The following is a 56,690-nucleotide window of genomic DNA, read 5'->3' on the forward strand; positions in this document are numbered from 1 at the left end:
CTACGTCGGCACCGAGGAACCGGTCGGTTCCAAGGCCCTCACGGAGCGGCACAACCTCGGCGTCTCCCCGGCCACCGTGCGCAATGACATGGCGGCCCTGGAGGACGAGGGGTTCATCGCCCAGCCGCACACCAGCGCCGGGCGCATCCCGACCGACAAGGGCTACCGGCTCTTCGTCGACAAGCTGGCCGGCGTCAAGCCGATGACCCCGCCCGAGCGGCGCGCCATCCAGAGCTTCCTGGAGGGCGCCGTCGACCTCGACGACGTGGTGGCCCGCACGGTGCGGCTGCTCGCGCAGCTGACCCGGCAGGTCGCCGTCGTGCAGTATCCGTCGCTGACCCGCTCGACCGTGCGGCACGTGGAGTTGCTCTCCCTGGCGCCCGCGCGGCTGATGCTCGTGCTGATCACGGACACCGGCCGGGTCGAGCAGCGGATGGTCGACTGCCCGGCGCCGTTCGGCGAGGCGTCCCTCGCGGACCTGCGCGCGCGGCTCAACAGCCGGGTCGCCGGGCGCCGTTTCTCGGACGTGCCGAGCCTGGTGGAGGATCTGGCGGAGGCCTTCGGGTCCGAGGATCGCGGTACGGTCTCCACCGTGCTCTCCACTCTCCTGGAGACGCTGGTCGAGGAGAACGAGGAGCGGTTGATGATCGGCGGCACCGCCAATCTGACCCGCTTCGGGCACGACTTCCCCTTGGTGATCCGACCCGTCCTCGAGGCGCTGGAGGAGCAGGTCGTGCTCCTCAAGCTGCTCGGCGAGGCGAAGGATCCGGGCGTGACCGTCCGTATCGGTCATGAGAACGCCCACGAAGGACTCAACTCCACGTCCGTCGTGTCGGTGGGCTACGGTTCGGGCGGCGAGGCGGTTGCCAAGCTCGGCGTGGTCGGACCGACCCGCATGGACTACCCGGGAACGATGGGAGCGGTACGCGCAGTGGCACGGTACGTCGGACAGATCCTGGCGGAGTCGTAGGTGGCCACGGACTACTACGCCGTACTCGGCGTGCGCCGCGACGCTTCCCAGGACGAGATCAAGAAGGCGTTCCGGAGGCTCGCCCGCGAGCTGCACCCGGACGTCAACCCCGATCCGAAGACCCAGGAGCGGTTCAAGGAGATCAACGCCGCCTACGAGGTGCTGTCGGACCCGCAGAAGAAGCAGGTCTACGACCTCGGCGGCGACCCCCTCTCGCAGGCCGCCGGCGGTGGCGCGGGCGGCTTCGGCGCGGGTGGCTTCGGGAACTTCTCGGACATCATGGACGCGTTCTTCGGTACGGCGTCGCAGCGCGGGCCGCGCTCGCGCACCCGCCGGGGCCAGGACGCGATGATCCGCATCGAGGTCGAGCTGGACGAGGCGGCCTTCGGTACGACCAAGGACATCCAGGTCGACACCGCGGTCGTCTGCAACACCTGCAACGGCGAGGGCGCGGCCCCCGGCACGTCGGCCCAGACGTGTGACATGTGCCGCGGCCGCGGCGAGGTCTCGCAGGTCACCCGGTCCTTCCTGGGCCAGGTCATGACCTCGCGCCCCTGCCCGCAGTGCCAGGGCTTCGGCACCGTGGTCCCGACCCCGTGCCCCGAGTGCGCGGGCGACGGCCGGGTCCGCTCCCGGCGCACCCTGACCGTGAAGATCCCGGCCGGTGTCGACAACGGCACCCGGATCCAGCTCGCGGGCGAGGGCGAGGTCGGCCCCGGCGGCGGTCCCGCCGGTGACCTGTACGTCGAGATCCACGAGCTGCCCCACTCGACCTTCCAGCGGCGCGGCGACGACCTGCACTGCACGGTCACCCTCCCGATGACGGCGGCGGCCCTCGGCACGAAGGTGCCGCTGGAGACGCTCGACGGCATGGAGGAGGTCGACATCCGCCCGGGCACCCAGTCCGGCCAGTCGATCCCGCTGCACGGCCGCGGCGTCACCCACCTGCGCGGCGGCGGCCGGGGCGACCTCATCGTCCACGTCGAGGTCCTGACCCCGAGCAAGCTCGACCCCGAGCAGGAGCGCCTGCTGCGCGAGCTGGCCGCGCTGCGTGGCGAGGAGCGCCCGACGGGGCAGTTCCAGCCCGGGCAGCAAGGGCTCTTCTCGCGGCTGAAGGACGCCTTCAACGGGCGCTGACGTGGTGGTCCCGAGGGTCGTGCCTGCTTGTCGGCGTGGTGCTCGGGGGTCTGCCGGGGGTCCGGGGGTCGTTCCCCCGGGTGGGCGCTGTCAGCCCGGGCAGCAGGGGCTGTTCTCGCGGCTGAAGGACGCCTTCAACGGGCGCTGACGGGCACCGGTCACGGCGTACCGCCAGGGGCTTTCCGATGCGGATGCTCCTGGCGTATGCCAACGGAAGCCCGGATTCGGACTTGTTCGGAGGACGTGACAACATGCCGTCATGTCCTCCGCACTGACCGATCTTTTCCCCTACCCGATCGTGCAGGCGCCCATGGCGGGCGGTGTCTCCGTGCCGCAGCTCGCCGCCGCGGTCTGCGAGGCGGGCGGGCTGGGATTCCTCGCCGCGGGGTACAAGACCGCGGACGGGATGTACCAGGAAATCAAGCAGCTGCGGGGACTGACGAGCCGGCCCTTCGGCGTCAACCTCTTCATGCCGCAGCCCGAGACGGCCGACCCCGCAGCCGTCGGCGTCTACGCCCACCAGCTCGCCGGCGAGGCCGCCTGGTACGAGACTGAGCTGGGCGACCCCGAGTGCGGCCGGGACGACGGCTACGACACCAAGATCGCGGTGCTGCTGGACAACCCGGTGCCGGTGGTGTCGTTCCACTTCGGCGTCCCCAGCCGTGAGGTCGTCGACTCGCTGCACCGCGTGGGCACCTTCGCCCTGGTCGCCGCGACCACGGCGGATGAGGCCCGGGCCGTGGAGCTGTCCGGCGCCGACGCGGTGATCGCGCAGGGCGCCGAGGCCGGCGGACACCAGGGCACCCACCGGGACCACCCCGAGACGGGCGGCGCCGGCACCGGACTGCTGTCGCTGGTCGCCCAGGTCCGGGAGGCGGTGAGCCTGCCGATCGTCGCCGCCGGCGGCATCATGCGCGGCGGCCAGATCGCCGCGGTCCTCGCGGCCGGCGCGAGCGCCGCCCAGCTCGGCACCGCCTTCCTCGCCACCCCCGAGTCCGGCGCGCACGCCCTGCACAAGCAGGCGCTGAGCAACCCCCTCTTCGTCCGCACCGAACTCACCCGCGCCTTCTCCGGCCGCCCCGCCCGCGGCCTGGTCAACCGCTTCCTGCGCGAGCACGGCCCCTACGCCCCCGCCGCCTACCCGGAGGTGCACCACCTCACCGCGCCGCTGCGCAAGGCGGCGGCGAAGGCGGGCGACGCGCAGGGCATGGCGCTCTGGGCGGGGCAGGGTCACCGGATGGCCCGGGAGCTGCCCGCCGGGCAGCTGGTGGAGGTGCTGGTGGCCGAACTCGCGGCCGCCGGGACAGCGTTGTCGGGGTTCGTGACGGGAGGTACGGGCCGATGACGGCACCGGTGTTCGTGGTCGACTCCCTCCAGCCGGGCGACCTGTCCGGAGGGGAGTACGTCCTGGAGGGCCCCGAGGGACGGCACGCCGTCTCCGTGAGGCGGCTGCGGGCCGGCGAGGACGTCGTCCTCACCGACGGGCGCGGACGCTGGGCCGAGGGTGTGGTGAAGTCCGCCGAGGGCAGGGACCGCCTGGTCGTCACGGGACTCGAGACGGTCCACGAGGAACCGCCGGAGCGGCCCCGGATCACCGTCGTCCAGGCCCTGCCCAAGGGTGACCGCGGCGAGCTGGCCGTCGAGACGATGACCGAGGTCGGCGTCGACGCGATCGTGCCCTGGGCGGCGTCCCGCTGCGTCACGCAGTGGAAGGGCGACCGCGGCCTCAAAGCGCTCGGCAAGTGGCGGGCGACGGCCCGGGAGGCCGGCAAGCAGTCCCGCCGGGTCCGCTTCCCCGACGTCGCGGACGCGGCGACGAGCAAGCAGGTCGCGTCACTTCTGGCCGACGCCGAGTTCGCGGCCGTACTCCACGAGAGCGGCGACGAGCCGCTGGCCGCCACCGAACTCCCCACCGCCGGGGACATCGTGCTGGTCGTCGGTCCCGAAGGCGGGGTCTCCCCGGAGGAGTTGGCCCTCTTCGCCGAGGCCGGCGCGAAACCCTACCGCCTGGGAAGCAGTGTCCTGCGCACCTCCACGGCCGGTACCGCGGCGACGGCGGTACTCCTGGCCCGCACCGGCCGCTGGTCCTGACGCGTCAGGACGCCGGCCGGCCGAGCGCCGACGCCACCGCCGTGACGCTGTGCCGGTGACGCACCGACCATATGCGGGTGGCCGTTTCGTCCACGAAGAGCCTCCTGCGCCGACGTCCGCAGTGCATCCCCGCACGGTAGTGAGGAGTGGCCGTATGCGCCCTACCGTCCGCCCCGCGCCGGTGGCAGGCTGCCCCTCATGTGGGCATGGAGGCGGATTCGGCGCGCGGCTCCGGTGGTCGTCGGCGCGGTCGTCGCCGTCGGCGGTGTCGGCGCGTGCGACCCGGGCGGGCTCAGCTCGGCGTCCGTGGCGTACACGACCGACCGGACCGTGACGCGCGAACTGGAGCGGCAGAAGGCGGAGGTGCGGTGGCTCACCTGCACCGCCTCCTTCGGGGACGACGGCGCCACCGCCTCGGCGGGCGAGGACACCGTCGCCTCCGTCGACTGCGAGGGGAAGACCGACGGCGGACAGGACATCACCGTCGACGGCGAGGTGACCCGGGTCGTCAACGGCGCCTGTGTACGCGGCGATCTGACCGCGAAGGTGGACGGCAAGGAGTGGTTCCGGGTCAAGGGGCTGGGGAACTGCGACGCCACGAGCGCCCCGCCCGCGAATCGGCCCACCCAGCACCAGCCGGGGCCCACGGTGACCGTCACCCGGACCATCTGGTGCCCGGACGACCCGCACTGCCGCCCGGTGGAGGGCAAATAGCCCGGCGGGGCCGGTGGCCGGTAAGTGATCCAAACCTCTGTCGGCGGGCCCCGCCCCTGCATAGGGTGAGGGGGTGACACAGCCCGCAGCGCCTGCCTACCTCCGCTTTCCGCACCCGCACGGCGAGTTGGTCGCCTTCACCGCCGAGGACGACGTGTGGCTCGCCCCGCTCGACGGCGGCCGGGCCTGGCGGGTCAGCTCCGACAACGTGCCCGTCAACCACCCCCGCGTCTCGCCCGACGGCACCACGGTCACCTGGACCTCCACCCGCGACGGCGCACCCGAGGTGCACATCGCCTCCGCCGACGGCGGCCCCGCCAAGCGCCTCACGCACTGGGGCAGCCTGAAGACCCAGGTGCGCGGCTGGACCCCGGAAGGGCAGGTCCTCGCCCTCAGCACCTACGGGCAGGCCAGCCTGCGCCGCAGTTGGGCCCGCGCCGTCCCGCTCGACGGCGGACCGGCCACCACCCTGCCGTACGGGCCCGTCGGTGATGTCGCGTACGGCCCGCGCACCGTGCTGCTGTCCGCGCCCATGGGCCGCGAGGCCGCCTGGTGGAAGCGCTACCGGGGCGGCACGGCGGGCAAGCTGTGGATCGACGCCGACACCGACGGAGCTGCCGGGGAGGCCGGGGCGGCCGGCGAGTTCACCCGGCTGCACAGTGACCTCGACGGCAACATCGAGTACCCCTTCTGGGTCGGCGACCGGATCGCGTTCCTCTCCGACCACGAAGGCACCGGCGCGCTCTACTCCTCCCTCGCCGACGGCTCCGACCTGCGCCGCCACACCCCACTCGACGGCTTCTACGCCCGGCACGCCGCCACCGACGGCACCCGCGTCGTCTACTCCTGCGCCGGTGAACTCCGGGTGCTGGACGACCTGGACGCGGCCGAACCGCGCCGGCTCGACATCCGGCTCGGCGGTTCGCGCGTCGACCTCCAGGCGTACCCGGTGAACGCCGCCCGCTGGTTCGGCTCCGCGTCCCCCGACCACACCGCGCGCGGCAGCGCCGTCGCCGTACGCGGCGGCGTCCACTGGGTCACCCACCGCGCCGGACCGGCCCGCGCACTGGCCGCGCAGCCCGGCGTACGCACCCGGCTGCCGCGCACCTTCCGCGCCGACGGCGAGGAGTGGGTGGTGTGGGTGACGGACGCCGAGGGTGACGACGCCCTGGAGTTCGCGCCCGCCACCGGACTCGCCCCCGGCGCCGCCGCGCGGCGCCTCGCCGCCGGGCAGCTGGGCCGGGTGCTCGTCCTCGCCATGGCACCGGACGGCAGCCGTGCCGCCGTCGCCTCGCACGACGGGCGGGTCCTGCTCGTCGAGCGCGAGACCGGCGAGGTCCGCGAGGTCGACCGCAGCGACAACGGCGACGCGTCCGGGCTGGTCTTCTCGCCCGACTCCGCCTGGCTCGCCTGGTCCCACCCCGGCCCCGAACCGCTGCGCCAGCTCAAGCTCGCCAACACCACCGACCTGTCGGTGAGCGAGGCGACCCCGCTGCGCTTCAAGGACTACTCGCCGACCTTCACCCTGGACGGCAAGCACCTCGCCTTCCTCTCCACCCGCTCCTTCGACCCGGTCTACGACGAGCACGTCTTCGACCTGGCCTTCGTCGAGGGCGCCCGCCCGTACCTGATCACGCTGGCCGCGGCCACCCCGTCGCCCTTCGGCCCGCAGCGCCACGGCCGCCCCTTCGAGACCCCGGACCGGGACGAGACCCCCGACAGCGAGGGCACCCCGACCACCCGGATCGACATCGAGGGCCTCGCCGACCGCATCGTGCCGTTCCCCGTCGAGGCCGCCCGCTACTCCCGGCTGCGCGCCGCCAAGGACGGCGTCCTGTGGCTGCGCCACCCGGTCACCGGCGTGCTCGGCGCCTCCCGCGCCACCCCGGACGCCCCCGACCCGCACACCGAACTGGAACGCTACGACCTGGCCCAGCAGCGCGTCGAGCACCTCGCCGCGGACGCCGACCACTTCGAGGTCAGCGGCGACGGCAAGCGGGTGCTGCTGTGGACCGACGGACGCCTCAAGGTCGTCCCCAGCGACCGGCGGGCCTCCGGCGACGAGGACAGCGACACCAACATCACCGTCGACCTGAGCCGCGTACGGCAGACCGTCGACCCGGCCGCCGAGTGGCGGCAGATGTACGACGAGACCGGCCGCATCATGCGGGACCACTTCTGGCGGCCCGACATGAACGGCGTCGACTGGGACGGCGTCCTCGACCGCTACCGGCCCGTCCTCGACCGTCTCGCCACCCACGACGACCTGGTCGACCTCCTGTGGGAGGTGCACGGCGAACTGGGCACCTCGCACGCCTACGTCACCCCGCGCGGCGGCCACGGCGGCGGCGCCCGGCAGGGCCTGCTCGGCGCCGACCTGTCCCGGCACGAGGACGGCGCCTGGCGCATCGACCGGGTCCTGCCCTCGGAGACCTCCGACCCCGACGCCCGTTCCCCGCTCGCCGCGCCCGGCGTCGCCGTCCGCGCCGGGGACGCGGTCGTCGCGGTCGCCGGGCAGCCCGTGGACCCGGTCGCCGGGCCCGGCCCGCTGCTGGTCGGCACGGCGGGCAAGCCCGTCGAGCTGACCATCTCGCCGTCCGGCGGCGGCGAGCTGCGGCACGCCGTGGTCGTCCCCCTCGCCGACGAGGAGCCCCTGCGCTACCACGCCTGGGTCACCGACCGCCGCGCCTACGTCCACGAGAAGTCCGGCGGCCGGCTCGGCTACCTCCACGTCCCCGACATGCAGGCCCCCGGCTGGGCCCAGATCCACCGCGACCTGCGCGTCGAGGTGGCCCGGGAGGGTCTGGTCGTCGACGTCCGCGAGAACCGCGGCGGCCACACCTCCCAACTGGTCGTCGAGAAGCTCGCCCGGCGCGTCGTCGGCTGGGACCTGCCGCGCGGCATGCGGCCGGCCAGCTATCCGCTGGACGCGCCCCGCGGCCCGGTCGTCGCCGTCGCCAACGAGTTCTCCGGCTCCGACGGCGACATCGTCAACGCGGCGATCAAGGCACTCGGTATCGGCCCGGTCGTCGGTGTCCGCACCTGGGGCGGCGTCATCGGCATCGACAGCCGCTACCGCCTGGTCGACGGCACGCTGATCACCCAGCCCAAGTACGCGTTCTGGCTGGAGGGTTACGGCTGGGGCGTGGAGAACCACGGCGTCGATCCGGACGTGGAGGTCCCGCAGCGCCCGCAGGATCACGCGGCGGGCCGCGACCCCCAGCTGGACGAGGCGATCCGGCTGGCGCTGGAGGCGCTGGAGGAGACCCCGGCGAAGACCCCGCCGAGCCTGCCGTAGCCTGCCGCCCCCCCAGCTGCGGGCAGTCGTGCCTCCCTCAGTGCCCGAACGGCCTGGGAGGTACCCCCAGGGCGGCACGGGTCGGCGGTGGGGGCACACCTCCCGCTCGTGGGGGTCCCCCGCGCGAGCGAAGCCGGGCGTGGGGGAGGAGCCGAGCGTGGGGTAGGCACCCCGTCGGTGCGGGCAAGCCCACCCACCCGGCGCTCAACCCCCCGGCGCTCACCCCACCCACCCGGCGCTCAACCCCCCGGCGCTCACCCCACCCGGCGCTCCCCCCCGGCGCTCACCCCCCGGCACGGCGCCACGCGCACCGGCGCTCGCTACGATGCCCCCAGAAGATCACCACCGTTAGGAGCCGCCCCCATGACAGGCGAGCCACAGGACGACTGTCTGTTCTGCAAGATCGTCGCAGGTCAGATCCCCGCGACGATCGTCCGTGAGACGGACACGACCGTCGCCTTCCGGGACATCAACCCCCAGGCGCCCACCCATGTCCTGGTGATCCCCAAGGCCCACTACCGGGACGCCGCGGCCCTCGCCGCCGGTGCCCCGGAACTCGCCGCGGACATCCTGCGCGAGACCCAGGCGATCGCGGACCAGGAGAAGCTCGACAGCTACCGCACGATCTTCAACACCGGCACCGGCGCGGGCCAGACCGTCTGGCACACGCACGCCCACGTCCTCGGCGGCCGCGGCCTCGAATGGCCCCCCGGTTAACCAGGACGACCCACGATGTCCGTACGCGAACTCGTCGTCCTCGGCACCGCCAGCCAGGTCCCGACCCGGCACCGGAACCACAACGGCTACCTGCTCCGCTGGGACGGCGAGGGCATCCTGTTCGACCCCGGCGAGGGCACACAGCGCCAGATGCTGCGCGCCGGGGCCGCCGCCCACGACCTGAACCGGATCTGCGTCACGCACTTCCACGGCGACCACAGCCTCGGCCTCGCCGGCGTCATCCAGCGCGTCAACCTCGACCAGGTCCCGCACGAGGTCACCGCCCACTACCCGCGCTCCGGGCAGCGCTTCTTCGACCGCCTGCGGTACGCCACCGCCTACCGCGAGACGGTCGCCCTCACCGAGGCCCCGGTCGCCACCGACGGCGTCCTCGCGGTGACCCCCGCCTACACCCTCGACGCCCGCAAGCTCTCCCACCCGGTCGAGTCCTACGGCTACCGCCTCACCGAGCCCGACGGCCGCCGCATGCTGCCCGAACGCCTCGCCGCGCACGGCATCAAGGGCCCCGACGTGGGCCGCATCCAGCGCGACGGCTCGCTGAACGGCGTCCCGCTCGACGACGTCAGCGAGGTCCGGCGCGGCCAGCGGTTCGCGTTCGTCATGGACACCCGGCTGTGCGAGGGCGTGCACGCCCTCGCCGAGGGCTGCGACCTGCTGGTCATCGAGTCCACGTTCCTCGACGAGGACGAGCGTCTCGCCACCGACCACGGCCACCTCACCGCCGGCCAGGCGGCGCGGGTCGCCCGGGACGCGGGCGTACGGCACCTGGTCCTCACCCATTTCAGCCAGCGCTACTCGGACCCCGTGGAGTTCGAACGGCAGGCACGGGCGGCCGGCTACGAGGGGGAGGTGACCGTGGCCCACGACCTCCTCAGAGTCCCGGTTCCGAAACGTCGGTAAACCGGTCGTACGATGCTCTGATGCCCTTGCCCAAAGCTGAACTGCACCTCCACATCGAAGGCACCCTGGAACCCGAGCTCGCCTTCGAGCTGGCCGCCCGCAACGGCGTGCCCCTGCCGTACCCGGACGAGGACGCGCTGAGAGAGGCGTACCGGTTCGAGGACCTCCAGTCCTTCCTGAACCTGTACTACGAGCTCATGGCCGTCCTGCGCACCGAGCGGGACTTCGAGGACCTCGCGAACGCCTACCTCGCCCGCGCCGCCGCGCAGGGCGTGCGGCACGCGGAGATCTTCTTCGACCCGCAGGCGCACCTCGCCCGGGGCGTGGAGATGGGCACGGTCGTGGAGGGCCTGTGGCGGGCGCTGAGCACCAGCCGCGACGACCACGGCGTCTCCACCCGCCTCATCATGTGCTTCCTGCGCGACGAGTCCGCCGAGTCGGCGCTGGCGACCCTCGACGCCGCGAAGCCGTACCTCGACCGCATCACCGGCGTCGGCCTGGACTCCGCCGAGGCCGGTCACCCGCCGGTCAAGTTCCGCGAGGTGTACGAGGCCGCCGCCGCCCTCGGGCTGCGCCGGGTCGCGCACGCGGGCGAGGAGGGGCCGCCGGAGTACGTCGTCGAGGCCCTGGACGTCCTCGGCGTCGAGCGGATCGACCACGGTCTGCGCTCGGTCGAGGACCCGGCGCTCGTCGAGCGGCTGGTGCGCGAGCGTGTCCCGCTGACTCTGTGCCCGCTGTCCAACGTCCGGCTGCGCACGGTCGACACCCTCGCCGACCACCCGCTGCCCGCGATGCTCGACGCGGGCCTCATGTGCACGGTCAACTCCGACGACCCCGCCTACTTCGGCGGCTACGCGGGCGACAACTTCGACGCCGTACGCGAGGCTCTTGGCCTCACGGAGGAGCGGCTGCGGGAGCTCGCCCGCAACTCCTTCCTCGCCTCCTTCCTGGAGGACGAGGAGGAACTGCGGGCGGGCTACCTGGCCGAGGTGGAGGCGTACGAGTTCGGGTAGTCCGGCTCGGCCCGTCCCGGACCCCGGGCGGCCGCGGCCGCCCGGCGTCCCGCCGTGTCGTGGTCGCGCCGGACCGGACCCCTCCCGCCCCGCGCCGGTGACCGGCCGTACCGCCGCGGGAGGCGGCGGCCACACGCCGCTGCCACCGGCCCCGACGCCGTCGGGTTGTCAGCGGCGTGGTGCACACTGGCGGGGTCCGCACCATGCCAGGGAGCGCACCGTGACAGCGTCCACCGCGTCCGGCGTGCCCGCCATGCCCGTCATGCCGGCCGCCGAGAGAACACACCGCCACGTCCCGGACCAGGGATCGCACCACCGCCCCCAGGTCGATCCCCTCGCCGCCCTGCGCACACCGCAGGACCCGCCCTGGGACGTGTATCTGACCGGTACCGTCTTCCTCGACGTCGTCTTCACCGGGCTGGACTCCGCACCGGTACGCGGGACCGAGTCCTGGGCGCGCGGGATGGGCTCCAGCCCGGGCGGCGTGGCCAACATGGCGACCGCGCTGGCCCGCCTCGGGCTGCGCACCTCGCTGGCCGCGGCCTTCGGCGACGACCACTACGGCGACTATTGCCGGGATGCCCTCGCACAGGGCGAGGGCATCGACCTGACCCCCTCGCGCACCGTGCCCGGCTGGCACTCGCCGGTGACGGTCTCGATGGCGTACGAGGGCGAGCGCACGATGGTCTCCCACGGCCACGAGCCGCCGCCGGAGGAACCGTCCCCCGACTGCCCGCCCCGCGCGCGTGCCGCCGTCGCCTCCCTCACACCCGGCGTCCGCGCCCGCTGGATCGCCCAGGCCGCCGCGCGCGGCACCCGCGTCTTCGCCGACGTCGGCTGGGACGACACCGGCGCCTGGGACCTGGCCGGGCTGCCCGACCTCGCGCACTGCGAGGCCTTCCTGCCGAACGCGGAGGAGGCCATGCGCTACACCGGCGCCACCTGCCCGCGCGCCGCCGCGCACGCCCTGACCGAGCACGTGCCGCTCGCCGTGGTCACCCTCGGCGCGGACGGCGCGTACGCGGTGGACCGGCGTACGGGGGAGAGCGCCGAGGTCCCGGCCATCGAGGTCGAGGCCCTGGACCCGACCGGCGCCGGGGACGTCTTCGTCGCCGGATTCGTCACCGGCACCCTGGCCGGCTGGCCGCTGGCCGACCGCCTGGCCTTCGCCGGTCTGACCGCAGCCCTCTCCGTCCAGGAGTTCGGCGGCTCCCTGTCGGCGCCGGGCTGGTGCGAGATCGCCACCTGGTGGCGCAAGGTCCAGTCGGTCGAGAGCCAGGACCCGACGGCCCTGCGCCGCTACGCGTTCCTCGCGGACCTGGTCCCGGCCGACCTGGTGGCACCGTGGCCCCTGCGCCGCGCCGTCCCGACCATCGGCTTCCGCCCCCCGGCCTGACGACCGGGCACGCCGCCGGGAGGGCCCCCGGGCGGTGTCAGAAGCCGAGCCGCCGCAGTTGCTTCGGGTCGCGCTGCCAGTCCTCGGCGGCCTTCACGTGGAGGTCCAGGCCGTGTCCGAGTGCGGCTGTCGCCGCATGGCCGGCGTGCCGGGTGGGGAGGCCCCCGGGCGGTGTCAGAAGCCGAGCCGCCGCAGCTGCTTCGGGTCGCGCTGCCAGTCCTTGGCGACCTTCACATGGAGGTCCAGGAAGACCGGGGTGCCGAGCAGCGCCTCGATCTGCTTGCGGGACTTGATGCCGACGTCCTTCAGGCGCTTGCCCTTGGGGCCGATGATGATGCCCTTCTGGCTGGGACGCTCGATGAAGACGTTGGCGTGGATGTCCAGGAGCGGCTTGTCGGCGGGGCGGTCCTCGCGCGGGAGCATCTCCTCCACGACCACCGCGATGGAGTGCGGCAGCTCGTCCCGTACGCCCTCCAGCGCGGCCTCCCGGATCAGCTCGGCGACCATGACCTGCTCGGGCTCGTCGGTCAGGTCGCCCTCGGGGTAGAGCGCGGGGCCCTCGGGCAGCAGCGGGGTCAGCAGGTCCGCGAGCAGGTCCACCTGCTGGTTCGCCGTGGCCGACACCGGGACGATCTCCGCCCAGGTGATCCCCAGCTCCTGGCCGAGCTGATCGATCGCGATCAGCTGCTCGGCCAGGGTCTTGGAGTCCACCAGGTCGGTCTTGGTGACGATCGCGACCTTCGGGGTCTTCTTGATCCCCGCCAGCTCCTTGGCGATGAAGCGGTCGCCGGGGCCGAGCTTCTCGTTGGCCGGCAGGCAGAAGCCGATGACGTCCACCTCGGCCCACGTAGTCCGCACGACGTCGTTGAGCCGCTCGCCCAGCAGCGTGCGCGGCTTGTGCAGCCCCGGGGTGTCCACCAGGATCAGCTGCGCCTCCGGGCGGTGCACGATGCCCCGCACGGTGTGTCGCGTCGTCTGCGGACGGTTCGAGGTGATCGCCACCTTCTGCCCGACCAGAGCGTTCGTGAGGGTGGACTTGCCCGCGTTGGGGCGGCCCACGAAGCAGGCGAAACCGGCCCTGTGGACAGCTTCGGCCGACTCTTCGGATGACTGGGTACGAACGCTCATGGCGCCCATTGTCCCTGATCGCCGGAGCCCCGCCGTACCACGGTCGCCCACCGGGCCCGCGAGGGTCGGATCAGCCCGCGCGCACCGTGTCGCGCACCGTGCCGTCCGGACCGGCGACGAGTACCGGCGTCCCGGGACCCCCCAGGTCCCGCACCGCCGCCCGGTCCTCCTCCGACGCCGACTCCGCCTCCGTCACCACGGCCGCCGCCTCCAGCGACTTCGCGCCGGACGCCACCGCCATCGCCACCGCCGTCCGCAGCGCGCTCAGCTTCAGCGAGTCCAGGCCGACGGTCCCGGCGACGTAGGTGCGGCCGGTCTCGTCGCGTACGGCCGCGCCCTCGGGCACACCGTTGCGGGCCCGCGCGGAACGGGCCAGGGTCACGATCTTGCGGTCCTCGGGGTCGAGGTCGGGAGTCTCGGTCATGAGGCGAGCATACGTAGCACCGCCTGTCGCCGGCCGGTCACCCCGCCACCGGGTACATCGCCCCGCGCCGGCCCTCCGGCGAGGCCGGCCACTCCGGCTTCGCCGCGCTGACCGATTCGTCCGGCGGCGGGTGCGGCATGAACGTCGGAAGGGGCCGCGCCGGTACCTTCAGCGCCGTCGACTCCAGGCCGAGCAGCCCGACCAGCCGGTGGTCCGGCTCCTCGCGGATCTGCCCGGCGTCACGGCGCTCGTCCTGGACGCGGTGATCGTGCCGGCGGCGGCTGTGCTGGTCGCGGCCGGACCGCGGACCGGCCGCTCAGGGACGGTCGAGGCGGAGCCTGTCCGCGCGCGGCAGGCCGGCGACCACCAGGTCGTACGAGTCCTCGACCAGCTCCCGGACGACACGGTCCGGGAGCCCGCCACCAGGTTCGCCGTCGGGCCCGCCGCCCACGGTCACCGTGTTCCAGTGCCGCTTGTTCATGTGCCAACCCGGGACGATCAGGCCCGGGTGGCCGGCGCGCAGCCGGATCGCGTCGTCCGGATCGCACTTCAGGTTGACGGTGAGGGGGCGTGCGTCCAGGAAGGACAGCGCGAACATCTTGCCCAGCACCTTGAAGACCGAGATCTCGGGGCTGAAGGGGAAGTCCTCCACCGCGGCGTTGAAGGACAGACAGAAGTCGCGCAGTTCCCCGGGGGTCATTCCGACACGGCCTCCTCGGCGCGCTTCACCGCGCCCACCGGCTCCACCAGCACCGTCACGATCTTGTTCCGGCGGCCCGCCGCGGCCTCCGCCGTCAGCCGCACCTCGCGGCCGTCCGGCAGCTCCACGATCGACGAGGCACCGGCGATCGGCACCCGGCCCAGCGCCTTCGCCAGCAGGCCGCCCACCGTTTCCACGTCCTCGTCGTCGAACTCCTCCAGGCCGTACAGCTCGCCCAGGTCGCCGATGTCGAGGCGGGCGGTGACCCGGAAACGGTCCTCGCCCAGCTCCTCGACCGGAGGCAGCTCCCGGTCGTACTCGTCGGTGATCTCGCCGACGATCTCCTCCAGGATGTCCTCGATGGTGACGATGCCCGCCGTGCCGCCGTACTCGTCGATGACGACGGCGACGTGGTTGCGCTCCTTCTGCATCTCGCGCAGCAGGTCACCGGCGTTCTTGGTGTCGGGCACGAAGAACGCCGGGCGCATCGCCGTGGAGACGAGGTCGCTCTCCGCGTCCCGGCTGATGTGCGTCCTGCGGACCAGGTCCTTCAGGTAGACGATGCCGACGATGTCGTCCTCGCTGTCACCGGTGACCGGTATCCGCGAGAAACCGGAGCGCAGGGCGAGAGTGAGCGCCTGCCGGATGGTCTTGTAGCGCTCGATGACGACGAGGTCGGTCCGCGGGACCATGACCTCCCGCACCAGCGTGTCGCCCAGCTCGAACACCGAGTGCACCATGCGGCGCTCCTCGGCCTCGATCAGGGACTCCTTCTCGGCGTAGTCGACCAGCGCGCGCAGCTCCGCCTCGGAGGCGAAGGGGCCGCGGCGGAAGCCCTTGCCGGGAGTGAGGGCGTTGCCGATGAGGATGAGCAGCGACGGGATCGGGCCCATGATCCGGGCCAGCGGCACCAGGACGTACGCCGCCGCGGTCGCCGTGTTCAGCGGGTGCTGGCGTCCGATGGTGCGCGGGGAGACCCCGACGGCGACGTACGAGACGAGCACCATGACCGCGATGGCGATCACCAGCGCCTCGCCGGTGCCGTCGAACTGCTTCAGACAGGCGTACGTGACCAGTGCGGCGGCGGCCATCTCGCAGGCGACGCGGACCAGCAGCGCCACGTTGAGGTAGCGCGTCGGGTCGGCGGCGACCTTGGCGAGCTTCTCGCCGCCGCGCCGCCCGGACCGTACGGCCTCCTCGGCGCGGAAGCTGGAGACCCGGGCGAGCCCCGCCTCCGCGCACGCGGCGAGCCAGGCGATCACGACCAGGGCGACCGCGCCCGCGATCAGCGGGAGGCTCATGAGACGGTCGGGGCCGGGGACGGGCCGGCCAGGCCCTTCTCCGCACGCCAGCCGTCCACGATGGCCGCCTGCAGACCGAACATCTCGGCCTTCTCGTCCGGCTCCTCGTGGTCGTATCCGAGCAGGTGCAGCACGCCGTGGACGGTGAGCAACTGGAGCTCCTCGTCCATGGAGTGCTGCGTGGGCGCCTCGGTGCCCTGCCTGGTGGCGACCTCCGGGCAGAGCACGATGTCGCCGAGCAGCCCCTGCGGCGGCTCGTCCTCGTCCTTCGCCGGCGGACGCAGCTCGTCCATCGGGAAGGACATGACATCCGTCGGACCCGGCAGGTCCATCCACTGGATGTGGAGCTGCTCCATGGCGTCGGTGTCCACGACGATCACCGAGAGTTCGGAGAGCGGGTGGATGCGCATCCGAGCGAGCGCGTAGCGGGCGATGTCGAGGATCGCCTGCTCGTCGACCTCGGTTCCGGACTCGTTGTTGACGTCGATCGACATGGTCGTGCTGGTCTACTTCCCCTTGGCCTTGGCACCGTGCTTGGGTGCGCGACCGCCGTTGTGGCCGCCGTTCTCGGTGCCGTTCCTGCTGTCGTACTGCTCGTACGCGTCGACGATACGGCCCACCAGCTTGTGCCGGACGACGTCCTGGGACGACAGCCGGGAGAAGTGGACGTCGTCGACGCCCTCCAGGATGTCCTGCACCTGCCGCAGACCCGACTTCGTGCCGCCGGGCAGGTCGACCTGCGTCACGTCACCCGTGATCACGATCTTCGACTCGAAACCGAGGCGGGTGAGGAACATCTTCATCTGCTCGGGGCTGGTGTTCTGGGCCTCGTCCAGGATGATGAAAGCATCATTGAGGGTGCGACCCCTCATGTACGCCAGCGGCGCGACCTCGATGGTCCCCGCCGCCATCAGCCGCGGGATCGAGTCCGGGTCGAGCATGTCGTGCAGCGCGTCGTACAGCGGGCGCAGATACGGGTCGATCTTCTCGTAGAGCGTGCCCGGCAGGAAGCCGAGACGCTCGCCGGCCTCGACCGCGGGACGGGTCAGGATGATGCGGTTGACCTGCTTGGACTGCAGGGCCTGCACCGCCTTGGCCATCGCCAGGTAGGTCTTGCCGGTGCCCGCGGGGCCGATGCCGAAGACGATGGTGTGCTTGTCGATCGCGTCGACGTACCGCTTCTGGTTCAGCGTCTTGGGGCGGATCGTGCGGCCGCGAGAGGACAGGATGTTCTGCGTGAGCACCTCGGCCGGGGTCTCCTGGCCGTCGCTCTCCCCGTTCTCGCTCGCCTTGAGCATGGCGATCGAGCGTTCCACTGCGTCCTCCGTCATCGGCTGCCCCGTGCGGAGCACCAGCATCATCTCGTCGAACACGCGCTGGATGAGGGCGACGTCATGGCTGTCGCCGACCGCGCTGATCTCGTTTCCCCGGACGTGGATGTCGGCCGCCGGGAAGGCCTTCTCGATCACGCGCAGGAGGGAGTCGCCGGATCCCAGCACGGTCACCATGGGGTGCTGGGCGGGGACGGTGAACTGTGCTCTCGCCTGCCCCTGCGCGGGGGTGTGAGCTGTGGGTGTCTGAGTCATGGGCCGGCGCTCTAGGCCTGCTCGTCCTCCTCTGCGGCGTGAGCCGCGTGACGGGTGTGCTCTGCTTCCTCCAGCGTACGACTCCCCGCCGACAGCACCGAGGCTTTTATCCGACCGGCGCTCACCGCTGGGCGCGGACCATCTCCCGGAACCAGCCGTACGACGCCTTGGGCGTGCGCTTCAGCGTCGCGAAGTCCACGTGCACCAGCCCGAACCGGCGCGCGTACCCCTCGGCCCACTCGAAGTTGTCCAGCAGCGACCACACGAAGTAGCCGCGCACGTCCACGCCCGCCTCCAGCGCCCGGTGCAGGGCGCGGACGTGCCCGTCGAGGTAGGTGATGCGGTCCTGGTCGTCGAGCCCCTCGTAGGAGCAGCCGTTCTCCGTGATGACGACGGGCGGAAGCCGGTCGCCGTAGCGGTCGCGGAAGCCGGTGAGCAGCTCGGTGAGCCCCTCGGGGACGACGGGCCAGCCGAAGTCGGTCAGCGCCCGGCCCTCGATCCCGCGCACCGAGAAGGGCAGTTCCGCGGGGAACGTCAGGCCCCCGGACTCGGTCTCCGCGCCCTGCGGGGCGCCCACCCTGGTGGGCGCGTAGTAGTTCACGCCGTACCAGTCCAGCGGCTCGGCGATGATCTCCAGGTCCGCCCGCACGTCCCCCGGCATCAGCTCGCCGATGCCGTCCGGGTACCGCCCGGTCAGCACGGGGTCGGCGAACAGCCGGTTCAGGAGGACGTCGTAGAAGTCCGCCGCCTCCCGGTCGGCCGTCTCGTCCGACGCCGGCCAGGTCGGACCGTGCGAGTTGGCGATCCCGATGCCGGCGGCGCCGGACGCGCGCAGGGCACGTACCGCGAGGCCGTGCGCGAGCAGCTGGTGGTGGGCCACCGGCAGGGCGTCGAACAGCAGCTTCCGGCCGGGGGCGTGCGCGCCGAGGGCGTGGCCCAGCAGGGTGTGCTCGGCGGGCTCGTTCAGGGTGATCCACTTGCCGACGCGGTCGCCGAGCCGGTCCGCGACCACCGACACGTACTGGGCGAAACGCGACGCCGTGTCCCGGTCCAGCCAGTCCAGGCCCGCCGGCAGGTCCCAGTGGAAGAGCGTCGGCACCGGCCGGACGCCCGCCGCGCACAGTTCGTCGACCAGCCGGTCGTAGAAGCCGAGGCCGCCGGGGGAGTCCACCCGCGGCCAGGAGACCGAGAAGCGGTACGCGTCCACGCCCAGGTCCGCCAGCAGCGCCACGTCCTCGCGGTAGCGGTGGTAGTGGTCGCAGGCCACCGCCGCCGTGGAGCCGTCCTTCACCCGCCCCGGCTCGGACGCGAAGACGTCCCACACGGACGGTCCCCGCAGCTCGGCCGCGCCCTCGATCTGGTGCGCCGAGGTCGACACGCCCCACAGGAAGCCGTCCGGGAACCGGGGTACCGGGTTCGTCGCCATGCGCGGATCATCCGTACCGCCGGCGAGGGAAGTCAACGCCCTTGACCGGCGACGGCGTTACGCGCCCTCCTTCAGCACCCGCGAGATCAGCGTCCGCTGCTCGTCCGTCAGCCGGGGGTCGGCGGCGTACACCGTCTTCCCGTCCACGGTGAGCTGGTAGCTGAAGCCGTCCGGCACCCCGACGGGCGGCGTGCCCCGGCCGTCGGCGGCCGCCCGCTCCGCCAGGGCGTGCCACTCGGCCGCGTCGGGGCGTCCCGCGGTGTCGACCTCCGCGTGGCGTTCGATGCCCGCGAAGCCTCCTGTGCGCCTCACCTGAATCCGCATGGGTCCGTGTCTAGTACGGAACTAGAGCGCGCGCACCCCGACCTGCTCCCAGGCCTTGCGCACCGCCTCCAGCTCATCCGCGTCGCCATAGCGCTCCCGGGCGGCCTTCACCGTCAGTGCCGCGAAGTCCGCGAACAGCGCGTCCTGCGCCAGCTCGCCGCCGGTCAGCACGTCGTACCAGACCAGTCCCGCCCGCTCCCAGGCGTGCCCGCCGAGCGCGGTGGCGACCAGGTAGAAGGCGTGGTTGGGGATGCCGGAGTTGATGTGCACGCCGCCGTTGTCGCGGCCGGTGCGCACGAAGTCGTCCATCGTCGCGGGCTGCGGGTCCTTGCCGAGGACGTCGTCGTCGTACGCCGTGCCCGGCGCCTTCATGGAGCGCAGCGCCACGCCCGTCACCCGCGGGGCGAGCAGCCCGGCGCCGATCAGCCAGTCGGCCTCGGCGGCCGTCTGGCCGAGCGAGTACTGCTTGATGAGCGCGCCGAAGACGTCGGAGACCGACTCGTTGAGGGCGCCCGGCTGACCGTAGTAGGTCAGGTTGGCGGTGTGCTGGGTGACGCCGTGGGTCAGCTCGTGGCCGATCACGTCGAGGGGGATGGTGAAGTCGAGGAAGATCTCCCCGTCCCCGTCGCCGAAGACCATCTGCTCGCCGTTCCAGAAGGCGTTGTTGTACTCGCGGTCGTAGTGCACGGTGGCGTCCAGCGGCAGCCCGCCGCCGTCGATGGAGTCGCGCCCGTACACCTTCAGGAAGTGCTCGAAAGTCGCTCCCAGGGCCGCGTAGGCGCGGTTCACGGTGGCGTCCTTGCCGGGCTCCTCGCCCTCCCCTCGCACCTTCTTGCCCGGCAGGTCGGTGCCGTGCCGGGCGTCGAAGACCGTGCGCTGCGGCTTCTCGGTCTCGGCGTCGGCGCGCGGGGCGACGGTGGGCGCGCCGATCACCGTGGTCAGCCGGCGGTGGGTGCGCTCGAAGGCGTCGCGCTGGAGGGTCCGGCGGGCGGGACCGGCGAGCACGGGGTCCTCGTGCCGGGCGAGCCTGTCGAGGACGTGGGGCGGCACGATGGTGCAGAAGACGGGCTCGAAGCCCCCGTATGTCGTCATGTCCGGCACCCTTGCACTGTGTGATGTGGCTGTCACCACCCGCAACCACGATTGATGAAAAGCAACGCCAAGTCGGTCCTGCGGTGGGTCACGAGTGGTATACGGCACTTTTTGTCCCGGTTCCCTCCATGGTCCCGCATACTGATACGGACCCGCGTGACCGGCGTGACTCGGCTATGGTGCTGGGCATCATGCGTTTCGGGCTGCTTCTCCTTAGCTGCCGCGGCGAGGGCCTGTAGAGGCCGACTCCCTCCCCGCGGAGCTTGGTGGTGCCGTCGGCCGTCCTTCCGGAACACGCGGACGTCGCGGACGTCGCGCACACCGCGGACATCACGAGGAGCCCACGCCGTCATGGCCAACCGCCAGCAGCCCACTTCCATGCCGACCGCCAAGTACCGCGGGTACGAGCAGGTCGACATCCCCGACCGCACCTGGCCCGGCCGGCGCATCACCACCGCCCCCCGCTGGCTCTCCACCGACCTGCGCGACGGCAACCAGGCGCTGATCGACCCCATGTCGCCCGCCCGCAAGCGCGCGATGTTCGATCTGCTGGTCAAGATGGGCTACAAGGAGATCGAGGTCGGCTTCCCGGCCTCCGGCCAGACCGACTTCGACTTCGTACGGTCGATCATCGAGGACCCGGACGCCATCCCGGACGACGTGACGATCTCCGTACTGACCCAGGCCCGCGAGGACCTGATCGAGCGCACGGTGGAGTCCCTGAAGGGCGCCAAGCGGGCCACCGTCCACCTGTACAACGCCACCGCCCCCGTCTTCCGCCGTGTGGTCTTCCGCGGCTCCAGGGACGACATCAAGCAGATCGCGGTCGACGGCACCCGCCTGGTCATGGAGTACGCCGAGAAGCTGCTGGGCCCCGAGACGGAGTCCGGCTACCAGTACAGCCCCGAGATCTTCACCGACACCGAGCTGGACTTCGCCCTGGAGGTCTGCGAGGCGGTGATGGACACCTACCAGCCCGGCCCCGGCCGCGAGATCATCCTCAACCTGCCGGCCACCGTCGAGCGTTCCACCCCCTCCACCCACGCGGACCGCTTCGAGTGGATGCACCGCAACCTCTCCCGCCGCGAGCACGTGGTGCTGTCCGTCCACCCGCACAACGACCGCGGTACGGCCGTGGCCGCGGCCGAGCTGGCCGTGATGGCCGGCGCCGACCGCGTCGAGGGCTGCCTGTTCGGGCAGGGCGAGCGCACCGGCAACGTCGACCTGGTCACCCTGGGCATGAACCTGTTCTCCCAGGGCGTCGACCCGCAGATCGACTTCTCCGACATCGACGAGATCCGTCGCACGTGGGAGTACTGCAACCAGATGGACGTCCACCCGCGCCACCCGTACGTGGGCGACCTGGTCTACACGTCCTTCTCCGGCTCCCACCAGGACGCCATCAAGAAGGGCTTCGACGCCATGGAGGCCGACGCGAAGGCCAAGGGCGTCACCGTCGACGAGATCGAGTGGGCCGTCCCCTACCTGCCGATCGACCCCAAGGACGTCGGCCGCTCCTACGAGGCGGTCATCCGCGTCAACTCGCAGTCCGGCAAGGGCGGCATCGCCTACGTCCTGAAGAACGACCACAAGCTGGACCTGCCGCGCCGGATGCAGATCGAGTTCTCCAAGCTGATCCAGGCCAAGACGGACGCCGAGGGCGGCGAGATCACGCCGACGGCGATCTGGGACGTCTTCCAGGACGAGTACCTGCCCAACCCGGACAACCCCTGGGGCCGCATCCAGGTCGCCAACGGCCAGACCACGACCGACGTCGACGGAATCGACACCCTCACCGTCGACGCCACGGTCGACGGCGCGGAGACCACCCTGGTCGGCACCGGCAACGGCCCGATCTCGGCGTTCTTCCACGCGCTGCAGGGCGTCGGCATCGACGTACGCCTGCTGGACTACCAGGAGCACACGATGAGCGAGGGCGCCTCCGCGCAGGCCGCGTCCTACATCGAGTGCGCCATCGGCGACAAGGTGCTGTGGGGCATCGGAATCGACGCGAACACCACGCGCGCCTCGCTGAAGGCCGTCGTCTCCGCCGTCAACCGCGCTGGTCGCTGACCAGCCGAATCGGCGGTTTGAGGCCCCGCTCGCCGGAGAACGGCGGGCGGGGCCCCGTCGTATACCGGCCATCTCCGTGTGCAGGTCACGGAAAGGTCTCTGCCTGGGTACTGACTCCACGTCCGTGATGTGGCTAACATCACGCCAGCGCGACGATGCTGTCGCGCGGTTACGGAGGTGCGACGTGCTGCCTGAACGGGGACGAAACGGCCGAGCTGCCCGGCTGCCGCGCATCCTGGGCACACGCACCGCGTGGACACCCGTCGGCGACGGCGAGTTCTTCTGCCCCGGCTGCGGAGGCGACCGCAACTACCAGCGGCTCACCGGCCGCCGCCGCTTCACCATGCTCGGCGTGCCCGTGCTGCCGCGCGGCGAGTCGGCGCCGACCGTCGAGTGCGCGGCCTGCCGCCGCCACTACGGCACCGACGTCCTCGACCACCCGACCACCACCCGTTTCTCCGCGATGCTCCGCGACGCCGTCCACACCGTCGCCCTGGCGGTCCTGGCCGCGGGCGGCACCTGCTCGCGTACGTCGCTGGAGACGGCGGCCGTCGCGGTGCGCGCGGCCGGCTTCGAGGACTGCACCGAGGACCAGCTGAACGCGCTCGTCGAAGCGCTGGAGGCGGACACCGGCCGGGTCCACGGGGAGCCCTGCGTGCCCGGCCTGGCCATAGAACTGCACGAGGCGCTGGACCCGCTGGCCCCGCACCTCGCATCCGTCGGCCGCGAGTCGCTCCTCCTCCAGGGCGCCCGCATCGCCCTGGCCGACGGCCCCTACACCCCCGCCGAACGCGACACCCTGGCGACGGTCGGCGCGGCCCTGACCATCTGCTCCGACGACGTGACCCGCCTCCTGGAGTCGGCGGGCACGCCCTCCTAGCCCTCCTGGCCCTCCTGGTCCTTCTGGCCCTCCTGGCCGCCCGGAAGGTCCAGGCGCAGGATCTGGCGGTCCATGCCCGGGCCGAAGTAGTCCCGGCGCAGGCCCGCGTCGGGTTCCTCCGGGCGGAAGCCCAGGGAGCGGTAGAGCAGGATGGCGGCGAGATTGGCCGGCTCCACGGTGAGGCGGACCACCCCTATGCCGTCCCGGCGCAGCCGGGTCAGGGCCTCCGTCATCAGCTCCCGGCCCAGCCCGTGCCGGCGCCGGTCCCGGGTGACGCACAGGCCGAGTATCCAGCTGTCCCCGCCGAGCGCCCGGGTGGCGGCCAGTACGTAACCGCGCAACCGGCCCGTGCCGTCGTCGAGTACCAGGAAGTGTTCCTCGTACATGTCGAAGAGCTGGCGCAGGAGGAAGCCGGGATAGGCGACCTCCTGGAAGACCTCCTCGTCGAGCCGCCGCAGTTCGGGCAGGTCGGACTCCCGCGCCGTCCGCAGGACCAGGGGCCGTGTCTCCGGGTACGGATCCGGCCTCGTGAGCTGCTCGTGGCGGTCCAAGGAGCGTTCCAGCGGTTCGGCGGTCATGCCACCCCCAGTCAGGACGTGCGGACGTCAACTCGACGACACCGGAAACGCTCACGAAGGAATGAGCCTCCAGGTGGCGGCCGGTGACCCCTTCTGGCTACAGTGAGCTTCCAACTTCCCCCGTGCAAGGGCGAGTTCAGGTGTGCGACGATGCGCCGGACGTGCGCCCGGCGGAAGAGGACTGGCGTGTTCCCGGCTGTCTCGACATGTCCTGGTGGCTTACCGTGCACGACACTGGGGCTTGTCCGGATTCGAATGGAACGCGGCAGGGTGACTATGGATCGCAATGCCGACGCACCGTGGTCGAAGTTCGATCCAGAGGTGTATGTCGACAACAACTACCGGACACCACTCGAAGTCGATCTGCTGATCGTCCGGTTGATGCGTGACTATTTCAGCCGCTGTTTCTCCGGAGGCGTTCCGGATTCGGTGCGGGGCGTCGACGTGGGTGCCGGTGCGAATCTCTACCCCGCGCTCTCCATGCTGCCGTGGTGCGAGAAGACGCTGCTGCTGGAGTACGCGCGCCCGAACGTCGAATACCTGGAGAAGCAGGTCTCCCCGGGCGGGTACGACACCGCGTGGGACGCGTTCTGGGAGGTGCTGCGCGAGTCTCCCTCCTACGCCGCCGTCGAACCGAGAAGCCGCGTCAGCGAGATCGTCCGGGTCGAGCGCGGCAACCTGTTCGACCTGGAGCACGGACACCGGCGCTGGGACATCGGGACGATGTTCTTCGTCGCCGACTCGATGTCCGAGTGCCCCGAGGAGTTCCAACGGGGAGTGCGGTGCTTCATGAACGCGCTCAGCGAAGGCGCGCCGTTCGCCGCCGCTTTCATGAAGGAGTCGGTCGGCTACCGCGTCGGCGAACACGACTACCCGGCCTACCGGGTGAACGAGAGCCGGGTCAGGGAGAGCCTGGAACCGTTCACGGGAGAGCTGGAGATCCACGATCTGCACCACATGGTGCGGCCGGGACACGAGGGAATGATCCTCGCTTTGGGGCGGCGCAATTCGGAGGTTGCCGCCCCCTAGGAACGGGGACCATGCTGAACACAGGGCAACGAGATCTGTACGAGGGGTGCGGGGATGCAGATCAAGCCACGCCAGCACATGCTGGAGATCTGGCAGGCCATGGCCCGTCACTCGTTCGACGACGGGAAACTACTGTGGGGCGACACGGACGGGCTGAGCAGCGTCGCGGACGCCGAACGCCTGCTGTGCCTGCTCTATCCCGCCACCGAGGTCCCCGCCTTCCGCCTCGACCAGCCGGACACCACCGAACGTGACGTCCTGCGGGCCCTCGACCGGATCGGCAGCCGGCTGGAGATCCCGCCCAACCTGATCACCGCGCTGACCCAGTTCATGCGCACCCACACCGGGACGGACGACAGCCCCACCTTCTCCGGCGGCCACTACTTCCGGCCCGCCGAGCCCGACGGGCAGATCACGCACGAGCAGGGCCAGTTGGGGGTGGTCGACTCATACTCCATGTCCGTCACCCTCTGCCTCGCCACCCTCGGATTCCTCAAGGTCTACGAGGGCACCACGACCCGCCCCGAGGTGCGCAAGGCGATCGGTGAACTGCGCGAGGCCACGAACGCCCGGCTGACCGCCGCCATGGTCAGCCTGCTGCGCTCCTTCACCGTCAACGTCTTCGACGCCGAGTCCGAGCAGGGCAAGCGGCTGATCCAGGTCGTCGGGCAGGGCAGACAGTCCGAGCGGGCCGTCCTCCAGCAGTTCTCCCGCAAGTTACGGCCCCTGCGCGCCACCATCATCGAGAGCCTCAGCCGCGGCATCGAGGTCGACGAGGGCATCCGCGACGAGAGCCAGCTCTTCGAGTGCGGCTGGGCCTGGGGCGTCGTCCAGGACGCCCCGGAGATCACCGACCTGAGCGTCCCGGTCCCCGGCCAGCCCGCCGGCATCGCCGACCGGCTGCCCTACGTGTACTTCACCGTCGTCGCCCTCGACGGCATCCAGGACCTCTTCTCCGACCGCACCCTCACCCTCGGCCTGCTCGACGCCGACCAGCAGAAACTCGCCGAGGCACTGCGCCTGCGCTGGGAACTCAGCCAGCAGTACTGGTCCGCGATCGCCCGCTTCGGCACCGAACGCTGGCCCCTGGAGGACCTGCCCTGGCAGACCACCGGCCTGCGCCTGGAGTCCGAGTACTTCTCCCTGACCGTCGCCGCCATCCTCGTCCACGACCTGGTCCGCCGGAAGGCGACCGACGACGACCTCACCCGCACCGTCGCCATCATGGAGCGCCTCGCCGACCGCGGCCGGGTCACCAGCCGGATGACCAAGGACGACCCCACCATCCGGCTGCACAACCCCGGTGTCACCATGCCGCTCGCCGGGTCCGAGCGCTCCGGCGGGCTCCTCCTGTGGCGGATGACCGACTTCTCCGCCCAGCTCCTCAAGCGGATCATCCAGCTCGCCGAACTCTCCCGGAACATCGGCGCGCAGGACCGGCTGCTGCGCCTCGCCGAGCGGTCCTTCGAGCACCTGTGGACCCGGCGGATCGACGACGAGGACGGCGCGGGACTCTGGGACAACGTCCGGGCCGTCTACCCCGACGCCCGCGACGTCGGACTGCGCATGTCCTGGAGCATCACCGAGCGCGTCACCGAATGCCTCGTCGCCGCCCGCAACCTGTACGAGCAGCAGCCCATCCGCAGTCCCGAACTCGCCGAGCTGGCCAGGGAACTGCTCAGCGAGGCCACCCACCTGTTCGGCAAGGAGCAACTGGAGGCCTCCGCGGCCGCCGACGGCAGCAGAGCCCGCGCCATGCGCAGCATCGAGAGCCGCCTCGACCATGCCCGCGGCCTCGTCGACGACCGGCCCGCCACCGCCTTCGCGCTGGCCCTGCCCGTGCTCCGGGAACTCGACACCCTGGCCCAGGCCAGGGGCGCCGCCGCCCAGGAGGTGTGAGCGTGCTCGTCTTCGCCGCCTCCGACAAAGGAGGCACGGGGCGCTCGGTGACCAGCGCCAACCTGGCGTACCAGCGCGCCCTCACCGGCGACCACGTGGCCTATGTGGACTTCGACTTCGGCTCGCCCACCGCCGCCGCCGTCTTCGACGTGCCCGGCGCGATGCGCGGCACCGAGGAACGCGGCCTCCACTCCTACCTGGAGGGCGAGGTCGCCGAACCGGCCAGGATCGACGTCTGGCGGCAGACCGAGCACCCCCTGCTGCGCGCCCGCCCGAACCAGTCCGGCCGCCTCGTCCTGCTCCCCGGCGACGCCGGCGGCGGCGAGTTCGCCACCGGCGAGGAGACCCTGGAGCGGTGCATCGACCTGCTGCTGCGGCTCAACGGCGAGTTCGACGTCACCGTCGTCGACCTCAGCGCCGGCCGCAGCTACGCCGTCGACATGGTCCTCGCGGCCACCGCCCACCCGCGGATGCGCAACGTGCCCTTCCGCTGGCTGGTCTTCCACCGCTGGACCCGCCAGCACGTCATCGCCGCCTCCGGACTCGTCCACGCCGACCACGGCATCATCGGCGGCGGCGTCGAACGCGGCCACGACGGGGAGGCGCTTCAGGCCGCCGTCCGCTTCGTGCGGGCCGCCGTACCCGACCCCGAGTCGCCGCTGTGGTCCCAGGGCTCACCCGCCCAGGCCGCCTGGATGCAGGCCTGCGACGAGGCACTGCGCCGGCTCGCCGCCGAACACCGCATCGGTGACAGCGTCGTCCTCGGCGTCGTACCGCTGGAACCGATACTCCAGTGGCGCGAGCAGCTGATCACCGAAGAGGACGTGCTCTCCACCCAGATCGCCAACAAGGAGACCCTGGAAGCGCTGGAGGAGATCGCCCGGCGTCTGACGGACGACTCGCACTGGGGGCGGCCATGACGGACGCGGTGTTCCGGGAGACCGCCGCCGAGCCGCGCACCCAGTCGGTGCCGCTGGCCCACCTCTCCCTGGAGCTGGGCCACCTCTACATGGAGGACTTCGAGGCCGGCCCCGAACGCCTGCGCCGGCACTTCACCGAAGTACGCCCCTGGGCCGACGCGGCCCGCACCGCCGCCACCGTCCGGGCCGGCGGCAGACGCGCCCGGATCAGCACCTGTTTCCTCGTCGACGACTACTTCACCCGCTTCTCCACCCCAGCCGAAGTCGTCCCCATGCTCCTCGCGGAGGCCGAGCGGGCCGGGCTGAGCGTCGACTACCTGGCCCGCGAGTCCGGCTGCGCCACCACCGGCACGGTGCCCGTCGCCGAGGCGGTGGCCGGCCGCATCGTCGAGTCGCCGCCGCCCGGCAGCTACGGCCTGCGTCCGCCCGCCGCGCAGACCGGCTGGCTGGCCAACGGCGAACGCAGCCCCGCCGCCCGCGCCCCGCAGGCCATGAAGCGCGCCGCCGCCTGGCAGCCGCCCCGGGAGACCGCCGCCCGCCGCCACTCCGTCTTCCTCGACGTCGAGCTGTGGAGCGACGACGCCGACGGGCACCGCACCTGGTCCTGCCCCTTCCTCGCCGCCGTCTGGCAGCTCGCCCGCCTCGGACTGCTGCGCAACGAGGGCGAGGCCGTCCTCGTCCCCCAGCCGCACACCGCCCCCGGCTTCCCCGACTCCTGGGACGAACTGCCCTCCCTGCTGCGGCTCAACGCCGGCGCCGACCCCTTCGCCGCCTACCGGACCTGCTCGGTACTGCCCACCCGCTTCCTCCCCGTCGAGCACGCCGTCCGCGTGATCCTCGACCAGATCGAGGTGGACCCCGGCGCACTGGAGCAGGTCGCCGAACGCTCCGGACGGGAGCGCACGGCCGTCCCCGACTCGGTCGCCGACCGCGTCTCCTACGTCTACTCGGGGCCCTGACATGCCGCCGGGGGAGCGCACACCGCGCGCCGTACTCGCCTGCGGCGAGGTCCGCACCTGCCTGCTGCCCGCCCGGCAGCCCCTCGACATCAGGTCCGCCGCCCAACTCCTCGCCCTGCGCGCCGACGAACGCGTCCTGCTCTCCGAGCGCCCGGGCCTCTACGCGCGTTCCCCCGACACCCTCACCGGCGTCGACTGCCCGCTGCCCAGCGCCAACGGAGCCCGGATCCGCGCGGTCGGTACCGTCGCCGCCCACGCCGCGCTCACCGAGGGGCGCGTCCTGCAGACCTCCGCCCACTTCCGGCTCCCCGCCACCGGACCCGACCAGCGGCGGCCGTGGGGCGAGTACCTGGTACGCCCCGGCGTGGTCGAACCCCTGGGCAAGCTGCCCCACGAGGCGGTCGCGCAGGGTGTGCTCGGCGGCGGGCGCCACGGCGACCTCGACGTCGGGCTGATCGCCGACGGCCTGCTCACCCGGCTGCTGCGCCACGCCCTGCTCGACCAGCGCCCGCCCTTCAGGTCCCGGCCCACCCGGCTGCGCTGGGTGGCCCTGCCCGCGGGACCGGGCGACGGCCCGTCCATCGAACGGTTCACCCTCGCCGAGGACGAACTGCGCACCGTGTGCCTGCGCGTGCCCGACGGCACCGCCGGCGCCGACCTCGCCGCACTCTGCGACGACCTCGCCCTGCACGACTGGCTGCTCACCACCGTGGTCCGCATGCTCGACGGCGTCCGCCTCGGCGGCCCGGCCGCGCAGGACGCCACCGCCGTCGTCAGGGCGCTGCGTCCGGCCGTCGACCACCTGCTGCATCTGTGGATGCCCCGGGCCAGGGTGGCCAAGGAACTGGCCCCGCTGTGGGACCCGCTGGAGGAGCGGCCCGGCTTCAGCCGGCAGTGGCAGGCCCTGGTGCAGCGCATCCGCGACCAGCTCACCCTGCAGGCCATTCCCGCGCCCCACCGGGAGGTGGAAGCGGTGCCCTGACCGGGTGCCGCCACCTCCCACGCACATCCCCGCACCCCGATCCGACGCGTATCCCAACGGGGGGAGAAGCGAGATGAGCACGGCACAGTCACCCCAGCCCGACGACACGGCCCGCGCACCGGGCCCGGCCGACCTGATGAGGGGGGAGTCCCCATGGGTGCGCATGCTGCTGGTCGCCCTGGTCGTCGGTGCCCTCTTCTGGAGCGTCGTCGCACTGCTGAGCCCCGAGGACGGCACCCTGCGGCAGTTCGTGGCCGCGGTGCTCTGCGCCGGCGCCGCGGTGCTGGTCCAGTACGTCCTCGGCCTGGCCCCGCGGCCGGGTCACATCCGTCTGGAGGAGCACACCCGCCGGGTGGAGAGCGCCCTCGCCGAGAACACCGCCGCCGTACGAGAGGGCCTGAACCGGTACGACGACGAGCTGAAGACCGGTCTGACCCGGCACACCGAGGACGTGAAACAACTGGTCGAGACCCACGTCACCCAGGTGGACCACCGGCCCTCCGAGCCCTACCCCCAGCTGGACCACGCCCGCATCGACAGCGTGCCCGACCTGGCCAAGGGCTTCGCCGACGTCCTGCTCCCGGAACCCTCGATCCTGCACACCTTCGTCCACCTGGAGATGGCGCGGGTCGTCGGCCACATGGCGGACCTCACCAACCAGAGCGCCGAGTGCCCCGGCGAGAACCACGACTGGATGCTCACCCTCACCCGCGCCGCCGAACACTCCATCTGCGCCACCAGCACCTCCGTCGACCGCGAGTTCTGGAACAGCGAGCCCGCCGGCCGCTACCTCGACGCCCAGCAGGCGGCGATCGACGAGCAGGGCGTGTCGGTGCGCCGGCTGTTCCTGCTGGAGAGCGCCCGCGAGCTGGACGACCGGCTGCTGCGGCTGTGCGAGGAGCAGGAACTGCGGCGCATCGACGTCCGCGCGGCGGTCCTGCCCGAACTGCCTCCGCACCTCCAGCGCGGCACCACCAACGACTTCATCCTCTACGACGAGGAGGTGTCGTTCGAGATCGAGCAGGACCTGCGCGACGTCAACGTCCGGACCCGGCTCACGGCGCGCCAGGACTACGTCCGGGACCGGCTGAAGCGCTTCAGGGAACTCTGGGACGCGGGTATGGGCCTGCGGGAGCTGGAGGTGCGGGTCGACGCGGAGGAGGACGGCAACTGGATGGTCGACCGGACCTGACCGCCGGTCCCCGGTTACTCCCCGGGGAGTAACGACAGTTTCGTGTCACCCCGGGCAGTAGCCGCCGACTCGCCCTCGCGTCCGACGTATCGGCGGCCCGCCGCCGGAAGTCTGGAGACCTACCCAGACTTCCACCGGAGGGAGGCCCGCCGGATGGGGGCCGTAAGGACAAGTGGGGGGCGACGGCGGGTCGTGCCCTGGCTGGTGCTCGGGCTGTGGATCGCCGTACTGGCCATCGCCTCACCGTTTGCGTCGGGCCGGCTGTCCCGGGCGCCCGAGGAGCCGGTGCCGGCCGGCGAGCGGGAGCCCGTCGGTGGGGTGGTGGGTGAATGGATGGTGAGGGGTGGATTACTGGCGGGGTGGGGAGGGGGTCTGGAAATGGATGACACTTCGGGGTGAAGTGTCATCCGTTTTCAGGGGGTGGTCCGAGCCCGCCGCCGCACCGGCCACCGGCCGCAAGCCGCTGAGCCGGCCCGGCGTTCCGGCGAGGCGCGAGCGCGCACCGCCGACGCCGGGGGCGTACGCAGCTGACGGTTGATCGTGGACCCGGCCCGGCCGCCGGTCCTTCCGGGCCGCTCGCTCGCTTCTGACCCGTGGTGGAGCGAGCCGAGTCAAGGGTCGGCCGCAGGCCGATCGCCGAAGGCGACGCGTAGCGCCCTTTACTCGGGTCGCGGAGGCACGACACTGGCAAGGAAGCGGGCGGCCCCCACGGTACGTACGAACTCCGTCCAGGCCGCCGACCCCACGACGATCACCGGCCCGACGGCCACCTTGCTGTCCCGGACGGGCACGACCCCGGGAACTCCATCGGCGACTTCGAGGCAGTCGCCGCCTTGGCCGTTGCTGTAGGTGCTTTTGCGCCAGCGGGCGGCGCCGGGGAAGTCGTGCGCGACTTCGACGCAGCTACCGCCCTCGCCGTTGCTGTAGCTGCTCTTTGCCCAGCGGGCGTTGCTCAGGTCGTACTCGCGCATCGTCTGAAGCCCTCCGCCGCCGACTCGACCAGGGCCAGGGACGCCTCCGGCGACAGCGCGGCGACCCTGAGCAGATCGTATGCGCGCTGCGCCCGCTTCACCACGGCCGGAACGTCTACCAACGTTCCCGAAAACGAGGTCTCTGTATAGGCGACCGAAGGCGCGTCGTCGAACTCCATGAGTTGCAGCATCCCGCCCATGGCCGCATGCGCCCCCGCCCCGTACGCCAGCACCGTCACCACCGCCGTGCGCTCCCGCATCAGCCGCGCAACGTGCTCCAGTTGCGCCGCCATCGCCTGCGGGCCGCCGACCGGGATCCGCAGCACGTTCTCGTGCAAGGCCACCCAATACTCGGGCCGTGTAGCGTCGTCGAGGATCAGCGACCGTTCCAGGCGGGCGCTGACGATCTCGTCGACGTAGGCGTCGGCCTTGAACGGGTTGGCAGCGATGGTGACCGCGCGCGCGTACTCCTGCGTCTGGAGCAGGCCCGGAACAACCGTCGGCGCGAACTCGCAGATCCGTGTGGCCAGCCGTTCCAGCTCCACCACGTGGGCGAAGTAATCCGCGTACCTCGGATCATCAATCAGCTTCCGGCACAGTCGCTCGAAAATACCGTCGGTTTGCAGCGCATCGTCAATCCGCTGGGCCACATCCAGTTGCGGTTTCCGAATTGCCTGTTCGAACTGCCCGATGTATCCGCCGGACACGAAAACCCGTGTCCCCAGCTCGACTTGGGTGATTCCGGCGTCCTCCCGCCGGCGTTTGAGTTCCGTGCCGAAGAACTCCCACGCCGCCTGCCGTGAACCGTTGGCCATAACCAACCCCCATGCGCTGACCCGCACTTGTAGTGCAAAGACTCCTGTCGAGTGTAGACACAGAGAGGCATCCTGGGGACACGAAGAGTGAAACCGTAAAGGGAAGGGGAACACGGTGGAGGCACGACACTCGGCGCTCTGCGTCGAAGAAGCGGAGGTAGCGGTGAAAGAATTGCGCGCAGCACTCGCGGAGGCGGGAATTACTCTTCCCTCCCTCGGGCTCGACCCGGTGAGTCTTGCGCGGGAGGCCCCCTGTCCACTCATCGAATTGGGGCGGTGTTCCGTCGAGACCGCGCAGCGGCTCGCGGCGGCGCTGCGATGACATACCCGTACCCGCCCGTCGGCACCTACGCCCTCGACACCCGCACCGGACGCGTCGGCCTCGTCATGGGCCACGAGGGGCCGTACGTGCAGATGCGGCCGTACGGCGGCGGGCGGGAGTGGGACGCCGAGCCGGGTGACGTACGCCACGCCACCCCGGCGGAGCGCCTCAGCGCGGCGACGGCGTACACGAACGCCAGGAGCCGGGGCGAGGTGCCCTGACACATGCGCGAGAATGGGCGCCATGAGTCTGTTCCGCGACGACGGCATCGTGCTGCGCACCCAGAAGCTGGGTGAGGCGGACCGGATCATCACTCTGCTCACGCGCGGTCACGGACGGGTACGCGCCGTGGCGCGCGGGGTGCGGCGGACGAAGTCGAAGTTCGGGGCGCGGCTGGAGCCGTTCTCGCACGTGGACGTGCAGTTCTTCTCGAAGAACAGCGAGCTGGTCGGGCGCGGCCTGCCGCTGTGCACGCAGAGCGAGACCATCGCGCCGTACGGCGGCGGGATCGTCATGGACTACGGGCGGTACACCGCCGGGACGGCCATGCTGGAGACGGCCGAGCGGTTCACCGACCACGAGGGCGAGCCGGCGGTGCAGCAGTACCTGCTGCTGGTCGGCGCCCTGCGGACCCTCGCCCGGGGCGAGCACGCGCCGAACCTCGTCCTAGACGCGTTCCTGCTGCGCTCCCTCGCCGTGAACGGGTACGCCCCGACCTTCGGGGACTGCGCGAAGTGCGGCATGCCCGGTCCGAACCGGTTCTTCTCGGTCGGCTCGGGCGGCTCCGTCTGCGCCGACTGCCGGGTGCCCGGCAGCGTCGTACCCTCGCCGCAGGCCCTGGAACTGCTCGGGGCGCTGCTCACGGGAGACTGGGGGACCGCGGACGCGTGCGAGCCGCGGTACGTCCGGGAGGGCAGCGGGCTGGTGTCCGCGTACCTGCACTGGCACCTGGAGCGCGGCCTGCGCTCCCTGCGATACGTCGAGAAATCCTGAAGGAGACGATAGACACATGGCCGTACGCGGGATCCTGGGGCGTCAGCGCCGGGACTACAGGACGCCGGAGCCGCACCCGTCCGGCGCGCGGCCTCCGAACCTCGGTGAGCTGGTTCCGGAGCATGTGGCGATCGTCATGGACGGCAACGGGCGCTGGGCCAAGGAGCGCGGCCTGCCGCGCACCGAGGGCCACAAGGTCGGTGCCGAGCGGGTGCTGGACGTGCTTCAGGGCGCGATCGAGATGGGCGTGAAGAACATCTCCCTGTACGCCTTCTCCACCGAGAACTGGAAGCGGTCGCCGGACGAGGTGCGCTTCCTGATGAACTTCAACCGGGACTTCATCCGCAAGACCCGCGACCAGCTCGACGAGCTGGGGATTCGCGTGCGCTGGGTGGGGCGGATGCCCAAGCTGTGGAAGTCGGTCGCCAAGGAGCTCCAGGTCGCCCAGGAGCAGACCAAGGGCAATGACCGGCTGACGCTGTACTTCTGCATGAACTACGGGGGACGCGCCGAGATCGCCGACGCGGCGCAGGCCCTCGCCGAGGACGTGCGGGCCGGGCGCCTCGACCCGTCGAAGGTGAACGAGAAGACGCTCGCGAAGTACCTGTACTACCCGGACATGCCGGACGTGGACCTGTTCCTGCGGCCGAGCGGCGAGCAGCGGACGTCCAACTACCTGCTCTGGCAGAGCGCGTACGCCGAGATGGTCTTCCAGGACGTGCTGTGGCCCGACTTCGACCGCCGTGACCTGTGGCGGGCGTGCCTGGAGTTCGCCTCCCGGGACCGCCGCTTCGGCGGCGCGATCCCGAACGAGGAACTCCTCGCCATGGAGGGCCGCACCGAATAGACCCGCCCGTCCGGATCATCGAGCCCGTCCGGCGATCGAGGACGAGGCCGGCAGGCCGAAAAAGGGGTCCGGGGCCCAGCCCCGGGCCCACGGCTCAACCGCCGGAGGCACCCGCGCAGTCCGCGCACGTGCCGAAGATCTCGACCGTGTGCGCGACGTTGACGTAGCCGTGCTCGGCTGCGATGGCCTCCGCCCACTTCTCGACCGCGGGGCCCTCGACCTCGACCGCCTTGCCGCAGGCGCGGCAGACCAGGTGGTGGTGGTGGTCGTCGCTGGAGCAGCGGCGGTAGACGGACTCGCCCTCGGCGGTGCGCAGGACGTCGACCTCGCCGGCGTCGGCGAGGGACTGCAGGGTGCGGTAGACCGTGGTGAGCCCGACCGAGTCGCCCTTGTGCTTGAGCATGTCGTGGAGCTCCTGTGCGCTGCGGAACTCCTCGACCTCCTGGAGGGCCGCGGACACGGCGGCCCGCTGCCGGGTGGCGCGGCCCTTCACGGGCGGTCCAGCGGTCGTCACCGGTACTCCTCCTCACGTCTGCCGTCTGGGGCTTGCCGGGCCATTGTGCCAGCCCGGCCGCCCGGCAGTCAGACGCCGACCTCGTCGGTGGCCCCCCGGGTGGCCGGAATCTTGCACTCCGCCGGATCCGCGGCGGCCTGCGTCGCGGTGACCGCCCGCGCGCGTCGCCGGGCCAGTGGCGCCGCCAGCACGGTGAGCAGGACGAACGCGCCGAGGGTGAGCAGCACGATGGTCGCGCCGGGCGGCACGTCCTGGTAGTACGACGTGACCGTGCCGCCGATGGTCACGCTGACGCCGATGGCGACGGCGACGGCGAAGGTGGCGGCGAAGCTGCGGGTGAGCTGCTGGGCGGCGGCGACCGGGACCACCATCAGGGCGGACACCAGCAGCAGCCCGACGACGCGCATCGCGACGGTCACCGTCACCGCCGCCGTGACGGCCGTCAGCAGGTTCAGCGCGCGCACCGGCAGGCCGGTGACCCGGGCGAACTCCTCGTCCTGGCTGACCGCGAACAGCTGGCGGCGCAGACCGAGGGTGACGACGACCACGAAGGCGGCCAGCAGGCAGATGGCGGTCACGTCGGACTCGGAGACCGTCGACAGCGAGCCGAAGAGGTACGAGGTGAGGTTGGCGTTGGAGCCCGTCGGCGCGAGGTTGATGAACATCACGCCGCCGGCCATGCCGCCGTAGAAGAGCATGGCGAGGGCGATGTCGCCGCGGGTCTTGCCGTACCAGCGGATCAGTTCCATGAGGACCGCGCCGAGCACGGAGATCAGGGTGGCCATCCACACCGGGGACCAGGAGAGCAGGAAGCCGAGGCCGACGCCGGTCATCGCCACGTGGCCGATGCCGTCGCCCATGAGGGCCTGGCGGCGCTGGACCAGGTAGATGCCGACGGCGGGGGCGGTGATGCCGACCAGGACGGCCGCCAGCAGCGCCCGCTGCATGAAGGCGTAGTTCAGGATTTCCATCAGCTCAGCAGTCCCGTGCGGATCGGTTCGGCGCCCGCCGGTGCGTGCGGGTGTACGTGGTCGTGGCCGGGCAGCGCGTGCTGGCCGACCGCCTCGGGAGGCGGGCCGTCGTGCGTGACGCAGCCGTCGCGGAGCACCACCGCCCGGTCGATCAGGGGCTCCAGGGCGCCGAGTTCGTGCAGCACCAGCAGGACGGTGGTGCCGGCCGCGACCTGCTTCCTGAGCGTCTCGGCCAGTACCTCCTGGCTGGCCAGGTCGACGCCCGCCATCGGCTCGTCCATGATCAGCAGCTCGGGTTCGGCGGCGAGGGCGCGGGCGATCAGTACCCGCTGGTGCTGGCCGCCGGAGAGGGCGTTCACGGAGTCCTTGGCGCGGTCCGCCATGCCGACCAGGTCGAGGGCGCGGCGCACGGCCTCGTGGTCGGCCTTGCGCAGGACGCCGAAGCGGGCGCGGGAGAGGCGGCCGGAGGAGACGACCTCGGTCACCGTGGCGGGGACGCCGCCCGCGGCCGTGGTGCGCTGCGGAACGTAGCCCACGCGCGCCCAGTCGCGGAAGCGGCGCCGCGGGGTGCCGAACAGCTCCACCTCGCCGGCCGTCACCGGCACCTGGCCGATGACCGTGCGCACGGCCGTGGACTTGCCCGAGCCGTTGGCGCCGAGCAGGGCCACGACCTCGCCGCCGCGCACGGTGAGGTCGATGCCGCGCAGGACGGGGCGTGAGCCGAGTTCGGCGCGGACGCCGCGCAGGGATATGACGGTCTCGTCGCTCACGAGGCCCTCCAAACGATCGGAACGCTCACTTGGCGCCGAGGGCGGCCTCGAGCGCCTTGAGGTTGGACTCCATGACCGCGAGGTAGTCGTCGCCCTTGGACTTGTCGGTGATGCCCTCCAGCGGGTCCAGGACATCGGTCTTCAGGCCGGCGTCCTTGGCGAGGGTCTTCGCGGTCTTGTCGGACACCAGTGTCTCGTAGAAGACGGTGGTCACGCCGTCGGCCTTGGCCTCCTCCTGGAGCTCCTTGATCCGGGCGGGGCTGGGCTCGCTCTCCGGGTCGAGGCCGTTGATGGCCTCCTGGGTGAGCCCGTAGCGCTCGGCGAGGTAGCCGAAGGCGGCGTGGTTGGTGAAGAAGACCTTGCTGTCGGTGTCCGCCAGGCCCTCCTCGTACGCCGTGTTCAGACCCGCCAGCTTCTTCGCCAGCGCATCGGCGTTCTTCCGGTAGTCGGCGGCGTGGTCCGGGTCGGCCTTCTCGAAGGCCTTGGCGACGCCTTCGGCGATCTCGGCGTACTTCACCGGGTCCAGCCAGACGTGCGGGTCGAGGGCGTGCTCCTCCTCCTCGGAGTGCTTCTCCTCGGCGTGCCCCTCCTCGGCGTGCTCCCCGCCCGCGTGGTCGTGCTCGACGCTCCCGTGGTCCTCCAGCGTCGTCAGCGTCGCCGCGTCGATCTTGGTCTTCACGTCGGACTGGGTGATGGCCTCGTCCACGGCGGGCTGGAGGGACTTCAGGTGGAGCACCGCGTCCGCCTCGCCCATCTCGGCGGTCTGCTTGGCGCTCAGCTCCAGGTCGTGCGGCTCCTGGCCGGGTTCGGTGAGGGTGGTGACGTTCACGTGCTCCCCGCCGATCTGCTGGGCGAGGTACTGCATCGGGTAGAACGACGCGACGACGTCGAACTTGTCCGTGTTGCCCGCCGCCGCGCTGTCGCTGGAGCAGGCGGAGAGGGTCCCCAGGCCGAGTGCGGCGGCCGCGGTGACTGCTATGCCGGATATGTGGCGTCGTCGTACGTTCATGGCATTCATTTTCAACAAATATGGAAACCGTTGTCAACAATGCCCGGTCATGAGGAGGGGAGCCCCCGATTTGGCCGGGGGGCAGTCCACGCCGGTAACCTGAGGCATTCTCTGGAAGCATCTCGCTTCGTCGCCCGTCGTCGTAATGAAGAGAGCACCGTGGCCGCCGACAAGATCGACACCATCGTCAGCCTGAGCAAGCGCCGTGGCTTCGTATTCCCTTGCAGTGAGATCTACGGCGGTCAGCGCGCCGCCTGGGACTACGGGCCGCTGGGTGTCGAGCTCAAGGAGAACCTCAAGCGTCAGTGGTGGCGCTACATGGTCACCTCGCGCGAGGACGTCGTCGGTCTCGACTCGTCCGTGATCCTGGCCCCCGATGTCTGGGTGGCCTCCGGCCACGTCGCCACTTTCACGGACCCGCTGACCGAGTGCACCTCCTGCCACAAGCGGTTCCGCGCGGACCACCTGGAAGAGGCCTACGAGGAGAAGAAGGGCCGCGCCCCGGAGAACGGCCTCGCCGACCTCAACTGCCCCAACTGCGGCAACAAGGGCACCTTCACCGAGCCCAAGCAGTTCTCGGGTCTGCTCTCCACCCACCTCGGCCCGACCCAGGACAGCGGCTCCGTCGCCTACCTGCGGCCCGAGACGGCGCAGGGCATCTTCACCAACTTCGCCCAGGTGCAGACCACGTCCCGCCGCAAGCCGCCGTTCGGTATCGCCCAGATGGGCAAGTCCTTCCGCAACGAGATCACGCCCGGCAACTTCATCTTCCGGACCCGCGAGTTCGAGCAGATGGAGATGGAGTTCTTCGTCAAGCCGGGCGAGGACGAGAAGTGGCAGGAGTACTGGATGGAGCAGCGCTGGAACTGGTACACCGGCCTCGGTCTCCGTGAGGAGAACATGCGCTGGTTCGAGCACCCGGCCGAGAAGCTCTCCCACTACTCCAAGCGCACCGCCGACATCGAGTACCGCTTCTCCTTCGGCGGCAGCGAGTGGGGCGAGCTGGAGGGTGTCGCCAACCGGACGGACTACGACCTCTCCTCGCACGCCAAGGCCTCCGGCCAGGACCTCTCCTACTTCGACCAGGAGGCCGGCGAGCGCTGGACGCCGTACGTCATCGAGCCGGCGGCCGGTGTCGGGCGCGCGATGCTCGCCTTCCTGCTCGACGCGTACGTCGAGGACGAGGCCCCCAACGCCAAGGGCAAGCTGGAGAAGCGGACCGTACTGCGGCTCGACCCGCGCCTCGCGCCGGTGAAGGTCGCCGTCCTGCCGCTGTCCCGGAACCCGGAGCTGTCGCCCAAGGCCAAGGGTCTCGCCCAGGCGCTGCGGCAGAACTGGAACATCGACTTCGACGACGCGGGTGCGATCGGGCGCCGTTACCGGCGGCAGGACGAGATCGGTACGCCGTACTGCGTGACGGTCGACTTCGACACGCTGGACGACAACGCGGTGACCGTGCGGGAGCGGGACACCATGAAGCAGGAGCGGGTGTCGCTGGACCAGATCGAGGGGTACCTGGCTTCTCGGCTCGTGGGCTGCTGAACGTCCGTCTGCGTTGCCGTACCAGGGGGCTCCCCCCCTGGGCTCCGGGCCGTCGCCCACCCTCCGCCCGACCCGGTCGGGAGAGGGGTGGGCGTCGCGGCCCGTGATCGGCCCCCGATAGAGGATCCCGAGTGGTCCTCTGCCGGGGGCCGTCGTGGTACCAGGGTGGTGGTCATGAGCATCGCGTTCCTGCTGACCACCCTCGTGGTCGTCGCGACCCCCGGCACCGGGGTCGTCTACACCCTCGCCGCCGCCCTCTCGCGCGGGCGCCGCGCCGGCGTCGTCGCCGCCTTCGGGTGTGCGCTCGGCATCGTGCCGCACCTGCTGGCCACCGTCACCGGGGTCGCGGCGGTGCTGCACGCCAGTGCCACCGCCTTCCAGGTCCTCAAGTACGCCGGTGTCGCCTACCTGCTGTACATGGCGTGGGCCACCCTCCGGGACAAGGAGGCGCTCACGGTGGGGGAGGACCGGGGCGGTCCCGTTCCGGCGGGGCGGGTGATCCTGCGGGGTGTGCTGATCAACATCCTGAACCCGAAGCTGACGCTGTTCTTCTTCGCCTTCCTGCCGCAGTTCGTGGACCCGGGGCAGGCCGGCGCCCTGCCGCGGATGCTGGTGCTGGGCGGCGTGCTCATGCTGGTGAGCTTCGTCGTGTTCGCCGGGTACGGCGTCCTGGCCGCGTCCGTGCGCAGCCACGTCATCTCCCGGCCGAGGGTGATGGCGTGGCTGCGGCGGAGTTTCGCGGGGTCGTTCGTGGCGCTCGGGGCGAAGCTGGCGTTCACGGCCCGGTGAGGGGGCGTCAGCGGCCCTGGAGGGCCTTGACGTTGTCGCCGAAGGTCCAGTTCTTCGAGCCGTCCCAGTTGACCGACCAGGTCATCAGGCCCTTGAGGGCGCCGTTGTAGTGGTTCCACGCCCGGGCGACCTGGGGCGGCGCCATGTGGCCGCCGCCCGCGCCGGGCTGGGCGGGCAGGCCCGGGACCTGCTTGTCGTAGGGGACGCGGATCGTGGTGCCCTGGATGACCAGGCCCCTGTCCAGGCAGTCGGTCTGGGCGGTGAAGCCCTGCACGGTGCCCGCCTGGTAGGAGTCGCCGGAGCAGCCGTACATGCTGCCGTTGTAGTACTGCATGTTGAGCCACCACAGGCGGCCGTTGTCGGCGTACCTCTTGATGACCGGCAGGTACGCGCCCCAGATCGACCCGTAGACGACGCTGCCGCCGGTGACGTAGGCGGTCTCCGGGGCCATGGTGAGGCCGAAGTGGGACGGCATGCGGGCCAGGACGCCGTCGATGATGCGGATCAGGTTGGCCTGTGACGTGGAGAGCCGGTTGATGTCGCCGCTGCCGACCAGGCCGGTCTCGATGTCTATGTCGATGCCGTCGAAGTTGTACTTCTCGAGGATCGGCACGATCGTCTCGACGAAGCGGTCGGCCACGGCGGCCGAGCTGAGGTCGATGCCGGCCGTCGCGCCGCCGATGGAGAGCAGCAGCGTCTGCCCGGACGCCTTGGCCGCGCACATCTCGGCCGGGGTCGCCACCTTCACGTCCCGGTCCATGCCGTCCTCCCACAGGGCCGTCCCGTCGGAACGGATGACCGGGAAGGCCGCGTTGAGCACGTTGTAGCCGTGGGCGCCGATGCGGGAGTCGGTGATGGGCGTCCAGCCGAACGGCGGGTGGACGCCGTTGGCGGCGCCGTCCCAGTTCTCCCAGTAGCCCTGGAGCACCTTGCCGGCGGGTTTCGGCTTCACGGCGCAGGTGTCGGCGCCGGGCGCGGGAGCGGCGGACGCGGTGGCGACCCCCGGTGGGGCGAGGACGGTGGCCGCGAGCGCGGCGGCGAACAGGCGGAGCGTGCGGCGGATCATGCCGGGCCTCCCGGTGGGGGTGCGGGTGCGGGTGCGGGGCGCAGCTGGGGTGTCGTAGACATGACACTGCTGTTGGTCCAGACCTTTCGTCAAGGGGTCTGGGCCGGAGCGCTGGGCAACCCGTTCGGCCGAGTGCGTCGGGGTGAGCGCCCGAAGTGCGGGAACCCGGAGAAATGCGGAAGGTGATGTTCCCAGGGTTTTCCACAGCTTGCACAAGCTTGCACAGGCGAGGACGAACAGTCATGGCTGAGCAGAAAACGGCGCGGACGACATCGGCGCAGGCGCTCCCGAGGCCGTTGCACGCGGCCGCGTCGGCGCTGCGGAAGGTTCCGGGCGCGGAGACGGTCGGCAAGGTCGCCGAGGGCGCGCTGGACAGGATCGGGGCCGTGTCGCCGCGCGGGCGGCGGGTGGTCGTCTACACGGGGGCCGGGGTGCTGGGCATCGCCGGGCTGGTGGAGTGGCCGGTGGCGGCCACCGGGGCGGCGGTGGCGTGGCTGACGCGGCCACGGCCGCAGGAGTCGCCGGAGGCGGAGGCCGCGCGGGTGCTGCAGAACGGGGCGAAGGCATCCGGTGGCGGTGCGGACGGCGGCTCGGGGAAGGCCGGTACGGCCGGGACGAGTACGGCGAAGAAGAGCCCCGCGCGGCGGAGCCCCGCCAGGAAGACCGCGACCCAGACAGCCACCCGGAAGAGCACGGCGGCGAAGGGCACCGCCAAGACGGGCCCCGCCGAGAAGACCGCGGCGAAGAGCACCGCGGCGAAGAACACCGCGGCGAAGAACACCGCGGCGAAGAACACCGCCAAGAAGGCCGCCGCGAAGAGCACGGCGGCGAAGGGCACCGCGGCGAAGAACACCGCGGCGACGAGCACCGCCAACAAGAGCGCGGCCAAGGAGAGTCCCGCCAAGAAGAGCACCGCCAAGAAGAGCACCGCCAAGAAGAGCACCGCCAAGAAGAGCACCGCGAAAAGGAGCACCGCGAAGAAGGCCACGTCCGGTCCTTCGCGCGGTGGGTCCTCCCGCAGCCGGGGCAAGAAGACGGCCGCATCCACCCGAAAGGCGGGCTGAGAGACAACGATGGTCGGTGGACTTCTGACGCGTTCCCAGGGCGCCGTCACCGGGATCGTGCTGGCCGGGCCCCGGCTGCTCGCGCGCGGCACCGCTCCGGCGGTGGGCGCCGCGGCCGGCGCCGTGGCGGGCACCGCACGGGCCGGTGTGCGCGGCGCCGACTTCGCGGCGCGCGCGGCACGGGTCGCCCGCGCCGCCCTGCCGGGCGGCACCCGGGACTGGCGGGCCGGGAACCGGGCGCACCTCGAACTCCGGCCGGCCGCGACGGAGAAGGTGCGCCGGGCGGGCGGCACGGAACGCGTGGCGCGACGGGTGGCGGCGGCACTCGCCGAGCACCCGGACGTGGTGCTCGCCTACTGGGACACCGGTCTCGCCCGGCTGGTGGTGACCGCGACCGAGGAAGCACTCACCGACCGGGTGGTGGACCGGGCCACCGAACTGGCCGAACAGCACGGACTGACCCGGGTGGACCAGCGGGGCCCGGGCGATCCGGTGGAGGAACTGGCCCACCCCGGCGATCCGGTCTCCGTGCGGGTCGCCGCCACAGCCCTCGGGGCCGACATGCTCGGCGTCGCCGCCGCCGTGACCGGCGCGCGCCTGCGGCTGCCGCCCTCGCCCCGCCTGGTGACGGCAGTGGCGACGCTGCTGCGCGAGAACCCCACCTTCCGCGCCTGGCTGCGCGAACGCCTCGGCGCCCACGGCATGGACGTGGCAATGGCCGCCGCCAACGCGGCCGTCCACGGCGCGGGCCAGAGCTACACCTCCCTGGTGCTCGACGGGGCGCTGCGCGTCTGCCAGCTGACGGAGGCGGTGACCCGGACGGCGACCTTCGAAGTCGTGCACGACCAGCTGTGCGCCCCGGACCGGGTCAGCCTGCCCGCCGACCCCGCCCTGCGTCCGCCGCTGCGGAGCACTCCGGCGCAGGACTACGCCGCCCACGCCTCCACCGGGAGTGTGGCCGGCGCGGTGGCGACCCTGCTGGTCAAGCACGACGTGGCCGAGGCCGCCGAGGCCGTACTGGCCGGCTCGCCCAAGGCCGCGCGCTACGGGCCCGCCGCCTTCCACGCCGTACTGAGCGCCGCGCTGTCGCGCACCGGTGTGCTCGTGCGCGACCCCGAACGGCTGCGGCAGCTGGAGATGGCGGCCACCGTCGTCCTGCATCCGAGCGCGTTGCGGGCGCCGGAGGCGGGCGCGGACCCGTGGACCGAGGACGTGCTGGACGCGGCGCGGCGCGGGGGACTGCGCGTGGTGATGGTGGAGGACCCGGCGCTGGCCGACTTCACCGGCCTCGCGGACCAGGTCGTCAGCGCCGAGCGCCCGCTCAGGGACGTGGTGGACGAACTGCGCGCCGAGGGCGGCGTGATCACCGTCGTACGGCCCCGGCCCGGCGACGACGAGACGGTGACGGCCGGGCTGCTCGGCGGGGACGTGGCCGTCGCGCTGGCCGACGCGGACGCCCCGGTGGCGTGGGGCGCGGACGTGCTCGCTCCGCAGGGACTCGCCGACGTGTGGCGGCTGCTGCGGGCGGTGCCGGCGGCCCGCGCGATCGGCCGCCGGTCGCAGACGCTGGCCCGCTCCGGAGCCGCGCTGTCCGGGCTGCTGGTGGCGGTCGGCGAGGCGCGCGGCAAGGGCAAGAACGGTGGCAAGGGCGGCTACTCGGCGCTGCCGGGGCTGCGGCACGCGCCCGTCGACGTGAGCGCGGCGGTGGCCCTGCTGTCCGGCACGCGTGCCGCGCTCGGCGTGGCGACGGCCCGCGCCCCGCACCCCCGGGCGCGGGTGGCGTGGCACACGCTGCACCCCACGGCCGTACGGGAGCGCCTGGAGCGGGAGAAGGAGCCGGAGCCGTCCCTCGCCGAGCAACTGGCGGCCAGGACGCGCGCGGTGGCCGACCGGGCGGGCCGCGCTCCCGTTCTCGCCCCGGTGAAGTGGACCTGGCAACTGGGACAGGCGGTGCGGGGCGAGCTGGACGATCCGCTCACCCCGGTGCTGGCGGTCGGCTCGGCGGCCGAGGCGATCCTCGGCTCCGTCATGGACGCGCTGCTGGTCGTCGGCGCGCTCGACCTGAACGCGCTGGTCGGCGGCTTCCAGCGGCTGCGGGCCGAGCGGGCGCTGTCCGGGCTGCTCGCGCAGCAGAAGCAGAAGGCACGGGTCGCCGAGGAGGAGACGCACGACCCGTCGGCCGAGCCGCTCGTCGTGGACGCCGCCAAGCTGCATCCGGGCCACATCGTCGACCTCAAGGCGGACGACGTCGTGCCCGCCGACGCCCGGCTGCTGTGGGAGGACGGCCTGGAGGTCGACGAGTCCGCGCTCACCGGCGAGTCGCTGCCGGTGGACAAGTGCGTGGACCCCGTCAGGAACGCCCCCGTGGCCGAACGGCACTGCATGGTCTTCGAGGGCACCACGGTGGTGGCCGGCCGCGCCCAGGCGGTCGTCGTGGACACGGGGGAGCACACCGAGGCAGCGCGGGCGGTGTCACTGGCCGCCCGTACGCCCTCGGCGGCCGGAGTGCAGGCCAGACTCCAGGAGCTGACCCGCAAGGCGCTGCCGCTGACGCTGGCGGGCGGGGCCGCGGTGACCGGCCTCTCGCTGCTGCGCGGGACGCCGATCAGGCAGGCCGTCGCCGGTGGTGTGTCGGTGGCGGTGGCCGCCGTGCCCGAGGGGCTGCCGCTGGTGGCGACGGTGGCCCAGCTGGCGGCGGCCCGCCGGCTCAGCCGCCGCGGCGTCCTCGTGCGCACCCCGCGCACGCTGGAGGCGCTGGGCCGCATGGACACCATCTGCTTCGACAAGACCGGCACGCTCACCGAGAACAAGCTGCGGGTGTCGCGGGTGGCGGGCGCCGACGGCACGGTCCGCAAGGCGGCCGACCCGGACGCCGCCGACGCCGTACGGGTCGCGGCGCGCGCCTGCCCCCGCCTGAACGGCGACGGCGCCCGGCCCACCCACGCCACCGACGAGGCCGTCCTGGACGCCGCCGGTGACGACCCGGAGTGGGAGCAGGAGGAGGGCCTGCCCTTCGAGACCTCGCGCGGCTACGCCGCCGCCGTCGGACGGGACGGGGACGGAGCGCCGGTGCTGGTGGTGAAGGGCGCCCCGGAGACCGTGCTGCCCGCCTGCGCCGACCTGCCCGCGCACGCCACCGAGGTGGCGCACGGCCTGGCCCGCGACGGACTGCGCCTCATCGCGGTGGCCGGCCGGCCCCTGCGCAAGGGGGAGAAGGCGGCCGACGTCCTCGAACAGGCGCCGCAGAAGCTGGAGTTCACCGGGATGCTCGGGCTGGCCGACGTGGCCCGCGAGACGTCCCCGGCGCTGGTGCGCGGGCTGCGCGAGGCAGGCGTACGGCCCGTGGTGCTGACCGGCGACCATCCGCAGACCGCCCACGCCATCGCCGTCGACCTGGGCTGGCCCGAGGACGCGGTCGTGGTCACCGGTGACGAGATCGCCGCCGCGGACCGTACGGCACGCTCCCGGATGCTGCGTGACGCGGACGTCGTCGCCCGGGTGGCGCCCGAGCAGAAGCTCCAGGTCGTCGAGTCGATGCGGGACGCCGGACGGGTCGTCGGCATGGTCGGCGACGGCGCCAACGACGCCGCCGCCATCCGCGCCGCCGACATCGGCGTCGGCATCAGCGCCCGCGGCTCGGCCGCGGCCCGCAACGCCGCGGACCTGGTCGTCACGGGCGACGACCTGCTGGTCCTGGTGGAGGCGGTACGGGAGGGCCGGGCGCTGTGGCACAGCGTCGCCGACGCCATCGCCATCCTGATCGGCGGCAACGCGGGCGAGGTCGGCTTCGGCATCCTCGGCACCGTCCTCGGCGGCGCCGCTCCGCTGTCCACCCGTCAGATGCTGCTGGTCAACCTGTTCACCGACCTGTTCCCCGCGATGGCGGTGGCGGTGACGGAGACGGGTGACCCCGAGCAGGAGGACGCCGACGCGGGCGCGCCGCTCGGTACGGCGGTGCTGGGCGAACCCTTGATCCGCCAGATCCGGCACCGGGCGGTGACGACGGCACTCGGCGCGACCGCGGCCTGGCTGTTCGGCCGCTTCACCCCGGGCACGGCGCGCCGCTCGACGACGATGGCCCTGTGCGCGGTGGTGGGCACGCAGCTCGCCCAGACCCTGGCCGACCGCCGGGGCAGCCGCCTGGTCCAGGTCACGTCCCTCGGTTCCGCGACCGCGCTGGTCCTCCTGGTCCAGACCCCGGGCGCCAGCCAGCTCTTCGGCTGCACGCCGCTGGGACCGGTCGCCTGGGCGGGCGTGGCGGCGGCGATCACCCTGGCGCTGGCGGGGCAGCGGGCGCTGCCGCAGGTGGAGGAGGCGGTGGTGAAGTACTGGCCGAAGGCGGCGGAACGGCTGCCGGTGGTGGGGCGCGGCGGCCTGGCGTGAGCGCGGGCCCTGGTGGCGGGGTCGTGTGTCGGCTGCGGGTGGGTGGGGGCTGGTCGCGCGGTCCCCGCGCCCCTGGCGCGTGTGGCCGGGACGGCGTATGGGTGTGCGGGGCGCCCTTGGGGTGTGCGGGGCGCCCCTGGGGCGTGCGGCGGGGCGGTGTATGGAGGTGCGGCGGGTCGCAGAGTAGGCGCGGCCCGTGCGTACGGGCTTGGTGTCACGTGCCCGAACGGGCTGCCACCCGTGCCTCCGGTGACTCCAGGCGCTCGGCCGTCCGCTCGGCCGTGCGGTGGGCCCAGCGGCCGTTGGTGACGGCGCCGAGGACCAGGACCGCGAGGCCGCAGGCGGCCAGGATCCACCAGCCGGGGCGGGCGGCGGAGACGAAGGTGTCGCGGTACGACGACGCGCCCACGCCCGCCGCCAGCACCGCGCCGACCACCGCCACGCCCAGGGTCTGGCCCAGCTGGCGGCTAGTGGAGGCGACGGCCGCGGCGACCCCGGCCTGGGCGCGGGGCATGCCCGAGACGGCGGTGTTGGTGATGGGCGCGTTGACGAAACCGAAGCCGACGCCGAAGAGGACGTAGCCGATGAAGAGGGTGACGTCGGACGTCTCGGCCTCGAAGGCGGCGAACAGGACCCCGCTCAGGGTCAGCGCGCCGCCCGCGATCAGCAGCGGCAGCCGCGGCCCCCGGGTGCCGACCAGCCGCCCGGACAGCGGGGCGCACAGGAAGGTCGGCACGGCCATCGGCAGCATCCACAAGCCCGCGTGCAGGGCGCTCAGCCCGCGCACGTTCTGTAGGTACAGCGTGGACAGGAACAGGAAGCCGCCCAGTGCGGCGAAGGCGCTGACCGCGATCACGGTGGCTCCGCTGAACGGCGCCGAGCGGAAGAAGCGCAGGTCGATGAGGGGTTCGGCGCGGCGGGGCTCGTACCGGAGGAGACCGAGCAGCGCGGCGAGCGCCAGCGCGGCGAACGGCAGTACCGTCGCGGGCCCGGCGTTCGGCGCCTCGATGATCGCGTACGTCAGGGAGCCGAACAGCACGATCACCATCAGCTGGCCCAGCGGGTCGGGGCGGCGGGCCCTCGGTGCGCGGGACTCGGGGACGAAGCGCAGGGTGAGCGCCAGTGCCACGAGGCCCACCGGCAGGTTGACCCAGAAGATCGAACGCCAGCCGACCGACTCCACGAGCAGGCCGCCGACCAGCGGGCCGGCGGCCATCGATATGCCGACGACCGCACCCCACACACCGATCGCGCGGGCGCGCTCGCGGGGTTCGGTGAAGGTGTTGGTGATGATCGACATGGCGACCGGGTTGAGCATGGAACCGCCCACCGCCTGCATCATCCGGAACACGACCAGCCAGGACAGGTCCGGCGCCAGCGAGCACAGCAGCGAGCCGAGGGTGAAGACGACCAGACCCGTCATGAAGACCCGCTTGCGGCCGATCCGGTCGGCGGTGGACCCGGCGAGCATCAGCAGCGCGGCCAGCACCAGCGTGTACGCGTCGATCGCCCACTGGAGGCCCGACGTGCTCGCGTCGAAGTCGCGCTGCATGGCGGGCAGGGCGACGTTGAGGATCGTGTTGTCGATGCTCACGATCAGCAGGCTGGTGCAGCAGATGGCGAGCACGAGCAGGCGTCGGCGGTGGGTGAGCTCGGGCATGGCCGCCATCGTACGCCCGTTTCGATAGTGCGGTTAACTAATGACCTATACATGATCTTCGGCCCCGGGGCACGGCGAGCACTGCCTGGCGTACGTGACAATGGAGGAATGTCCACGCCCACCACCCCCGCCCCCAGCACCACCGCCCGGCCGTTGCAGGTCGGCCCGCACACCGTCGCGCCGCCCGTCGTGCTGGCGCCGATGGCCGGGATCACCAACGCGCCCTTCCGCACGCTGTGCAGGGAGTTCAGTGGTGGCAAGGGGCTCTTCGTGAGCGAGATGATCACCACCCGGGCACTGGTCGAGCGCAACGAGAAGACCATGCAGCTGATCCACTTCGACGCGACCGAGACGCCGCGCTCGATCCAGCTGTACGGCGTGGACCCCGCGACCGTCGGCAAGGCCGTCCGCATGATCGCGGAGGAGGGCCTCGCCGACCACATCGACCTGAACTTCGGCTGCCCCGTCCCCAAGGTGACCCGCAAGGGCGGCGGCTCGGCCCTCCCGTACAAGCGGAACCTGCTGCGGGCCATCGTCCGCGAGGCCGTGAGCGGCGCCGGTGACCTGCCCGTCACCATGAAGATGCGCAAGGGCATCGACGACGACCATCTCACCTATCTCGACGCCGGCCGCATCGCCGTGGAAGAGGGCGTCACCTCCATCGCCCTGCACGGCCGCACCACCGCCCAGCACTACGGCGGCACCGCCGACTGGGACGCCATCGCCCGCCTGAAGGAGCACGTCCCGGAGATCCCGGTCCTCGGGAACGGCGACATCTGGTCGGCCGAGGACGCGCTGCGGATGGTCCGCGAGACCGGCTGCGACGGCGTGGTCGTGGGACGCGGGTGCCTGGGGCGGCCGTGGCTCTTCGCCGACCTGGTGGCCGCCTTCGAGGGGCGTACGGAGGACTACGTGCGGCCCAGCCTGCGCGAGGTCGCCGACGTGATGGTCCGGCACGCCACCCTGCTCGGCGAGTGGATCGGCGACGAGGCGCGCGGCGTCATCGACTTCCGCAAGCACGTCGCCTGGTACCTCAAGGGCTTCGCGGTCGGCTCCGAGATGCGCAAGCGGCTCGCCATCACCTCCTCCCTGGAGGCGCTGCGCGCCGGCCTCGGCGAACTCGACCTGGACCAGCCCTGGCCCACCGGCGCCGACGGCCCCCGCGGCCGCACGTCCGGCAACAACCGGGTGGTCCTGCCGGACGGCTGGCTCAAGGACCCGTACGACTGCGCGGGCGTCGGCGACGAGGCGGAGCTGGACACCTCCGGCGGCTGATCAGTCCTAGGGGCCTGTCCGGCGGATCATGCCGCAGACGCGCACGCCCGTCTGCGGCGTTGTCGTCGGCTGCCCGCTCCCCACGCTGGACCGCGCTCGCGCGGGGGACCCCCACCGCGTCGACGCCCTCCTCCGCCTTGCGGCTGGACGCACCAGCCCCCGCTCACCCGCGCTGATGAGGCGCCGTCGCTCACCTGCGACTTGATCCGCCGGACTAGCCCTTGGCCGGGTGCGGGGTGGAGCCGTAGGCCGTCAGGAAGCGGTCGCGGAAGGAGCTCATCCGCCACACCGGGGCGTCCTGGGCGGGCCTGAGGCCCTCCGTCCAGTTCCAGCCGGCGATCGCGTCGAGCACCTTGGGGTCCTTGGCGACGATCGAGACGGGGACGTCCCGGCTCGTCCTGTCGCCGGTCACGCGCGTGATCGGCTCGTGGTCGCCGAGGAAGACCAGGACCGTGTCGTCGGTGCCGTAGCGCTCCAGCCACTGGGTGAGGCTGGTGACCGAGTACTCGACCGACCTGCCGTACTCCTCCTTGGACCGCGCGGAGTCGGCGATGACGTCCGCCGCCTCCTCGCCCGCCTCCTCGATGCCGTCGAAGACCGACCCGTCGCCGATCTCGTCCCAGCCGACCAGCTCCGGGATCGGCGCCCAGGGCTGGTGGCTGGAGGTCAGGATGATCTCCGCCATCAGCGGCCGGTCGCGTTCCCTGCCGTGCTCCAGGCGCTGGAAGGCCGCCAGCGCGTACTGGTCCGGCATGGTCGACCAGCTGAACTTGGGCCCCTGGTAGCCGACGTCGAACGCGTCGTAGACCTTGTCGAGCCCGTACCACTCAGCCTCCGGCCAGGCCTTCTGCACACCCGGCATGACGCCGACCGTGTCCCACTCGCCGGTCTTCTCGAACGCCTTGGTGAGGGTGAGGTGGTCGCCGGCGGTGACGGTGCGGTAGCGCTGCTGGTTGTCGACCCACAGGCCCGACATGAAGGTGGAGTGGCCGAGCCAGCTGCTGCCCCCGTACGTCGCCGACGTCAGCCAGCCGCTCCGCGCCCGGTAGCCCGCCTCGGCCAGCGCCTTCGTGCCGGTGTCGAGCGTCCGGCCGACACCCGGTGCCATGACCGGGTCCTCGATGGCGCTGCGGCCGTAGCTCTCGATGAACGTGAAGATCACGTCCTTGCCGCGCAGGTCCGGCACCAGTTGCGCGCCGGGCGTGGCGCCGAAGCGGTCGGCCTTCGCCTCCTTCGCGAACGCCGCCTCGTCCCGCAGCGTGTCCACCACCCGGTGCGCCTGCGCCTCCAGCGCCCCGGAGGCGCTCCTGGTGGCCACCGGCACGCCGAAGGTCTGCACGCCCAGCGCCACGCACGTCATCCATACGGTGGCCGCCAGCAGTGCGCCCCGGGCCGCCCGTTCCCGGTGCGCGGCGAGCAGCTCGCCGAGCCGGACCGCCGCCAGCGTCATGAGCACCAGCAGGAGCAGGACCCCCACGACCGCGCCCACCGCGGCCCCGGTCGCCGCCGCCCCGCCCATCGAGTCCGCCACGTACGACCGGGCGTCGTCGAGCAGGCCCCAGTCCAGGACGACGTTGAAGCCCCGCCCCAGGTACTCGGTGAAGCCCATGTCGAGCAGGTTCAGCACGGTCAGCGCACCGAGGCCGGCACCGAACAGCGCTGCCAGCACCAGGCGCGGCACCCGCGGCAGGCAGAGCAGCAGTACCGCCCCGATGACCGCCTCCGCCGGGAGCCGGGCGAACCGGTTGGGCTCCAGGGCGACGAGGGTGTTCGGCAGGAGCAGTGCCCCGAGCACGACAACGGCGGCGAGGACGGTCGTGGTCCGGCGGGCGGCGAGGGCGGCGCGCGGGTGCCGGGTGCGCCAGGCGCGCCAGTGGGCCGGGCGGGCCGGCGCGGCGAGGCGGGCCAGGCGGGTCAGGCGGGTCAGGCGGGCCTTGAGGGACGGGAGCGCGGCGGGTTCGGGTGTGTCGGGGTCGTCGGCGGTCTGCGGTGGCCGGCGGAAATGCGTGGTGACAGGCACCCGGAGGTCCTTCCGTACGTAACCCGGTGGACGGCGGGCCCGGCGAGGGGGCCGGGCCCGCCGTCCTGTCGTACGTTCGCCGAGAGCGGTGTGTTCACCCCGGGCGCGATCACGTCCGCATGGTGAAATCCGACGGCCTGTGGCAGCGTGATTCTCGCCACCTCTGATAGAGGTAGCGCTCAGATGAGCGGATCTTGGGCGGTTCTACTTCTCCAAGGTGTGGCACTGAGTGCCATAGCTTGATCGTTCATCGATCGAACTCAAACGTAGTGAACAGCGCTCGGATGAGCGCCCAGTCGCGCTTCCGGGAGTGCATTCGTTCAAGAAGTGAAAACACAAATGGTCGGTCGCTTGCCAAGCCTTGACTTTCGATCCGCTGGCGGACGAGTGGTTACAGGCGTATGACGCGCAAGTGGACGTACCCAGGTGCCTTTGATCTGGGTACATTCCTCGCCGTCAGGGCAGCCACCGCGTCCTCGAGGAGTCGAGACCCGTGTCGGAAAACAAAGAACCCCAGGTAGCGAACGCGGCGAAGTTCGTTTACGACTTCACCGAGGGCAACAAGGACCTCAAGGACCTCCTCGGCGGCAAGGGCGCCAACCTCGCCGAGATGACCAACCTGGGTCTTCCGGTCCCTCCCGGCTTCACCATCACCACCGAGGCCTGCAAGACCTACCTCGACAGCGGTGAGGAGCCGGCGGCGCTGCGTGACGAGGTGAGCGCGCACCTCGACGCCCTCGAAGAGAAGATGGGCAAGAAGCTCGGCCAGGCCGACAACCCCCTCCTCGTGTCGGTCCGCTCCGGAGCCAAGTTCTCCATGCCCGGCATGATGGACACGGTCCTCAACATCGGCCTCTCCGACAAGTCGGTGCAGGGCCTGGCCAAGCAGGCCGGTGACGACCGGTTCGCCTGGGACTCCTACCGGCGCCTGATCCAGATGTTCGGCAAGACCGTCCTCGGCGTCGACGGCGACCTCTTCGAGGAGGCCCTGGAGGCGGCGAAGGCGGCCAAGAAGGTGGCGGTCGACACCGAGCTGGAGGCGGCCGACCTCAAGAAGCTCGTCACCAAGTTCAAGAAGATCGTCAAGACCGAGGCCGGCCGGGACTTCCCGCAGGACCCGCGCGAGCAGATGGACCTCGCCATCAAGGCCGTCTTCGACTCCTGGAACGGCGAGCGCGCCAAGCTCTACCGCCGCCAGGAGCGCATCCCGCACGACCTCGGCACCGCCGTCAACGTCTGCTCCATGGTCTTCGGCAACCTGGGCCCCGACTCCGGCACCGGCGTCGCCTTCACCCGCGACCCCGCCTCCGGCCACCAGGGCGTCTACGGCGACTACCTCCAGAACGCCCAGGGCGAGGACGTCGTCGCGGGCATCCGCAACACCGTCGCGCTGGCGGAGCTGGAGTCGATCGACAAGAAGTCGTACGACCAGCTGATGCAGATCATGGAGACGCTGGAGAACCACTACCTGGACCTCTGCGACATCGAGTTCACCATCGAGCGCGGCCAGCTGTGGATGCTCCAGACCCGCGTCGGCAAGCGCACGGCGGGCGCGGCCTTCCGCATCGCCACCCAGCTCGTCGACCAGGGCCTCATCGACGAGGCCGAGGCCCTCCAGCGCGTCAACGGCGCCCAGCTCGCGCAGCTGATGTTCCCGCGCTTCGACGACGACGCCAAGGTCGAGAAGGTCGGCCGGGGCATCGCGGCCTCGCCGGGCGCCGCGGTCGGCAAGGCGGTCTTCGACTCGTACACCGCGGTGAAGTGGTCCCGGTCCGGCGAGAAGGTCATCCTGGTGCGTCGCGAGACCAACCCCGACGACCTGGACGGCATGATCGCCGCCGAGGGCATCCTCACCTCGCGCGGCGGCAAGACCTCCCACGCGGCCGTCGTCGCGCGCGGCATGGGCAAGACCTGTGTCTGCGGCGCGGAGGAGCTGGAGGTCGACACCAAGCGGCGCCGGATGACCGTCCCGGGCGGGCACGTCGTCGAGGAGGGCGACGTGATCTCCATCGACGGCTCCTCCGGCAAGGTCTACCTGGGCGAGGTCCCCGTCGTGCCGTCGCCGGTCGTCGAGTACTTCGAGGGGCGCATGCACGCGGGCGCCGAGGACGCCGACGAACTGGTCGAGGCCGTGCACCGCATCATGGCCTTCGCCGACCGCAAGCGCCGGCTGCGGGTGCGCGCCAACGCCGACAACGCCGAGGACGCGCTGCGCGCCCGCCGCTTCGGCGCCCAGGGCATCGGCCTGTGCCGCACCGAGCACATGTTCCTCGGCGACCGGCGCGAGCTGGTGGAGCGGCTGATCCTGGCCGACACCGAGACCGAGCGGGAGGAGTCCCTGAAGGAGCTGCTGCCGCTCCAGAAGCAGGACTTCGTCGAGCTGTTCGAGGCGATGGACGGCCTGCCGGTCACCGTCCGCCTCCTCGACCCGCCGCTGCACGAGTTCCTGCCGGACATCACCGAGCTGTCGGTGCGCGTCGCGCTCGCCGAGTCCCGCCAGGAGCCGCACGAGAACGAGCTGCGCCTGCTCCAGGCCGTGCACCGCCTGCACGAGCAGAACCCGATGCTGGGCCTGCGCGGCGTCCGTCTCGGCCTGGTCATCCCCGGCCTGTTCACGATGCAGGTCCGCGCCATCGCGGAGGCCGCGGCCGAGCGCAAGGCGGCCAAGGGCGACCCGCGCGCCGAGATCATGATCCCGCTGGTCGGCACCGTCCAGGAACTGGAGATCGTCCGCGACGAGGCCGACCAGGTCATCGCCGAGGTCGAGGCGGCCACCGGCGCGAAGCTCAAGCTGTCGATCGGCACGATGATCGAACTGCCGCGCGCCGCGCTGACGGCCGGTCAGATCGCCGAGGCCGCGGAGTTCTTCTCCTTCGGCACCAACGACCTGACCCAGACCGTCTGGGGCTTCAGCCGCGACGACGTCGAGGCCAGCTTCTTCACGGCCTACCTGGAGAAGGGCATCTTCGGCGTCTCCCCGTTCGAGACGATCGACAAGGACGGCGTGGGCTCACTGGTCGCCGCCGCCGCGAAGGAAGGCCGCGCCACCCGCCCCGACCTGAAGCTCGGCGTCTGCGGCGAGCACGGCGGCGACCCCGAGTCGGTCCACTTCTTCCACGAGGTCGGCCTGGACTACGTCTCCTGCTCCCCGTTCCGGATCCCGGTGGCCCGGCTGGAGGCCGGCCGGGCGGCGTCGCAGTCGAAGGGCAGCGACCACCGGTAGGCCCCCTGAGAGGGGCCCAGAGCCCCGGAGCCGCCGTCTGTCACCCGACCACCCTCACCGATCGGCGGCGGCTCCGGTTCACGGGAAAGGGCGGCACCCTGTGCGGGGGTGCCGCCCTTTGTGACGTGCCGTGCCTGTGCCGTGGTCGCGGGCCGTGCCTTTGTGACGTGTTCGATGGTGTGAACTCCTGTGCATTGAGCAGCAGCAAGCTGTCAGCGAAGTTTGAGCGCCCTGGCAGCGGACAGCGGCCCACACCGGAACGGTGGTTGGATGACCTCGACGGATCACAGGGAGACCGCTGGTACGACCGCCACGCGCGGCGGCGAGCAGGCATCGGGAGTGCCGAGCCCCCGGGCCGCCGCCGAGGCGAAGGTGCCCGAGGCCGGGCCCCCCGTCCGCAGGGACCGGCTCGCGGCGCTCGACGGACTGCGTTTCCTGGCGGCCCTGGCCGTGGTCTTCTTCCACTTCGTCGGCCAGGCGCCCTCCACGATGCAGACCATCTGGGGCCGCCCCGTCGGGGACGTGTTCCCCGAGGCCCACGGCTACTTCGCCTTCGGCCGGCTCGGCGTCGAACTGTTCTTCCTGATCAGCGGTTTCGTCATCTGCATGAGCGCGTGGGGGCGTACCCCGCGCGACTTCTTCATCTCCCGGGTCACCCGGCTGTACCCGATGTACTGGGCGGCGATCGCGATCACCGCGTGCGTGATCTACTTCGCTGACAACCCGTTCGGGCACCCGCACCCGCGCGTGCTGTTCGCCAACCTCACGATGCTGCAGACGCCGCTCGGTGTGGAGCACCTCGACTCCGTCTACTGGACGCTCTGGCCCGAGCTGTGCTTCTACCTCACCTTCGCGGTCGTGGTGTGGAAGGGCCTGACCTACCAGCGCGTGGTGATCTACTGCGGGCTGTGGACGGTCGCCGCGGTGCTGGCCCCCAGTGCCGACATCCGGCTGCTGACGCTGCTGGTCAACCCGCCGTCCGCCCCGTACTTCATCGCGGGCATGGCCTTCTACCTCATGTACCGCTACCGGCCGACGCCGCTGCTCTGGGGCATCGTCGCCATGTCGTGGCTGGTGGCGCTGCACTACCTGCTGACGCCCGACGGGGGCCGCCTCAACTGGGACTCCTGGGCGCCGGGGCGCGCCTGGCTGGTCCTGGTGATCACGTTCTTCTTCCTGCTGATCGCCGCCGTCGCCCTCGGCTGGACCAGCCGGATCCGCTGGCGCGGGCTGACCGTCGCGGGCACGCTGACCTTCCCGCTGTACCTGCTGCACGACGCCATCGGCGTGAACGTCCTGCACCGCTTCGGCGACCGCGCCGACCCCTGGGTCGTGGTCGGGCTCACGGTGGCCGGCCTCGTCGCGCTGTCGTACGTCGTGCAGCGGTTCGTCGAGCGCCCCGTGGCGCGGGCCGCACGGCGCTGGCTGAGCAGCGCCGCGTTCAGCCTGAAGCCGCCGGCGCCCCGCCGCTGAGCGAACGGGCCACCGGCGAACGGGTCACCGGTGGACGGGCCACCGGCGAACGGGTCACCGGTGGACGGGCCACCGGCGAACGGGTCACCGGTGGACGGGCCGCCGGTGGACGGGCCGCCGGTGGACGGGCCGCCGGCGAACGGGCCGCCGGCGGCCGTGGGCGCCCGTCAGCCGGCGCCGTCGCTCCGGCGCCGCCGCGCGGCCAGCAGCAGTCCGCCGCCGGCGAGGACGAC

General features: G+C 71.9%; 49 protein-coding genes and 1 pseudogene (2 of these 50 only partly in view). 29 read left to right on the top strand and 21 right to left on the bottom strand.

The window, feature by feature from the left end; all coding sequences use genetic code 11:
- The 10 genes from hrcA to ACIQ1J_RS28690 form a co-directional block, all read left to right on the top strand.
- Positions 1 to 970: the 3' portion of a heat-inducible transcriptional repressor HrcA gene (hrcA, locus tag ACIQ1J_RS28645; protein WP_210962524.1), read on the top strand. 47 nt of this gene lie to the left of the window's left edge; only the last 970 of its 1,017 coding nucleotides appear in the window; its start codon lies beyond the left edge, outside the window; its stop codon occupies positions 968 to 970.
- Positions 971 to 2,107, top strand: a complete 1,137-nt coding sequence (dnaJ, locus tag ACIQ1J_RS28650) for a molecular chaperone DnaJ (RefSeq protein ID WP_210962523.1) — start codon at positions 971 to 973, stop codon at positions 2,105 to 2,107. It begins immediately after the preceding gene.
- Between the two features lie 259 nt (positions 2,108 to 2,366).
- Positions 2,367 to 3,452, top strand: coding sequence for a nitronate monooxygenase (locus ACIQ1J_RS28655; protein WP_403561272.1), 1,086 nt, complete (start codon positions 2,367 to 2,369; stop codon positions 3,450 to 3,452).
- Complete coding sequence (locus ACIQ1J_RS28660; protein WP_403561274.1) at positions 3,449 to 4,198, top strand: 16S rRNA (uracil(1498)-N(3))-methyltransferase; 750 nt, start codon at positions 3,449 to 3,451, stop codon at positions 4,196 to 4,198. The genes ACIQ1J_RS28655 and ACIQ1J_RS28660 overlap by 4 nt, the downstream gene beginning before the upstream one ends.
- 198 nt (positions 4,199 to 4,396) lie before the next feature.
- A complete protein-coding gene (locus ACIQ1J_RS28665; RefSeq protein ID WP_403561276.1) occupies positions 4,397 to 4,912 on the top strand; it encodes a hypothetical protein in 516 nt (171 codons plus the stop codon).
- 73 nt (positions 4,913 to 4,985) lie between these two features.
- Positions 4,986 to 8,210, top strand: coding sequence for a S41 family peptidase (locus tag ACIQ1J_RS28670; RefSeq protein ID WP_403561278.1), 3,225 nt, complete (start codon positions 4,986 to 4,988; stop codon positions 8,208 to 8,210).
- Positions 8,211 to 8,573: 363 nt separating this feature from the next.
- The gene (locus tag ACIQ1J_RS28675; protein WP_210962518.1) at positions 8,574 to 8,927 is read left to right on the top strand and encodes a histidine triad nucleotide-binding protein; all 354 of its coding nucleotides are present in this window, start codon (positions 8,574 to 8,576) and stop codon (positions 8,925 to 8,927) included.
- Positions 8,928 to 8,942: 15 nt separating this feature from the next.
- The gene (locus ACIQ1J_RS28680) at positions 8,943 to 9,848 is read left to right on the top strand and encodes a ribonuclease Z (protein ID WP_403561280.1); all 906 of its coding nucleotides are present in this window, start codon (positions 8,943 to 8,945) and stop codon (positions 9,846 to 9,848) included.
- 20 nt (positions 9,849 to 9,868) lie between these two features.
- Positions 9,869 to 10,861 (top strand): adenosine deaminase, encoded by a 993-nt coding sequence (locus tag ACIQ1J_RS28685; RefSeq protein WP_403561282.1) that lies wholly within the window; start codon positions 9,869 to 9,871, stop codon positions 10,859 to 10,861.
- A gap of 262 nt (positions 10,862 to 11,123) precedes the next feature.
- Positions 11,124 to 12,257: a carbohydrate kinase family protein gene (locus ACIQ1J_RS28690; RefSeq protein WP_403561404.1), complete on the top strand. Its 1,134-nt coding sequence runs from the start codon at positions 11,124 to 11,126 to the stop codon at positions 12,255 to 12,257.
- Positions 12,258 to 12,431: 174 nt separating this feature from the next.
- On the opposite strand, the gene era is transcribed toward ACIQ1J_RS28690, so the two are convergent.
- From era to ACIQ1J_RS28740, 10 genes and pseudogenes are all read right to left on the bottom strand, one after another.
- Positions 12,432 to 13,385 carry a GTPase Era gene (gene era, locus ACIQ1J_RS28695; protein ID WP_193776243.1) on the bottom strand — a complete coding sequence of 318 codons (954 nt, stop codon included), beginning with the start codon at positions 13,383 to 13,385 and terminating at the stop codon, positions 12,432 to 12,434.
- Between the two features lie 70 nt (positions 13,386 to 13,455).
- Entirely contained in the window at positions 13,456 to 13,809 is a 354-nt protein-coding gene (locus tag ACIQ1J_RS28700) for a cytidine deaminase (RefSeq protein ID WP_210962515.1), read from the bottom strand.
- 37 nt (positions 13,810 to 13,846) lie between these two features.
- Positions 13,847 to 14,050, bottom strand: a pseudogene (locus ACIQ1J_RS28705) (XRE family transcriptional regulator); the annotation flags it as partial.
- Between the two features lie 75 nt (positions 14,051 to 14,125).
- On the bottom strand, positions 14,126 to 14,509 hold the full coding sequence (locus ACIQ1J_RS28710; RefSeq protein ID WP_403561285.1) for an MmcQ/YjbR family DNA-binding protein: 384 nt from the start codon (positions 14,507 to 14,509) through the stop codon (positions 14,126 to 14,128).
- Positions 14,506 to 15,810 carry a hemolysin family protein gene (locus ACIQ1J_RS28715; protein ID WP_403561287.1) on the bottom strand — a complete coding sequence of 435 codons (1,305 nt, stop codon included), beginning with the start codon at positions 15,808 to 15,810 and terminating at the stop codon, positions 14,506 to 14,508. Before ACIQ1J_RS28715 ends, ACIQ1J_RS28710 begins: the two co-directional genes overlap by 4 nt.
- Complete coding sequence (gene ybeY / locus ACIQ1J_RS28720) at positions 15,807 to 16,304, bottom strand: rRNA maturation RNase YbeY (RefSeq protein ID WP_403561289.1); 498 nt, start codon at positions 16,302 to 16,304, stop codon at positions 15,807 to 15,809. Before ybeY ends, ACIQ1J_RS28715 begins: the two co-directional genes overlap by 4 nt.
- Before the next feature lie 12 nt (positions 16,305 to 16,316).
- On the bottom strand, positions 16,317 to 17,396 hold the full coding sequence (locus ACIQ1J_RS28725) for a PhoH family protein (protein ID WP_210962512.1): 1,080 nt from the start codon (positions 17,394 to 17,396) through the stop codon (positions 16,317 to 16,319).
- Positions 17,397 to 17,517: 121 nt separating this feature from the next.
- Positions 17,518 to 18,822 (bottom strand): GH1 family beta-glucosidase, encoded by a 1,305-nt coding sequence (locus ACIQ1J_RS28730; RefSeq protein ID WP_403561291.1) that lies wholly within the window; start codon positions 18,820 to 18,822, stop codon positions 17,518 to 17,520.
- A 57-nt stretch (positions 18,823 to 18,879) separates the two neighbouring features.
- A complete protein-coding gene (locus tag ACIQ1J_RS28735; RefSeq protein WP_210962510.1) occupies positions 18,880 to 19,146 on the bottom strand; it encodes a protealysin inhibitor emfourin in 267 nt (88 codons plus the stop codon).
- A gap of 21 nt (positions 19,147 to 19,167) precedes the next feature.
- Entirely contained in the window at positions 19,168 to 20,238 is a 1,071-nt protein-coding gene (locus ACIQ1J_RS28740) for a M4 family metallopeptidase (RefSeq protein ID WP_403561294.1), read from the bottom strand.
- A 351-nt stretch (positions 20,239 to 20,589) separates the two neighbouring features.
- Here ACIQ1J_RS28740 and leuA point away from each other — a divergent pair, with 351 nt between their 5' ends.
- Together leuA and ACIQ1J_RS28750 are read left to right on the top strand one after the other, a co-directional pair.
- Positions 20,590 to 22,311: a 2-isopropylmalate synthase gene (leuA, locus tag ACIQ1J_RS28745; RefSeq protein WP_403561296.1), complete on the top strand. Its 1,722-nt coding sequence runs from the start codon at positions 20,590 to 20,592 to the stop codon at positions 22,309 to 22,311.
- Positions 22,312 to 22,495: 184 nt separating this feature from the next.
- Positions 22,496 to 23,191, top strand: a complete 696-nt coding sequence (locus tag ACIQ1J_RS28750; RefSeq protein WP_210962507.1) for a TerB family tellurite resistance protein — start codon at positions 22,496 to 22,498, stop codon at positions 23,189 to 23,191.
- Here the strand turns inward: ACIQ1J_RS28750 and ACIQ1J_RS28755 are convergent.
- A complete protein-coding gene (locus tag ACIQ1J_RS28755) occupies positions 23,188 to 23,769 on the bottom strand; it encodes a GNAT family N-acetyltransferase (RefSeq protein WP_403561298.1) in 582 nt (193 codons plus the stop codon). The genes ACIQ1J_RS28750 and ACIQ1J_RS28755 overlap by 4 nt on opposite strands.
- A gap of 255 nt (positions 23,770 to 24,024) precedes the next feature.
- On the opposite strand from ACIQ1J_RS28755, the gene ACIQ1J_RS28760 reads away from it, so the two are divergent.
- From ACIQ1J_RS28760 to ACIQ1J_RS28785, 6 genes are all read left to right on the top strand, one after another.
- Complete coding sequence (locus ACIQ1J_RS28760; RefSeq protein ID WP_403561300.1) at positions 24,025 to 24,798, top strand: SCO2525 family SAM-dependent methyltransferase; 774 nt, start codon at positions 24,025 to 24,027, stop codon at positions 24,796 to 24,798.
- A 54-nt stretch (positions 24,799 to 24,852) separates the two neighbouring features.
- On the top strand, positions 24,853 to 26,697 hold the full coding sequence (locus ACIQ1J_RS28765; protein ID WP_403561302.1) for an SCO2524 family protein: 1,845 nt from the start codon (positions 24,853 to 24,855) through the stop codon (positions 26,695 to 26,697).
- A gap of 2 nt (positions 26,698 to 26,699) precedes the next feature.
- Positions 26,700 to 27,617, top strand: coding sequence for an SCO2523 family variant P-loop protein (locus ACIQ1J_RS28770; RefSeq protein WP_403561406.1), 918 nt, complete (start codon positions 26,700 to 26,702; stop codon positions 27,615 to 27,617).
- Entirely contained in the window at positions 27,614 to 28,576 is a 963-nt protein-coding gene (locus ACIQ1J_RS28775; RefSeq protein ID WP_403561304.1) for an SCO2522 family protein, read from the top strand. Before ACIQ1J_RS28770 ends, ACIQ1J_RS28775 begins: the two co-directional genes overlap by 4 nt.
- Before the next feature lies 1 nt (position 28,577).
- Positions 28,578 to 29,558, top strand: coding sequence for an SCO2521 family protein (locus ACIQ1J_RS28780; RefSeq protein WP_403561306.1), 981 nt, complete (start codon positions 28,578 to 28,580; stop codon positions 29,556 to 29,558).
- A 73-nt stretch (positions 29,559 to 29,631) separates the two neighbouring features.
- Positions 29,632 to 30,750 (top strand): hypothetical protein, encoded by a 1,119-nt coding sequence (locus ACIQ1J_RS28785; protein ID WP_403561308.1) that lies wholly within the window; start codon positions 29,632 to 29,634, stop codon positions 30,748 to 30,750.
- Between the two features lie 659 nt (positions 30,751 to 31,409).
- Here ACIQ1J_RS28785 and ACIQ1J_RS28790 read toward each other — a convergent pair.
- Together ACIQ1J_RS28790 and ACIQ1J_RS28795 are read right to left on the bottom strand one after the other, a co-directional pair.
- Positions 31,410 to 31,721: a DUF397 domain-containing protein gene (locus ACIQ1J_RS28790; RefSeq protein ID WP_403561310.1), complete on the bottom strand. Its 312-nt coding sequence runs from the start codon at positions 31,719 to 31,721 to the stop codon at positions 31,410 to 31,412.
- Entirely contained in the window at positions 31,703 to 32,536 is an 834-nt protein-coding gene (locus ACIQ1J_RS28795; protein WP_403561312.1) for a helix-turn-helix domain-containing protein, read from the bottom strand. Before ACIQ1J_RS28795 ends, ACIQ1J_RS28790 begins: the two co-directional genes overlap by 19 nt.
- A 115-nt stretch (positions 32,537 to 32,651) precedes the next feature.
- Here ACIQ1J_RS28795 and ACIQ1J_RS28800 point away from each other — a divergent pair, with 115 nt between their 5' ends.
- Genes ACIQ1J_RS28800 through ACIQ1J_RS28815 form a run of 4 tightly spaced genes read left to right on the top strand, consistent with a single transcriptional unit; the run spans position 32,652 to position 34,698 of the window.
- On the top strand, positions 32,652 to 32,858 hold the full coding sequence (locus tag ACIQ1J_RS28800) for a hypothetical protein (protein WP_307852187.1): 207 nt from the start codon (positions 32,652 to 32,654) through the stop codon (positions 32,856 to 32,858).
- Positions 32,855 to 33,079: a hypothetical protein gene (locus tag ACIQ1J_RS28805; RefSeq protein ID WP_403561314.1), complete on the top strand. Its 225-nt coding sequence runs from the start codon at positions 32,855 to 32,857 to the stop codon at positions 33,077 to 33,079. The genes ACIQ1J_RS28800 and ACIQ1J_RS28805 overlap by 4 nt, the downstream gene beginning before the upstream one ends.
- A 22-nt stretch (positions 33,080 to 33,101) precedes the next feature.
- Entirely contained in the window at positions 33,102 to 33,851 is a 750-nt protein-coding gene (gene recO / locus ACIQ1J_RS28810; protein ID WP_210962495.1) for a DNA repair protein RecO, read from the top strand.
- A 16-nt stretch (positions 33,852 to 33,867) separates the two neighbouring features.
- Positions 33,868 to 34,698 (top strand): isoprenyl transferase, encoded by an 831-nt coding sequence (locus ACIQ1J_RS28815; RefSeq protein ID WP_403561316.1) that lies wholly within the window; start codon positions 33,868 to 33,870, stop codon positions 34,696 to 34,698.
- 94 nt (positions 34,699 to 34,792) lie between these two features.
- Here the strand turns inward: ACIQ1J_RS28815 and ACIQ1J_RS28820 are convergent, their stop codons facing one another.
- The 4 genes from ACIQ1J_RS28820 to ACIQ1J_RS28835 form a co-directional block, all read right to left on the bottom strand.
- Entirely contained in the window at positions 34,793 to 35,212 is a 420-nt protein-coding gene (locus ACIQ1J_RS28820; protein WP_121746930.1) for a Fur family transcriptional regulator, read from the bottom strand.
- Between the two features lie 68 nt (positions 35,213 to 35,280).
- On the bottom strand, positions 35,281 to 36,183 hold the full coding sequence (locus ACIQ1J_RS28825) for a metal ABC transporter permease (protein WP_403561319.1): 903 nt from the start codon (positions 36,181 to 36,183) through the stop codon (positions 35,281 to 35,283).
- Positions 36,183 to 36,953, bottom strand: a complete 771-nt coding sequence (locus tag ACIQ1J_RS28830; RefSeq protein ID WP_403561321.1) for a metal ABC transporter ATP-binding protein — start codon at positions 36,951 to 36,953, stop codon at positions 36,183 to 36,185. Before ACIQ1J_RS28830 ends, ACIQ1J_RS28825 begins: the two co-directional genes overlap by 1 nt.
- Before the next feature lie 25 nt (positions 36,954 to 36,978).
- Positions 36,979 to 37,962 carry a zinc ABC transporter substrate-binding protein gene (locus ACIQ1J_RS28835; protein ID WP_403561323.1) on the bottom strand — a complete coding sequence of 328 codons (984 nt, stop codon included), beginning with the start codon at positions 37,960 to 37,962 and terminating at the stop codon, positions 36,979 to 36,981.
- 159 nt (positions 37,963 to 38,121) lie between these two features.
- On the opposite strand from ACIQ1J_RS28835, the gene ACIQ1J_RS28840 reads away from it, so the two are divergent.
- Positions 38,122 to 39,504 carry a glycine--tRNA ligase gene (locus ACIQ1J_RS28840; protein WP_210962490.1) on the top strand — a complete coding sequence of 461 codons (1,383 nt, stop codon included), beginning with the start codon at positions 38,122 to 38,124 and terminating at the stop codon, positions 39,502 to 39,504.
- 174 nt (positions 39,505 to 39,678) lie between these two features.
- Positions 39,679 to 40,293 carry a LysE family translocator gene (locus tag ACIQ1J_RS28845; RefSeq protein WP_403561326.1) on the top strand — a complete coding sequence of 205 codons (615 nt, stop codon included), beginning with the start codon at positions 39,679 to 39,681 and terminating at the stop codon, positions 40,291 to 40,293.
- 7 nt (positions 40,294 to 40,300) lie between these two features.
- On the opposite strand, the gene ACIQ1J_RS28850 is transcribed toward ACIQ1J_RS28845, so the two are convergent.
- Positions 40,301 to 41,359, bottom strand: a complete 1,059-nt coding sequence (locus ACIQ1J_RS28850; RefSeq protein ID WP_403561328.1) for a chitinase — start codon at positions 41,357 to 41,359, stop codon at positions 40,301 to 40,303.
- Between the two features lie 242 nt (positions 41,360 to 41,601).
- On the opposite strand from ACIQ1J_RS28850, the gene ACIQ1J_RS28855 reads away from it, so the two are divergent.
- Positions 41,602 to 42,423, top strand: a complete 822-nt coding sequence (locus ACIQ1J_RS28855; protein WP_403561330.1) for a histone H1-like repetitive region-containing protein — start codon at positions 41,602 to 41,604, stop codon at positions 42,421 to 42,423.
- Positions 42,424 to 42,432: 9 nt separating this feature from the next.
- On the top strand, positions 42,433 to 46,806 hold the full coding sequence (locus ACIQ1J_RS28860) for an HAD-IC family P-type ATPase (RefSeq protein WP_403561332.1): 4,374 nt from the start codon (positions 42,433 to 42,435) through the stop codon (positions 46,804 to 46,806).
- A 214-nt stretch (positions 46,807 to 47,020) separates the two neighbouring features.
- Here the strand turns inward: ACIQ1J_RS28860 and ACIQ1J_RS28865 are convergent, their stop codons facing one another.
- Positions 47,021 to 48,466: an MFS transporter gene (locus ACIQ1J_RS28865; protein ID WP_403561334.1), complete on the bottom strand. Its 1,446-nt coding sequence runs from the start codon at positions 48,464 to 48,466 to the stop codon at positions 47,021 to 47,023.
- Between the two features lie 108 nt (positions 48,467 to 48,574).
- Here ACIQ1J_RS28865 and dusB point away from each other — a divergent pair, with 108 nt between their 5' ends.
- Positions 48,575 to 49,741 carry a tRNA dihydrouridine synthase DusB gene (gene dusB, locus ACIQ1J_RS28870; RefSeq protein WP_403561336.1) on the top strand — a complete coding sequence of 389 codons (1,167 nt, stop codon included), beginning with the start codon at positions 48,575 to 48,577 and terminating at the stop codon, positions 49,739 to 49,741.
- A 214-nt stretch (positions 49,742 to 49,955) separates the two neighbouring features.
- Here the strand turns inward: dusB and ACIQ1J_RS28875 are convergent, their stop codons facing one another.
- Positions 49,956 to 51,761: a CDP-alcohol phosphatidyltransferase gene (locus tag ACIQ1J_RS28875; RefSeq protein ID WP_403561338.1), complete on the bottom strand. Its 1,806-nt coding sequence runs from the start codon at positions 51,759 to 51,761 to the stop codon at positions 49,956 to 49,958.
- Between the two features lie 493 nt (positions 51,762 to 52,254).
- Between ACIQ1J_RS28875 and ppdK the strand changes: the two genes are divergently transcribed.
- Both ppdK and ACIQ1J_RS28885 read left to right on the top strand, forming a co-directional pair.
- Positions 52,255 to 54,984 carry a pyruvate, phosphate dikinase gene (ppdK, locus tag ACIQ1J_RS28880; RefSeq protein ID WP_403561340.1) on the top strand — a complete coding sequence of 910 codons (2,730 nt, stop codon included), beginning with the start codon at positions 52,255 to 52,257 and terminating at the stop codon, positions 54,982 to 54,984.
- Positions 54,985 to 55,254: 270 nt separating this feature from the next.
- A complete protein-coding gene (locus ACIQ1J_RS28885; protein WP_345625840.1) occupies positions 55,255 to 56,457 on the top strand; it encodes an acyltransferase in 1,203 nt (400 codons plus the stop codon).
- A gap of 167 nt (positions 56,458 to 56,624) precedes the next feature.
- Here the strand turns inward: ACIQ1J_RS28885 and ACIQ1J_RS28890 are convergent, their stop codons facing one another.
- A protein-coding gene (locus ACIQ1J_RS28890) for an LAETG motif-containing sortase-dependent surface protein (protein ID WP_403561342.1) crosses the window boundary here: on the bottom strand, positions 56,625 to 56,690 show its 3' portion. Its footprint extends 399 nt past the window's final position; only the last 66 of its 465 coding nucleotides appear in the window; the start codon falls outside the window, past its right edge; its stop codon occupies positions 56,625 to 56,627.

It is taken from the genome of Streptomyces sp. NPDC097107, assembly GCF_044762405.1.
In the GTDB taxonomy this organism is placed as follows: domain Bacteria; phylum Actinomycetota; class Actinomycetes; order Streptomycetales; family Streptomycetaceae; genus Streptomyces; species Streptomyces thinghirensis.

Bases quoted from the DNA above. Each gene is read 5' to 3' on its own strand.
- ACIQ1J_RS28685 (WP_403561282.1), top strand. From the start codon at position 9,869: ATGCCCTTGCCCAAAGCTGAACTGCACCTCCACATCGAAGGCACCCTG.
- ACIQ1J_RS28710 (WP_403561285.1), bottom strand. From the start codon at position 14,509: ATGACCCCCGGGGAACTGCGCGACTTCTGTCTGTCCTTCAACGCCGCG.
- era (WP_193776243.1), bottom strand. From the start codon at position 13,385: ATGAGCGTTCGTACCCAGTCATCCGAAGAGTCGGCCGAAGCTGTCCAC.
- ACIQ1J_RS28785 (WP_403561308.1), top strand. From the start codon at position 29,632: ATGAGCACGGCACAGTCACCCCAGCCCGACGACACGGCCCGCGCACCG.
- ACIQ1J_RS28765 (WP_403561302.1), top strand. From the start codon at position 24,853: ATGCAGATCAAGCCACGCCAGCACATGCTGGAGATCTGGCAGGCCATG.
- ACIQ1J_RS28760 (WP_403561300.1), top strand. From the start codon at position 24,025: ATGGAACGCGGCAGGGTGACTATGGATCGCAATGCCGACGCACCGTGG.
- ACIQ1J_RS28815 (WP_403561316.1), top strand. From the start codon at position 33,868: ATGGCCGTACGCGGGATCCTGGGGCGTCAGCGCCGGGACTACAGGACG.
- ACIQ1J_RS28660 (WP_403561274.1), top strand. From the start codon at position 3,449: ATGACGGCACCGGTGTTCGTGGTCGACTCCCTCCAGCCGGGCGACCTG.
- ACIQ1J_RS28665 (WP_403561276.1), top strand. From the start codon at position 4,397: ATGTGGGCATGGAGGCGGATTCGGCGCGCGGCTCCGGTGGTCGTCGGC.
- ACIQ1J_RS28735 (WP_210962510.1), bottom strand. From the start codon at position 19,146: ATGCGGATTCAGGTGAGGCGCACAGGAGGCTTCGCGGGCATCGAACGC.
- ACIQ1J_RS28740 (WP_403561294.1), bottom strand. From the start codon at position 20,238: ATGACGACATACGGGGGCTTCGAGCCCGTCTTCTGCACCATCGTGCCG.
- ACIQ1J_RS28780 (WP_403561306.1), top strand. From the start codon at position 28,578: ATGCCGCCGGGGGAGCGCACACCGCGCGCCGTACTCGCCTGCGGCGAG.
- leuA (WP_403561296.1), top strand. From the start codon at position 20,590: ATGGCCAACCGCCAGCAGCCCACTTCCATGCCGACCGCCAAGTACCGC.
- ACIQ1J_RS28865 (WP_403561334.1), bottom strand. From the start codon at position 48,466: ATGCCCGAGCTCACCCACCGCCGACGCCTGCTCGTGCTCGCCATCTGC.
- ACIQ1J_RS28700 (WP_210962515.1), bottom strand. From the start codon at position 13,809: ATGACCGAGACTCCCGACCTCGACCCCGAGGACCGCAAGATCGTGACC.
- ACIQ1J_RS28845 (WP_403561326.1), top strand. From the start codon at position 39,679: ATGAGCATCGCGTTCCTGCTGACCACCCTCGTGGTCGTCGCGACCCCC.
- ACIQ1J_RS28655 (WP_403561272.1), top strand. From the start codon at position 2,367: ATGTCCTCCGCACTGACCGATCTTTTCCCCTACCCGATCGTGCAGGCG.
- ACIQ1J_RS28775 (WP_403561304.1), top strand. From the start codon at position 27,614: ATGACGGACGCGGTGTTCCGGGAGACCGCCGCCGAGCCGCGCACCCAG.
- ACIQ1J_RS28850 (WP_403561328.1), bottom strand. From the start codon at position 41,359: ATGATCCGCCGCACGCTCCGCCTGTTCGCCGCCGCGCTCGCGGCCACC.
- ACIQ1J_RS28885 (WP_345625840.1), top strand. From the start codon at position 55,255: ATGACCTCGACGGATCACAGGGAGACCGCTGGTACGACCGCCACGCGC.
- ACIQ1J_RS28795 (WP_403561312.1), bottom strand. From the start codon at position 32,536: ATGGCCAACGGTTCACGGCAGGCGGCGTGGGAGTTCTTCGGCACGGAA.
- ACIQ1J_RS28860 (WP_403561332.1), top strand. From the start codon at position 42,433: ATGGTCGGTGGACTTCTGACGCGTTCCCAGGGCGCCGTCACCGGGATC.
- ybeY (WP_403561289.1), bottom strand. From the start codon at position 16,304: ATGTCGATCGACGTCAACAACGAGTCCGGAACCGAGGTCGACGAGCAG.
- ACIQ1J_RS28790 (WP_403561310.1), bottom strand. From the start codon at position 31,721: ATGCGCGAGTACGACCTGAGCAACGCCCGCTGGGCAAAGAGCAGCTAC.
- ACIQ1J_RS28690 (WP_403561404.1), top strand. From the start codon at position 11,124: ATGCCGGCCGCCGAGAGAACACACCGCCACGTCCCGGACCAGGGATCG.
- ACIQ1J_RS28725 (WP_210962512.1), bottom strand. From the start codon at position 17,396: ATGACTCAGACACCCACAGCTCACACCCCCGCGCAGGGGCAGGCGAGA.
- ACIQ1J_RS28715 (WP_403561287.1), bottom strand. From the start codon at position 15,810: ATGAGCCTCCCGCTGATCGCGGGCGCGGTCGCCCTGGTCGTGATCGCC.
- ACIQ1J_RS28855 (WP_403561330.1), top strand. From the start codon at position 41,602: ATGGCTGAGCAGAAAACGGCGCGGACGACATCGGCGCAGGCGCTCCCG.
- ACIQ1J_RS28825 (WP_403561319.1), bottom strand. From the start codon at position 36,183: ATGGAAATCCTGAACTACGCCTTCATGCAGCGGGCGCTGCTGGCGGCC.
- dusB (WP_403561336.1), top strand. From the start codon at position 48,575: ATGTCCACGCCCACCACCCCCGCCCCCAGCACCACCGCCCGGCCGTTG.
- ACIQ1J_RS28730 (WP_403561291.1), bottom strand. From the start codon at position 18,822: ATGGCGACGAACCCGGTACCCCGGTTCCCGGACGGCTTCCTGTGGGGC.
- ACIQ1J_RS28805 (WP_403561314.1), top strand. From the start codon at position 32,855: ATGACATACCCGTACCCGCCCGTCGGCACCTACGCCCTCGACACCCGC.
- ACIQ1J_RS28755 (WP_403561298.1), bottom strand. From the start codon at position 23,769: ATGACCGCCGAACCGCTGGAACGCTCCTTGGACCGCCACGAGCAGCTC.
- recO (WP_210962495.1), top strand. From the start codon at position 33,102: ATGAGTCTGTTCCGCGACGACGGCATCGTGCTGCGCACCCAGAAGCTG.
- ACIQ1J_RS28675 (WP_210962518.1), top strand. From the start codon at position 8,574: ATGACAGGCGAGCCACAGGACGACTGTCTGTTCTGCAAGATCGTCGCA.
- ACIQ1J_RS28835 (WP_403561323.1), bottom strand. From the start codon at position 37,962: ATGAACGTACGACGACGCCACATATCCGGCATAGCAGTCACCGCGGCC.
- ACIQ1J_RS28680 (WP_403561280.1), top strand. From the start codon at position 8,943: ATGTCCGTACGCGAACTCGTCGTCCTCGGCACCGCCAGCCAGGTCCCG.